Source organism: Dongia sp. (genome assembly GCF_041918875.1).
GTDB lineage: Bacteria > Pseudomonadota > Alphaproteobacteria > Dongiales > Dongiaceae > Dongia.
This window is the reverse complement of sequence record NZ_JAYRUV010000025.1, coordinates 1-57,070: the sequence shown is the minus strand read 5'-3', so window position 1 is coordinate 57,070 and position 57,070 is coordinate 1. Positions and strand designations below refer to the sequence as shown.

The window sequence follows — 57,070 nt, the reverse complement described above, 5'->3', positions numbered from 1 at the left end:
AAGACCAAGAAACTGCGACGCTTTACATCGGCCCGGCCGGGCCGATGTAAAGCGGATTAGAACAGAACCGGAAAACTGTTACCCATGTCTCCGGTCTAAAATGTCACCTATCTTTCCGGTCGCACACAATAATGGCGGCGTGTTCACGCCGTTCGACCCCAATGCCGGCATCGGCGGTCTCAATGCCGTCGGCGGCCTCAACCCCACGGGCCTCAACTACAATCTCGTCGAGCGCGAATTCCCCGAATTGATCGAAGAGGACGAGATCGACACGGTCCCGACCCTGCTCAACATCAGCAAGGGCGCCGTCATCAACGAAGACGATCTGGGCGGCGACTTCAATGAAGTAAGCGCCCTGCGTGCGTCGCCGGCCGATGATCCGACCTATGCGAGCCAGATCGCAGGGGAGGTGCAGACCCTTCTCGGCGTCGATGGCGCGTGGACCGGTCACTATTATGAGACGGGCAACGACCCCTTCGACCTCGATGACAATGAAGAAGGCAGCCAGAACGGCAACGACCCGGCCAACGAGGATAATGGCAACGGCGTCGATATCGATCGCGAGCCGCTGACCAGCACCGCGGTGGTGACCGTCGATTTTCATATCGATATACCGGGCAAGATCAGCTTCCAGAACGGCGCGGATATACCGCTGAAGACTCAGCTCGAGGGCATGGGCCTGACCTCGCACGGCAACGAACTGCAATATGTGCTTCTGCCTGCCGTCGCGGACGATCCGATGACGCCGGGCGATGAGAGCCATGGCGAAATCCTTGTCGCCTACTACATCCAGGCCAATCCCGAGAGCGAGAGTTCCGAGGCCGTCATCGTTTTCACCATTGGCGTGCGCGAGCCGCAGGGCAATACGCAGGTCAGTGAATTCGACATCGACTTCACCATCTTCGGCGTCATCGACAATGTTCCCGGCACCAACGATGCCGACGGCGATATCAGCGATATCCTCGACATCGACGTGCCCTTCTTCATGGTCGATTCGGACGGGTCCGTCACGCCGAGTCCGGCTGATGCGCTGGTCTTCCAGAGCGTCGATGACGTGCCCGAATTGGGTTCGATCGGCGACAATGGCGAGGAAGGCGGCTATCAGCTGGTCCTGAAGCCCGCCGATACGAACATCACGCATGACGAAACGGAAGGAGAGCAGAGCGACGTCGGTGCGCAGGCCGGCGACCCGGATTCCGCCAAGGAGATTTCCGAGCCGGACCCCGCCGGCGACAATGGCGAGGACGATGTGTCCGTTGCGCAGAATGAGGGCGTCCACAAGGCGCTGGCGGCGGCGGGCCTGGGTGAAGTCACGCCGCTTGGCGCCGCCCAGACCGAGCTCAAGGTGAGCTTCGGCGCCGACGGTCCGGCCTCCGGCAACAAGGAAGCCGGCAACACCGTCTTCACTGGCGACGGTGGCGCCAACGCCACGGCCTTCCAGCTCTATATCGGCGATGCGGATGCGCCCTTGGTGGCGGGTGCCACCAACTGGACCGTCACGATCGACGGGATCGAAGTCACGGTCCGCGCCGAACAGATCGATGGCAATACGATCGTCGGCTATGCCAATAAGGGCGATGTCGATGGCGACGGGGTGCTCGACAACCAGCAGGGCGGCGATGCGGTCCAGGCCGCGGTGCCGGATGCCGACGTGCCGGTCTTCGTGCTTCATCTCGACCCGGATTCAGGCCAGCTGACGCTGGTTCAACTTCACCAGATCAACCAGGGCGATCCGACCAACGCGGACGATTCGACGCCTCCGCTGGCCATTCTTGGCCAAGAAATCGTCTTCGAGGACAATTTCGATAATCTCGATTCCTGGACGGTGCTTGATGGCGGTGAGGCCTCGATCGTCGGCGATATCGGCACGACCGACACCCAGCCGGATCCGAACAGCCAGGCGCTGCTGACCCCGTCCGAGGGCGGCGAAGGCGACGAGGAGAGTTCGCAGGGAGCCTCAAGCGCGGACATCGAGGCTTTCTTCGGCCTGCCCGCGGGCAGCCTGGACGGTGCCGCCGACGATGGCGACAGCGGCAACGGCTCGGAAGAGGCGACCAATGGCAGCGCCATCAAGCAGGTCGTCGATGTGGTTGCCGGCCAGGTGCTGACGGTCAAGTTCAACTTCCTCGAGGATGAAAACGACGGCGGCGACGGGACTACCTATCAGGATTTCGGGTTCATCGTCATCGGCGACCAGGTCATCCGCCTCAGCAATGTCGAGGATGCGGATCTCGATTCGAACGCTTCCAGCGGGAATTTCTCCTGGGAAGAAGAATCAGGCTACCTGGTTTTCACCTACACCTTCACCAATACCGAGTCGGTGCAGATCGGCTTCGGTGTCATGAACGAAGACGATGAAGCCGTCGATCCCGGCCTGCTGATCGATCATCTGACGATCACCCAACCTGGCGCCGAGCTTGCGGAGATCAATTTCCGCGCCACCGATTTCGACGGCGACCATGTCGACGCGGCCTTGAACGTCCGAGTGCAGGATGACGGCCCGACGGTCAGCTGCAACAAGCTGGTCCAGCTGGACGACGATGCGCTGACCGGCGGCAATGACGGGGGCATCGGCGACGATGCCGACGCCGCCAACGTGACAGGCACCCTGTCGCACGATTACGGCACCGACGGCGCTGGCACGACGCTTCTGACCGGCGCCGTCTTGCCGGACGGCTTCACGTCGGCCCTCAGCAATGGCGGCAAGACCCTCATCATTTCGCAGAATGGGGTCGAGGTCATCAAGGTCACACTCGATGACAGCAGCAGCGGCAAGTACACGGTCGCGCAGCTGAACCCGATCGATCATCCGGAAGGCGATAACGAGAACAATCTCGACTTTACCGTCAACTACCAGGTGAAGGATGTCGACGGCGACGCCGTCAACGGCACGCTGTCGATCAATGTCGATGACGATACGCCCAAGATCACGGGTGTCACCTACGATACCGAGCACCTTGGTATCGTCGACGAAGACAAGCTGCCGGACGGTATCGAAGGCGGCCCGCTCGATATCGGCAATTTCGACGCCAGTGTCGGTGGCAAGATCCTGGTGCAGCCGGGCGCTGATCAACCGGTAACCTTCAGCTTCGCGGAAACGAGCGGCACGCCGGTCAATGTCATCGGCGCCGCCATTCCGCCTCTCTTCGCCCTGACCGACGTCGACGGCAATCCCGTGACGATGGTGGTCGACAATGCCGGGTCGCCGGCAACGCTGATCGGCATGGCCGACGGTGAAGCCGTCTTCACGATCACGCTCGACAAATCGACCGGCGAGTTTACCTTCACGCTGCATCAGCCGGTCGAACATCCCTATGACGGTTCGCCCTTCGTCTCCTCGCTCGAGGACTCGCTGCTCACTCTCGGCTTCGGCGTCAAGGTGACCGATGCCGACGGCGACAGCGCGTCAAGCCAGCTCTATTTCAAGATCAACGACGACTCGCCCGAGGTGAGCGGCATCACCGGCACCAACGGTACGCCCAGCAGCGACGGTTATCTGCTGGTCGATGAGGATTATATAGCGGGCGGCAATCAGGACCAGGGTTCGGCCGGCAACGACGCGTCCGGCGGCAATGTCGCGACCGGCAAGATCAATTTCGGCTTCGGTGCCGATGGCGGCACCATCAGCCTCGCCGACAGCGGCAATCTGCGTGACGCCTACGGCAATCTGGTCAAGACCTCGGACGGCAATGCGACCATTTCGCTGGTCAATACAGGCAATGTGATCACCGGCTACGAGGCAGGCACCGGCACGGTGGTCTTCACGCTGACGCTCAACCAGGACGGCACTTTCACCTACACGCAGTTCCAGGCGCTGAAGCACGCGGACACCGCCTCCAGCGACGAGAATTCCAGCGACATCCGCCTGAAGTTCGACGTCAAGATCGTCGATAATGACGGCGATGAGGTTTCGACGACGATCAAGATCCGAGTCGATGACGACATGCCGCGCGTCACCAGCGCAACCGTCATCGGTATCGTCGAGGAAGAAGCGCTGACGCTGGCCAATAGTGGCGGCCACGCCCAGGGCAATCAGGAAGCCGGCGATGCCGAGCCCGACACCACCATTGCGTCCGGATCGCTGACCTCTCTCGTCTCGATCGGCGCCGATACGCCGGGCAATTGGTACTTCTCGCACAATGTGAGCGGCCTCAACGCCCAGAATCTCACTTCCGGCGGCGTGGCACTGCAATATTCGTGGAACGGCGAGGTGCTCGAAGCCAAGGCGGCGGGCGTCCTCGTCTTCACGCTCAGCCTCAACGCCAATGGCGGCTACACCTTCACGCTGCTCGATCATATCGATCATGCCGACGGCAATGGCGAGAACAGCCGCGATATCGATTTCTCCAGCCTGGTCCGGGTCTCGGATTCGGACGGTGACAATATCGGCATCGCGAGCGGTGCCTTCAAGATCACGGTCGTCGACGATGTGCCGATTGCCAACGACGATCACCAGTTCATGAAGGAATCGCAGCACACCATCACCGGCAATGTGCTGACCGGCGACACCAACGATCCGGATACGGCGACCGACCAGCCCGCCCAGCAGGACCAGGTCGGCGCCGACGATCCCGGCCGCGTGAGCGAGGTCCAGTCGCTCAGCAATGCCGGTGGGGTCGTGAACATCGACACCGGCGACAAGGGCCTGGACAACGACACGGTCGTGGTGCAGGGCAAGTATGGCAAGCTCACCATCAACGAGAACGGCGACTATTCGTACGATCTCGATCCGGGCTTCGATATCGACACGCTGACGGCCGACCCGGTCCATGTGGGCCGTCCCGGCACCGGCGGCCAGGCCGCGGATTGGGTGGCGCAGGGCCTCACCATCACGGCGACCAAGTTCGACGGTTCCGCCGGCACGGTGCAGTATGACAGCAACGGTATCGGCGTCGCCGGCACCAAGCCGGGCCTGCAGGTGCCGGGCCAGATCGGCTACGATCCGAACAGCCAGACCAGCGAAAAGCTGACCATGGCGTTCGGTTGCCCGGTCAACTCGGCCACGGTCAAGGTCTCGAATCTATTCAAGGACGAGAATGACGGCGAGCAGGGCACCTGGACGGCCTATGACGCCAACGGCAACGTGATCGGCCATGGCATCTTCGGCCCCGGCGCCGACAATCCGGCCACCGGCTATATCCATGTCAATTACGGCAACAGCAACAATATCGGTACGCTCGAAATCGGCGTCGACGACACCAATGGTGTCAGCATCGCCAGGATCGAATTCGGCGCCACGGAATACGGTCCGAACAACAATGCCGGCAATCTGAGCACGGATTCCTCGGACTACTATATCCGCGAAGTCACCTACGTCCCGGCGGTGGTGCAGGAGCAGTTCGAATACACGCTGACCGACAAGGACGGCGACAGCGACAAGGCTATCCTCACCATCGATGTCTGCGACAATGTTCCGTCGCCGCGGGCGGGCAATGCCGCCGGCCTGGTGACGGAAGATGTGTTGGCGGGCGGCTCGGGTGAAGATCCGGCGAGCGCCCCGGCTTCTGCAATTTTCAACGGCACCCTGCCCATCTATAACGGTACTGTTAGCAACCTCACCTTCGACGACCCGAACAGCTCGCTGGATGGCGCGCCGGTCAAGACCGAAGACGCCAACACCATCACCCTGACCGTAGCCGGCGAATGGACCATGGTCATCGTGAAGGCGACGGGTGCCTTCACCTTCACCCTGCTCGACGACCAGCAGCATGGCGATGCCACCAAGGTTTTTGCCGACGACACGCTCCTTGGCAAATTCATCGCAACGATTTCCGGCAGCGGCGGTCCCGACGCAACCGGCACGATCAGCATCAGCGTCAACGATGACGGGCCCGTGGCGCGGGTCGATACCGACAATGTGGCCAACCTGCAATCGACCACCGGCAATGTCATCACCGGTCTCGATACCGATGGCGGCCTTGGCGGCACCGGCGCCGATACCAAGGGCGCCGACGGCGCCGCGATTGCCGGCGTCCGGCAGAACCCGGCCTATGGCAACAGCTTCGACAATGACGGCAGCAACGGTTTCACCGTGACCGGCCAATACGGCACGCTGACCATGGGCACGGACGGCACCTACACCTACACCCGCTACGGTAATGGTCCGCTCGAAGCGGTCGATCACTTCGAATATACGCTGAAGGATGGCGACGGCGACCTGTCAATCGCCACGCTCGACATCACGATCAGCGACAAGGGTGTGACGCTCGACGTACCGGTGGCTGGCGAAGCCGGAACGAAGGTCTATGAAGCGGGTCTGCCTGCCGGTTCCACCGAAACGGCGGATGGCATTCCGAACAATGACAATTCGGAAAAGACCGTCGGCACGGTGACCTTCTCGGCGCCGGATGGTTTGGGTTCTCTGACAATCAAGGGCGTGCCCGTGGTCGTCGGCGCCGATATTCCCGGCGCCTATGGAACACTCCACATCGACGGCATCGATGTGGTGACCGGCGTCCTGACCTATACCTATACGCTGAATGGCAATACCAGCGGCGATGCGACACACGACGATTTCGAGGTTATCGTCACCGACAGCGACAATGATTCCACAGCACTAACTCTCGTGGTCGACATCGTCGACGACGTGCCGACGGCCCGTGACGATGCGGATAGTGCCGGCAACCATATTTCGGCGGCCGGTAACGTCATTACCGGTATCGGCACGACGGATCCGATTGCCGGTGCCGATACCAAGGGTGCCGATGGCGCCACGGTGAGCGGCGCCACCGGCTTTAACGGCAGCGCCGACAGCGATCCGGCTGGCGGCTTCGTGGTGAACGGCCAGTATGGCCAGCTCTTCCTGCAGGCCAATGGCGAGTACCTCTATATCCGCTCCGGCACCGGCCCGCTCGAGGCGGTGGATCACTTCACCTACACGCTGACCGATGCGGATGGCGATTCCAGTGTCGCCAAGCTCGATATCACCATCAACGACAAGGGCGTGACCCTCGACGTGCCGACGACGGGCGAGGCTGGAACGAAGGTCTATGAGGCCGGCCTGCCGGCCGGTTCCACCGAAACGGCGGATGGCATTCCGAACAATGACAATTCGGAAAAGACCAGCGGCACGGTGACCTTCACGACCCCGGACGGCTTTGGCACGCTCATGATCAAGGGCGTGTCCGTCGCGCCGGGCGTCGATATTGCCGGCACCTACGGTACGCTGCATATCGACAGCGTCAACCTCGCGACCGGTACGCTGACCTATACCTACACGCTGACCACCAACACCGCCGGCGATACGACCCATGACGACTTCTCTGTCCTCGTGGTCGATAACGACGGCGATTCGACGAGCCTGACGCTGACGGTCGACATCGTCGACGACGTGCCGACGGCCCGCGATGATGCGGACAGCGTTGCCGAAGGCCTTGGCAATCAGGCGACCGGCAATGTCATCACCGGCCTCGACACCACGAATCCGTCTGCCGGCGCCGATACCAAGGGCGCCGACGGTGCGGCGGTCAGCGGGGTCTCCGGCCCCAATGGCAGCGACAATGATGCGACCGGCGGGTTCACGGTGACCGGCCTCTACGGCACGCTGACGATGCAGTCCAACGGCAGCTACATCTACACGCTGACGGCGGCGTCGGTGCCAGCGGGCGCCAAGGAAACGTTCACCTACACGCTCACCGACGGCGACAACGATTCAGATCCGGCGACCTTGACGATCGCGATCGACCAGGACACCCGGATTCCGACCGTCACCAACAGCTCGGTCTATGTCGACGAAGAAGGGCTGCCGGACGGCACCCTCGCCCCGACCGATGCCGAAATAGGCGCCAGCAATTTCTTCGTCGATACCCATGGGGAAGGGCTGTCCGCGCTGACCATCGGCGGTGCGGCCGTCAATCTCGGCGCTCCCTATCCGCAGACCATCATCAACGACAGCCAGGGCGCGCTGGTCGTGATGGCGGTCATCCCGAGCGGCGGCGGCTATATCGTTCACTATAACTATATCCTGGCGGACAACGTTCTCACGCACAGCGTGCAGGGTAAGGACGACATGGTCGCCGGACCGACCTTCGCCGTGGTGGCAACCGATGCCACCGGCGACAGCAACGTCTCCGGCTCGGTCCAGGTCGTCATCGGCGACGACGCTCCGATCGGCAACAATGATGTCGATGGCACGCTCAACCAGCTCTCGACCGACGGCAATGTGATCACCGGCGCCGGCACCTTCACCGGTGTTTCGGGTGCGGACAAGCCGGGGGCCGATGGCGGTTCGATCGTCGGCGTCTCTTCCATCGGCAATCCCAGTGCCGCGGTGCCGGTTTCCGCCGATCCGACCCATGGCGCGGGCCTCAGCATTCAGGGCGTCCACGGCACGCTGGTAATCTATGCCGACGGCTACTATGTCTACACCCGCGCGAATGGCGATCCGGTTCATGATGGTGTCGATACGTTCCTTTACACACTGAAGGACGGCGACGGCGACATTGCCACGCCAGCGCTGATCATCCATATCGACGATGCCGGCATCACGGTCTCGGTGCCGCCGGCCGGTTCGGCCGGGGCGCTGGTCGATGAGAAGGGCCTGCCCGACGGTTCGGGGGAGGTTGCCGATCCGACGTTGAACTCCGACCAGTCGGAAGTGACCAGTGGCCAGATCACGATCACCGCGCCGGACGGCCTGGCTTCGGTCACGATCGGCGGCACCACGCTGACCTTGGCCCAGCTCAACGATCTGTCAACCTTCCCGGTCACGATCGGGACGACCGGCCATGTCGGCACGCTGGTGCTGACAGGCTTTGCCGGCAACAAGATCGCCTACACCTACACGCTCACCGACAACACGTCGGGCGACAATACGCATGACGATTTCGCCGTCGCCGTCACCGACAGCGATGGCGACACCGGCAACACCACGCTCAGCATCAAGGTCGTCGACGATGTGCCGATGGCGGCGGATGACAGCTTTGGCAGTGTCGAGCATTCGGTTCAGCCGGTCTATCTCGGCAATGTCCTGACCAATGACACCTACGGTGCCGATGGTGGTGGCGCGCCGCAGATCACCGATATTTCCTGGTCCGGCTGGACGACGGCCAGCGACGGCGCCGGCGGTTGGACCATGACCAGCGGTGCCGGAACGATCCATGTCGCCGCCAATGGGGATGTGACCTATACCGGTGTTCCCGGCTTCATCCTGGGAACGCCGAGCTTCTACTACACGATCAAGGACGGCGACGGCGACTTCTCGTCGGCCAAGGCCACCTTCTCCGTCTATCCGGACCCCGCCGGCGGCACGACTGCGGGCAGCGTCGCGGTCGACGAGGACAGCAAGCCGAACCAGTTCGACAGCGATCCGGCCAACGACGCGGCGGTGGCGAAAGCGATCGCCATCAACTTCACGCCGGTGGGCGACACGGTGCCGAACTCGGTCACCATCAAGGACCTGCCCAATGGCGTGGTGCTGACCTACAAACTGGGCGGCGTTGGTGCCGAGCAGACCTTCACCGGCGACGGCTCGGCCGATCTCGACATCAGCTGGGCCGAGGCGCAGACGCTGAAACTCACCCAGCCGAACAACGACATCGGTACCGATTACGCAATCGGCTACACCGTCCATGCCACCGACACGTCGAGCGGCGAGACGGGCAATATAGACGGCGGCATCGCGGTGGTCGTGAACGCGGTCGGCGACTATCCGAGCGCCCTCAACGCGGCCTTCGGCGGTATCGGCATTCAAGGCCAGAACGTGGTCCTCACCGTCAATGGCAGTTTCGGCGACGTAAGTGACGGCTCGGAAGCGCATTACCTCCTCGTCAAGCTGCCGGACGGCAGTTGGGACGGCTTCGGGGACGGCCATGCCGCTGTCCCGCTCGCCGACGGCAATGCCTATGGCGTGCCCGCCGGCACCTATCTCGTCATCAATGTCGACAGCCAGCTTGCCGCCGGCGACAACGATGCCACGGCGCAGGTCAACATCGCGGTTCCCGGCAATGCCGCCGGCAGCCAGAGCTTCCCGGTCTATGCCGTGGCGATCGACAGCGAAATCGGCGAAGGGGCGAATAGCCCCAGCGAGATCGCCGGCGACGATCTTGCCGTGCGCGCGGGCGATGCGACGCTAGAGGTCGCGGGCAAGCCGAGCTTCAGCCTTGCCACGGTGAAGCTCGACGAGGACGGCCTTGCGGGCGGCGGCCAGCCCGGCACCGGCGACGAGGATCAGGATGCCGGCGACAGCGGCGACGGCCTCCTCGATCCGGCCGGCCCGCGCGGGACGGAGGCCGTCTGGCAGCAGACGATCTTGGCCGACTGGAACGGCAGCGTCGGCGTTTTCAACATTTCCACCGGCCAGCAATCGGGCGCTTTCCTGCAGGACGGCAACGGCAATTTCGTGCTGACCGCCGACGGCCACAAGATCGTGATGGCCGCCAGCGGCGACGCCAGCGGAACCACGCTGACCGGCTATCCGGAAGGCGGTTCGCCCGCCGACCCGGCCCTGACCATTTCCATCACCCATGAGGGCGTCCTCACGGTCAACCTCCATAAGCCGCTGCAGCATGCGGATGGCGGTGCCGAGAACAATCTGACCTTCCCGATCGTGGTGCATGCGGAGAATGCCGCCGGCACGACCTCCGAGACGGTTCTGGTCAATATCGACGACGACATGCCGACGGTGACGCCGCTGCCCAGCGGCTTCGGCCTGGGTGTGCAGGAAGCGCTGTTTGGCGTCGGCGGCGGCACCGACGTGTCGGGCCTGTTCGCGCCGGTCGATTTCGGCGCCGACGGTGCCGCGGCGGTGGGCAGCGTCACCTACAAGCTGACCGACGCCGGCGGCAATGCGGTCGTCGACGGCACCCATACCGGCATCTACGATTCGGCTTCGGGCCAGGAGGTGCTGCTCTATAACGACGGCGCCGGCGGCATCGTCGGCAGGACCGAAATCTCCGGGCTCAGCGTCTTCACCGTGTCGGTTGGCGGCAGCAGCGTCTATTTCAGCCAGCAGCGGCCGATCGTTCATGGCGACACCAGCCAGGCGCATGAGAATAAGAGCATTCTCGACGAGGTCCTCCATGTGACGCAGACCGTCACCGATGCGGATGGCGACAAGGTCAGCGCCACGCACCCGAACGCGGTCGATCTGTGGATCTATGATGACGGCCCCAAGGCCGTGCTCGACAGCGGCGGCGTCAACGAAGGCGCCTTGCTGACGGTGAGTGCCGCCAACGGCGTGCTCCAGAACGACAGCGCCGGTGCCGACGGCTTCGACGCCGGCGGCGGCGTGGTCGGCGTCCGTGCCGCGGGTGTCGATACGACCACACCGGTCGCGACCGGCGTGGGGACGCAGATCAGCGGCCTCTATGGCAAGCTGACCCTGCAGGCCGACGGCTCCTACACCTACAAGTCGAACCCGGACGCCATCGGCGGCAATGCCAGCGACGTCTTCGTCTACACCATCAAGGACAAGGACGGCGACACCGCCACCACGACGCTGACCATCAACCTGACCGACAGCGGCCTCATCGCGCCGGACGACAATGACGTGCTGGTCCATGAGAGCGCGCTCGACAAGGTGAAGGACGGCACCGACCTGGTGGCCGGCACCGTCATCGGCTCGCTCGGCGAGGACAGTCCGCTGGAAACGGACAATGCCAACCAGCTGGACGGGTCGGGCGGCTTTGGTGCCCTCACCTACAGCCTGGTGGGGTCGGCCAACGGCACCTACGGCACCATTCAGATCAACAGCGACGGCAGCTACACCTATACGCTGACCAAGAACTATGACAGCCAGCCCGGTTCCGATGACGGGTTCAACACCGAGGAGAACAAGGACCATTTCACCTATCTGGTGACGGACGCCAACGGCAACACCGCCACGGGCACCATCACCGTCGATATCGTCGACGACGTGCCGACCGTGACCTTCGCCGGCGCCAGCGCGCCGGACCAGCATCAGGGTGCGGGTGCGGCACCCGGCTACATGCCGATCGACGAGGATTGGCTGGCCGGCGGCGGCAACGATGCGACCGCCAGCACGGGCGACACGCTGGGCGACAAGTGGGTGCTGCAGACCTATAAGGTCGGCGGCGCCGACGGGCTTGCCGACGCGGTCCTTTCCGGCATCAGCGCGGATGGCGCGATGGGCGACGCGCTGCGCCGCTCCAGCGACGGGGCCAAGGTGCTGTTCGTCACCTCCGCCGACGGCAAGACGATCACCGGCTATGCCGATGCCGACAATAGCGGCACCATCGAAACGGGCGAGAAGACCCTTGCCAACAAGGTCGTCGAAGCCACGGTCAGCACCTGGGGCGTCTTTGCCGATGTCAAGCTGGAGGTCTTCCAGGCGCTGCAGCACGACAGCACGCCGGCCAGCGTCAACAGCGGCGACGGCAATATCGAGAGCAACATCAACCTCCACGTCACCCTGCAGGTGACCGACGGCGACGGCGACAAGACCAGCATCGTCTCGAACTTCCAGGTCAATGACGATCTGCCGAGTGCCGCCGACGAGGCTCTGCAGAACGTGGCCGAGGGTGCGACGAAGATCGGCAATTTCGACTTCGTGGCCGGCGCCGACGGCGCCACGGTCACGCATGTCGGCGGGACGGCCTTGGTGTTCGGCGGCGACGGCTGGTCGCAATCGATCGATATCGGCCATGGCACGATCAAGGTGAAGGCGGACGGCTCCTACAGCTTCACCGCCGACGCTTCGGTCATCGGCCCGGGTGCGGCCTCCAGCACCTTCACGATCACCGACCGCGACGGCGATTCGGTCACCAAATCGGTCTCCTTCGCCATCACGGACGCCAATCTCCCCACCGGCGGCAGCGCCAACGCCGCGGTCGATGACGACGGGCTGACCGGCGGCAATGCGGCCAGCACATCGGGCGACCTCGCGGTCGACAATAGCGGCATCAACAACGACAATAACGAGGCGACGTTCAAGGGCACGCTGACGCACACGATCGGCGGCGACGGCTACGGCTCGGTGACCTTCGCCACGCTGCACAATACGAGCGGCACGGTCGGCACCGAGACGGTGACCTATAGCTGGGATGCCGGCACCAACACGCTGACGGCGACGGGCCCGCGCGGCATCCTGTTCGACATCGTGGTGACGCCGGCGACGGGCGCCTACACGCTGACGCTCCGCGACAATGTCCTGCACGCGGATGGCGGCAACGAGAATGACGCGCTTGTGGCCCTCACCTACACGGTGAAGGATGCCGACAACAGCACGGCCACCGGCACGCTCAACATCACCTTCGATGACGACGCGCCCACGGCCTATGACGATGCCTTCGGCACCAAGGACGCGGTCATCGCCACGGCGGTCAGCCTCGGCAACCTCTTTGCCAATAACGGCTCCGGCGCCGACAGGTCCGGCGCCGACGGCTATGCCGCCAGCGGCGCCATCAGCGCCGTCACGGCTGTCCAGGGCGGCGGCACCGTCGCGTCCGACGGTGCTGGCGGCTGGAACATCACCATCGCCGGCAAGGGTGTCGCCCATGTCGAAGCCGATGGCGACGTCACCTTCACCGCCTCGGCCGGCAATACGATCAGCAATCTGGGTGAGAATTTCAGCTTCACCTACACGGTCAAGGATGCCGACGGCGACACCTCGACGGCCACCGCCACCTACACGATGAAGGGCAGCGTCCCGGATTCCTTCGTGGTGGGCGAAAATGTCAGCGACACGCCCTCGACCCAGGGCACGCCGACCACGACCGACGATCACCGCATCGACGACTCGCCCAACGCACCGGACGGCTCGATCGACGGGGCGGGCGGCAACGATCTCCTCATCGGCGATGTCGGCGGCAAGACGACGATCATCACGCCGGGTCAGGACTATTCGATCATGCTGATCTGCGATACGTCAGGCAGCATGACGACCAACGACCGCATCGGCCTGCTGCGTGACGCCCTGACGAATCTCGTCAACCAGCTCGTCGATTTCGAAGGCCATGTGAATATCGCCATTGTCGATTTCGACGGAGACGCCACGCTGACCTTCCAGCTCGATGATATCGGCAATGCCACTCAGCAGCAGATAGACGAACTGCTCGCCGAGATCGCCGGCCTCGAAGCCGACGGCGCGACGAACTATCAGGACGCCTTCCTTGAGGTGAAGCCTTGGTTCGACACGCAGGATGCAAGCTATCCGACGTACGAGAAGGTCGCCTACTTCCTGACCGACGGCGATCCGACCTCGAACAACGAAACGGGTGGTGGCTCCTCGGTCAACCCGGTGGACATGTATTACGGCAACCAGGCCTTTAACGCCCTGCTGGCGGCACATCCGGATTTGCAGGTCTATGGTATCGGCATCGGCTCGGGTGTCACCGTCGGCAACCTGCAATATTTCGACAATACCGACGTCACCGGCCAGCAGACCTATGTCGACGACGACGATTTCGACGGCGGCAACTTCTCCTTCACCGACGATGTGGGCGACCCCACCATCGTCAACACGGCGGAGGAACTGGCGGCGGCCCTGCAGGGCGGCTCCAGCTCGACCACGGTCCAACCGGTCGGCAACGACATCGTCAATGGCGCCGGCGGCAATGATGTGATGCTGGGCGACAGCATCTATTTCGGTTCGGCCGATGCCGGCTGGGCGGCCTTCAAGGCGGCCAATCCGGGCCTCACCGATGCCCAGCTGAAGGCACTCATCCTCGCCAACATCGACGCCTTCGCCCAGGAAGGGACGGTAGGCGGCAACGACACGATGAATGGCGGTGCCGGCAACGACATCATCTTCGGCCAGGGCGGCCATGACGACATCACCGGCGGCACGGGCACGGACCGCCTGGTCGGCGGCACCGGCAACGACACCTACCGTTTCGCGGCCGGCGACGGCAACGACACGATCGAGGAAGCCAAGGGCTCGGCCGACACGGTCGTCATCACCGACGCCAACGGCCCGGCCCCGACGCTGGCCAAGGTCGGCAACGATCTCGTCATCACCTATAACGGCGGCGAGACGATCACGGTCGTCGGTCATTTCCTCAATTACGTGGACGCGACCAACAATCAGCAGATCGAGTTCGTCAATTATAACGGCACGGTCTATGCGATCGGCGGCGGGAACAGCCCCGTCCTTCTCCTGACCGCCACCACCAACATCACGGCCATCTCGACGGATAGCGGGACGGCGGGCGATTTCATCACCAACGATACCACGCTCACCGTTTCCGGCACCAACACGGCGCTGGCAGCTGGCCAGAAGGTGCAAATCAGCCTCGACGGCACCAACTGGTTCGACGTGGTCCAGGACACGGGAACGACCTGGCACTATGCCGACGGCGTCACCCATGCGGCGGACTTCACCTACCAGTCGCGCGTGATCGACACCAACGGCATCGCCGGCGCGGCCGACAGTCAGTTGATCGACATCGACACGGCGGCACCGACGGCGACGCTGAACATCGCCGCGATCAGCAATGACAGCGGCACGGGCGGCGACTTCATTACCAACGACACGTCGCTCACCGTATCCGGCACCAACTCGGCGCTGGGCAGCGGCGACAAGATCCAGATCAGCCTCGACGGCACGAATTGGGTCGATGTGACCCAGAGCACTGCCACGACCTGGACCTACAACGATCCAGCAACCCACAACAGCAGCTTCAGCTATCAGGTGCGTGTGGTGGATGGGGCCGGCAATGTCGGCAACACCGACACCCAGGCAATAACGATCGACACGACCGCGCCGACGGCAACGCTGAATATTGCCTCGATCAGCAATGACAGCGGCACGGCGGGTGATTTCATCACCAACGATACCGTGCTCACCGTCTCCGGCATCAATTCAGCGCTGGGCACTGGAGAGAAGATTCAGATCAGCTTCGATGGCGCGACCTGGACCGATGTTACCCAGAGTACATCGACGACCTGGACCTACAATGACCCCGCCACCCACAACAGCAGCTTCAGTTATCTGGTGCGTGTGGTGGATGCGGCCGGTAATGTTGGCAACACCGACACACAGGTGATCACGATAGATACGACAGCACCGACTGCTGTAGGCGAAACTGTCCGCGTCAATGACGGAACGATCGACCTGCCTGAGTGGCTCCTGCTACTCAACGATACAAACGGTGCGGTTGATGTCGCCAATGTCAGTGGTGGATCTGATGGTTCTGCCGTGCATACGGCGGGGGAAAATGGGACCGGTAAGGTCATCTTCACAGACAATGATACAGACGGTGGCAGCTTCACATATCAAGCAGTCGATGCCGTCGGAAATGCGACGGGGAATGTCACGGCGACGGTCACTCGTGACAACACCGGTGCTATTGACGGAACGATTGGCGCTGATCTGATCTTCGGTTACACGGGCAACGATACGCTGCAGGGGCAGAATGGCAACGACACCTATGCCTTCCGGGCGTCGGGGGATGGTGCCGATACGATCACGGACAGCAATGGCACAGACAAGATCGTCATCGGCACGATGGGTGCTGCGCTTACGTCCTTGTCGCTGGCGAACAATGGCAGCAATGACCTTGTGATTGGTTACGGCAGCGAATCTATCACGATCGTCGACCATTACGCGAGCAACGGTGCCGTGGAAACCCTGACGTTCCAGGGCGGCTCCAGCTATCTCGGCTATCTCCTCGAGAGCTACACGCTTGGCACCGATCAAAGCAGCACTTTCCGGGGCACGGACGGCACCAACGATATGGTTGCCGGCACCTCTGCAGGGAACACGCTCGACGGTGGCGACAGTGGCGGCACGGGTGGCGGTAACGACATCCTGGCGGGCAATGCTGGTAACGACACGCTCAATGGCGGTGATGGCAATGACCTGCTGATGGGTGGCGCCGACGTCGACACACTCAATGGCGGTAGTGGCAATGATTTGCTTGTCGGCGGTTCGGGTGCCGATGTTCTGCACGGCGACGCGGGCAAGGACACGCTCATCTATGACTTGGCCGATACAGTCATCGATGGCGGTTCCGATACGGACCGCTTGGTCTTCGCCTTCGACGCCGCCGTGGACAGCGTCTTTACCGGCAAGATGACGAGTATCGAAGTCATCGATATGACGAATGGTGCAACCGATCATCTCGGTACGGGGGATGCCGTCGGCGCCAGCAGTGTTGGCCGTGTCAGCGCACAGGATGTGCTCGACATCACCGACTCGGCTGGCGGGCATCTCTATATCGTCGGCGACGCGACAGATCAGCTGCGTCTGAGCGCGACCGATGGCTGGTCGTCCGTGGGTAACACCAATGTGGTGAACGCATCGTCGGGCGATAACATCCCGGATGGCACCTACGTCCATTACATCAGTTCCAACGGCACCCACCTCTATGTCGATCAGGATGTGACGGTGGTGACGAGCTGAGCCATTGCTCGATGGAATGAATTTGCTGAACGACTGATTATGGGCGGGACCTTCCGGTCCCGCCCATATTTCTTGGAACACGCTCCATTTCCGCAATCACACTCACCTCCTCCCACCTTCAGGGGGGAGGTCGGGAGGGGGGCCGCGTTCAGTCCGGCATTGCGTGAGTAATCACGCCTGTCCTCACCCGGCGACATACGTCGGCGGGGACCCGGGCATCCACTCCGTCAGCTGCAACAATGGATCCCCGGGTCTCCGCCCGGGGATGACGATTTATAAAATGCCACATGCGATAACTCCTCCCACCTTCAGGGGGGAGGTCGGGAGGGGGGCCGCGTTCAGTCCGGCATTGCGTGAGTAATCACGCCTGTCCTCACCCGGCGACATTCGCCGAGGAGCCCGCTTCAGGGAGAGCAATCGCATGTCGGCATGCGCCGACAGGGCCCGGGCACGACGAATTGGGGTACAGCCCTGTCCCTTCTTCTCCGCGTCGAGCGCTCTCGCTTATTCATCTTGCCTACGGCTTGGCCAGCACCAGCCCATAGCGCGTCATCACTTCCACCATGCGGGCGGGGTTGGGGCCGCCGGGGGCGCTTGCCACTTCGGCGATGTCGCGGAAATATTGGGCACCGATGTCGGGGGGTGAGGATGACCAGGGCCTTGGCCGTTACCTCATGCGGGTTGCTAAAGGCGTGGACCGAGCCCTTGGCCGTATACATGCGTTCGCCGGGTTTCAGATCGCGCGTTTCGTCGCCCACCGAATGGCGCAGGGGCCCTTCCAGCACATAGAGGATCTCTTTATTGTCGGTATGGCTGTGGGGCCGGCGGCACGCGGGTGCCAGGCGCCACGGCTTGTCTGCGCAGATCAGGATTTTACAAGCCACAAAACGGGATTTTAGATTGCCGCCCCCATCCCCATCCGCTCCGCCGCATCGACCAGATCTTCCGGCCGGTCACGCTCGCGCAGGGTGACGATGCTGTCATCGGCGGCGATCATCACCGCCTTGGCGCGCTGGCGGCCGCAATATTGGAACATCTCCTCCAGGCTATAGGCGCCGGTATCGAGCAAGGCCACGAGGTCGCCGGGGGCGGTGGCGGCGGGGAGGGCCCGGGTTTCCGGCAGCCGCACGGTCTTGGCCTTGAGCTCGGCCAGTACTTCCGGCGTCACCCCGGCAAGGCCGCTGAGCTTGGCCTCGATCGCCTCCCACAGATACTCGCCCTCGACATCGAAGAAGCAATCGGCCGAATCGCACAAGGGTCCGACGACGCGGAAATCCGCGTCCGCCGGCGCATCCATGCGGCTCGCATTGAGCATATGGTAGTACCAGCGCACGGCGGCTGAATCGAGGAGCAGGTTGTAGCCGGCATCGAGGAACAGCCACGGCGTGGCACCTCGGCGCTTCATGTTCTCGACGCGGGTCAGCAGCAGCGCGCAATCGGCCACCATGGACCGGCCGGGCTCGAAGAAGATTTCCGGGCTGGGCCCAAGCTCGCGCGCGGCGGCGCGGGAGACCGCCTCCATCATGCCGGCAGCCGGTTGCGCGGCGGCGAAGGCCGAGAGGTCGAAATCGCGCCCCGCATTGGCACCCTGCCTGCGATGCACATAATTGATCGGATAGCCGCCGCCGAGATTGAGATGCTTGAGCGGCTTGCCCAGATGCCCGGCGATCTCCCGCGCCTGGCGCGCGGTGAAGCTGACACTCTCCAGGAAATCCGGCAGGTCCAGCACCTGGCTGCCGATATGGAGATGCATGCCGGCCACGTCCAGCACACTCGTGTGGCTGCGGGCGATGTCGAGCGCCTCCCGAAGCTCCGCTTGGCCCATGCCGAACTTGCTGCGCTCGGACCCGGTCTGGATGCCGGCCGTGGCACCGCCGCCGATCCCCGGCACGATGCGCAAGGCGATTGTGGCGACCTTGCCCAGGCGCGTCGCCACCTCGGCAATGCGCGATAGTTCGAAGGCGGAATCGACATTGATCGCCTGGATGCCGAGCCCGATCGCCAGTTCCAGTTCGGCGACCGATTTGGCCACACCGTTGAAGACGATCTCGGCGGGTTTGAAGCCGGCGGCCCGCGCCTTCCACATTTCGCCGCCGGAATTCACCTCGATACTGAGGCCCTCCGCGCGGATGATTTTCAGCACATGCAGGTTGGAGCAGGCCTTGCTCGCATAAAAGATGCGCGCGCGCGGATGCCCGGCCCGGGCGGCGGCCAGCAGCGCCCTGGCATTGCCGGCGAGCTTGCGGCCGGAGAAGACGAAGAGCGGCGACCCGTGTTCGGTGGCCATCCGGCCGAGATCGTGCCCGTCCAGGGCCAGGTTCGGCCCCCTGGCGGTCAATTGCGGCGGCAGCTGGTGAAGCGTCGCGGCGTTCATCGCTTCATCTCACGATCGAGTGGGTAGATCGGTCGGGGCACATTTTGATAAGGCAGTCGATCATAGAAGGTCGTGCACAGCGCCCCGCTGTCGCAGACGATGACCTTGCCAGCAATCGGCTCGAAAGCGGCGCGGAAATGCTGCATCGACTTCAAACCGACCACCGTTTTGGCCGCCGGGTCGATGCCGAACGCCTTGAACTGCTGCAGATCGAGCATCTGCGCCGGCTCGGTCACCACCAGAATCTCGATTCCCTCCACCTCGATGACCGCCGAGGGTCCAAAAGAGAGCCTTAAACCCCCCACCATGGGCCCGTCGCCGGTATAGGCACCGTCGCTGATCAGCTTCAGTTTTCCAGTGATTTCAAGCGGCGTGCCGCCGAAACGCGGATCGGTCTTGCCGCCCAGTTTCACCGTGACCCTGTCGCCAACCTTCTGTTTATGCAGGAAAAGCGCGGTCTCGTTGTCGACCATCGGCCCAAAGGCCGCGTCCTTGATGCCGGCATCGAGCAAAGCTTTGAGAAGATTGGTGGAATCGCCATATCCGCCACCGCCCGGATTGTCGGCATAGTCGGCGACGATGAGGGGGCCATCGACCTTCCGGTAAGCCTTTGCAATCGCCGCCGCTTCCTCGACCGGCATGTAATAGTTCATGACGTCGAAGCGCTTCTCCCAGATATCCTCGGCGATGCTCTCGGCAAAGGCTTGATGCCGCTCGATATTTCCCGCCTTGGCATCGTAGGTGACCGTCACCGTCGGGCCGACATCCTTAATATCGGCATTGCCGAAGCCCGCATTGATGCTGACCGCCAGCACGCCCGGCTCCTTTTCATAGGCGATGGCCTGTTCGATGCGCGCGACCATCGGTCCCACATCGGTGCGCCCGCCATTGGCCTCGTCCAGCATCGGCCGGTGCGCGCGCAGGGTTCTGGGAAGGATCTCGCCCTTCATCGCGCGCTGCATGATCTCGCCCGAGAGCACCGCCACCGCGCGCATGTCGATATGCGGATAGGTCTTATATGAGACGATGATGTTGGCGAGCGCGCACATCTTGGGCGTCACATTGGCGTGCAAGTCCAAGGTGATGGCGATCGGCATGTCCGGTCCCACCACGGCGCGCAGGCGCTCCAGCAACTGCCCTTCGCCATCCTCGTCGAACTCCGTCACCATGGCGCCGTGGAGGCTCAGCAGAATGCCGTCGATCTTGTTGGCCTTCGCCGCCTCGACGATCGGGCCGGCGAGGCGGTCGAAGGCGTCGCGCGTCACACAGCCTGCCGGCTGCGCCGAGGCGCTCAGGACATGGATGATGTTCCAGCCGAATTTCCTGCCGCAATCGAGGAAGCCCGCCAGTTCGGTATTGGCATCGCCCCGCTCGCGGATGGCGTCTTTGCCGAAGAAGCCGTAGCGATCCATGAAGGCCGCGTAGTCGGTGAGGTTCTTGTTGAAGGTATTCGTCTCATGGGCGAATTCGGCGGTCAGCACGGTGAAGGTCATGGCTACTCCGGATCAAAGCGGGTGGTGGCAGGCGCTGGCATGGCCCGCGGAATCGGTGGCAAGTTCGGGCCGCTCGGCGCGGCATTTTTCATCCGCCAGCGGGCAGCGCGCGGCAAAGGCGCAACCCGGGGGCAGGTCGAAAGCGGAGGCGATCTCGCCAGTCAGGCGCCGGATCTGGCGTCTTTGGGCGGGGTCGGGGGCGAAATTGCTGTCGAGAAGCGTGCGCGTGTAAGGATGCCGTGGGCTTGCCTTGGGCTCGGGCAGGATCTCGACGATGCGCCCCAGATACATCACCACGATGCGGTCGCAGAAATAGCGCACCAGCCCCAGATCGTGGCTGATGAAAAGATAGGTGAGGCCCAGCTCCGCCTGCAGCTTCTCAAGCAAGGCCACGATCTGCGCCTGGATCGAGACGTCGAGGGAGGCCGTGGGCTCGTCCAGCACCAGGAAATCGGGGTTGAGCGCCAGCGCCCGCGCGATGCCGATGCGCTGGCGCTGTCCGCCCGAAAGCTGGTGCGGATAGGAACCGGCCATCTGCGCGCCGAGACCCACCATGGCCAGCAGATCCTCGACCTTGCCGCGTGCCTCGGCGGTGCTGAGGCGGATGCCCTGGATCGTGAACGGTTCCAGCAGCGCATCGGCCATGCTGAAGCGGGGGTCGATGGCGGAATAGGGGTCCTGGAAGACCATCTGCATGCGCCGGCGCAAGCGCCTGAGGTCGCCGGCGGAGAGGCCGCCAAGCTCGGTCCCGTCGAACCGGATTTCGCCGCCGGAGGGCCTCAGAAGGCGCAGCACCAGCCGCGCCAGGGTCGATTTCCCGCAACCGGATTCGCCGACGACGCCGGTCACCTTCCCGCGCGGCACGTCGAGATCGACACCGCTCACCGCCATCATGGCGCGCACCTTGCCGAAGAGGCCCTTGCGGCTTTCGAAGCGCTTGTCGAGCCGGCGCAGCTCGACCAGGTTCCGTGCATTCGTCATGCTTGGTCTTCCGGGAAATGGCAGGCCAGCTCGCCACCGCTATCGGACCGGAGCAGCGCCGGCACCGTGGCGGCGCAAGGGCTGCCACGCCGTTCGCAGCGCGGATGAAAGCGGCAGCCCTGCGGATAATGCGCCACACTCGGCACCGCGCCCGGAATGCCGACCAGGCTGCCGGGCGGCGTATCCTCGCGCGGGATGCAGCGGATGAGAGCACGCGTATAGGGATGGCGCGGGTTGGCGAAGATCGCCTGCACGCCATGGCTTTCGGCGATGCGCCCGGCATAGAGCACCACGACCCGGTCGCAGATCTGCGCCACGACGCCCATGTCATGGGTGATGAGGATGAGGGCGACGCCGCGTTCGCGCACCAGTTCGGCCAGCAGATCGACGATCTGCGCCTGGATGGTGACGTCCAAGGCCGTGGTCGGCTCGTCGGCGATGATGAGGTCGGGGTCGGCCGCCAGCGCCATGGCGATGACGATGCGCTGCTTCATGCCGCCCGAAAGCTGGTGCGGATAATGATGATAGATGGTGGCGGCCTCGGGGATGCGCAGCTTTTCCATGATCTCGATGCTGCGGGCCTGCGCCGCCTTGGCGTCGAGGCCCAGATGCAGGCTTCCCACCTGGTCGATCTGGGCACCGACGCGCATCACCGGGTCGAGCGAGGTCATCGGGTTCTGCGTGATGAAGGCGATGCGCTTGCCGCGCAGCTTGCGGAAGTCGGGCTCCGGCAACCTGGTGAGATCGACACCGTCGAAATGCACCGAACCGCGCTCGATCCGCCCGCCGATGAGCGGCAGCAGGCCCATGATTGTAAGGGCGGTCAGAGACTTGCCCGAACCGGATTCGCCGACGATGCCGAGGATCTGGCCCTTGTCGAGCGAGAAGGAAATGCCGTCCAGCGGCCGGATGCCATGGATGTCGATGGAAAGATTGCGCACGTGGAGAAGGGCCATGGCGTCAACCCTCCCGCAGCTTGGCGCGGATATCGAGCGCGCGGATAAGGGCGTCGCCGAAGAGATTGATCATGATGACGGTGGTGGCGACGGCGAGGCCCGGAAAGATGATGACCCAGGGTGCCTTGAAGATCAGCGCCGACCCGCTGCTCATCATGGCGCCCCAGGAGGGCACCGGCGGCTGGGCGCCGAGGCCGAAGAAGCCCAAGGTCGCCTCAAGGATGATGGCATCGCCGGTGGCCAGCATGCCGCAGACGATGACCGGTGCCAGCGCGTTGGGCATCAGGTGACGGAAGATGATGTGGCCATGGCCGGCGCCCAGATTGAGCGTCGCCTCGATATAGGTCTCGTTCTTCAAGCCGAGGATCTGGGCGCGGGTAAGGCGCGTGAACTGCGCGAGATAAGCGATGCCGATCGCCAGCATGGTGGAGGTGAGGCCCGGCCCGATGATGGCGACCAGGATGAGGGCGATGAGGATTTCCGGGAAGGACCAGGAGAGATCGACCGCTGCCGTCGTCATGCGGTCGAAAAGGCCGCCGAAATAGCCGGCCGCCGCCCCCAGCATCATGCCGATGAAGACCGAGACGCCGATCGAGGTGATGCTGACCGAGAGCGAGGTGCGCGCGCCGTACATGATGCGCGAGAGAACATCGCGGCCGAACTCGTCAGTCCCCAGCCAGTGCGCGAGACCTGGTGCCTGCGAGGCGATGGTCAGTTCCTGCACGTCGTAAGGATAGGGCGTGATCCAGGGGGCCGTGAGTGCCACCAAGGCAAGGATCAGCAGATAGGCACCGGCAATGCCGCCCTTGGCGCTCAGCAGGATCTTGCCCGCCGTGCTGCGCCGAAAGGAATGCCAGCGCGGAGATGAGGCCGCCATCTGGATCGTGCTCATGACATTGCATGCCTGACACGGGGGTCCATTGCCGCCTGCACCAGATCGCCGACGAGGGTTCCCAGCATCACGGCGATGGCCAGCATCAGCAGGCAGCCCTGCATGACCGGATAATCATGCTGGTTGAGTGCCTTGATGAGGAGCGTGCCGAGGCCGGGGCGGGCGAAGACGAATTCGACCGTGACGGCGCCACCCAGGATCCAGCCGATGCGCAGGCCGAGGATCGTGACGACTGGCATCAGGGCGTGGCGCAGCACATGCCTGAGCTGTATGCGGCGCGCGGGCAGGCCCTTGGCGTGGAGCAGTAGCACGAAATCCTTCTGCATCGTTTCCAGCATGGCGACACGGGTCACGCGCGCCACCAAAGCCGTGCCGCCAAGCCCGATGGTGAGCACGGGCAGGATCAGCGCCTGCCAGCTGCGGGCCCCCGAGACCGGCAGCCAGCCGAGCTGGACGGAGAAAAGGAGAATGAGCAGCAGGCCCAGCCAGAAGCTGGGCAAGGTGGAACCCAAGAGGATGCCGGCCATGACGCCCTGGTCGAGCCGGCTGTCCTTGTGGATGGCGGCAAGCGTGCCGGCGGCAATGCCGAGCAGGGTCGAAAAGAGAAGGGCAGCACCCCCAAGGCGCAGGCTGAAGGGAATATTCTGGGCAAGCAGATCGACCACCGGGCGGCGCATGACGATGGCGTCGCCGAGATCGCCCCGCGCCATGTTGCCGAGCCAGACCAGATATTGTTCGTAAAGCGGCCTGTCGAGCCCGTAGCGTGCGGCGATGACCGCTTTCTGCTCGGGGCTCGACCCGATGCGCACCAGATTGTCGATGGGATCGCCCGGGACCAGATGGATGATGCCGAAGATGATGATGGAAACGGTGAAGAAGACCGGGATCAGCAGCAACAGCCGCCGGACGATGTAGCTCAGCATCCCGGTCTTCTCCCGCATTCACTGCAGAACCTTGCTCGTCCCTCCCAAATAGAGCCGTCATTGCCGGGCTTGACCCGGCAATCCACTGTCGCGGTTGAGAGAGTGGATGCCCGGGTCAAGCCCGGGCATGACGGTGTTTCGGTGAGAGACGGCAAGACCATCAGCCTTTTACTCAACCACTTCCATGTCGAGTACCGAGGTCGATTCGATCTGGGTGGCACGGATCTTCTCGGGCAGCTTCAGGCGTTCCTTGTTGTAGCCGACATTCTGCACCGGCTGGTAGATCGGTGCGAAGACGAACTGCGACATGACATATTCATGATAGGCCTTGAAGTTGGCGATGCGCTCGCCTTGCGTCTTCGACTCCGTCATGGCCTTCAAGTTCAATTCCTGACCCTTCGGGTCGTTCCACATCGAGATGTTGGGATAGCCCAGACGCTCGCCGCTGAAGAACCAGTCGATGATGTCGGCATTGTTCCAATTGTAGGAACGCACCGCCAGCTGATGTTCGGTCTTCTTCTTGTACTGATCCTTGATGGCGCTGGAATCGAACACCGTGATCTCGGCATCCATGCCGACAGCCTTCAACTGCGCCTGCACTGCTTCCGTGAGACGCTTGAATTCGGTGTCGGACTGGGTCCACAGCTTCACCTTCAACGGCTTGCCGTCCTTCTGGCGGATGCCGCCATCGCCCATCTTCCAGCCGGCTTCGTCGAACATTCTGGCCGAACGTTCCGGATCGTAGGAGATGTTGAACTTCGGGTCGATCTCGGATTCCGGCAGCGCGCTGATGAGGAAGTTATGCGCTTCCGACCCCACGCCGCCATAGATGCTGGCCAGGATTTCCTTCTGGTTGATGGCGAAGGCGGTCGCTTCGCGCACCTTGATGTCGTCGAAGGGCGCGCTGGTCACGTTGATCGGCATGTAGGCCACGTCGAGGCCCGGCATGGTGAGGACCTGGACGTTGGCTTCCTTCTTGAGTTCGCCCAGGAAATCGGTGGGGACACCCAGCAGCAGGTCGACGCCGCCGGTCTTCAGTTCCAGGAACGCGGTCGATTCTTCCGGAATTTCGCGGAAGGTCAGCTTCTCGATCTTGGCCGGGCCCTTATTGTCGGAAAGTTCCGAACCCCATTTATAATCCTCGTTGCGGACCAGCACGGTTTCCTGGCCGACGGCGAAGCTTTCCAGTTTGTATGGGCCGGTGCCGATGGCTTGCGTGACGCCGAAATTGTCGCCGAGATCCTTATAGGCCTGGGGTGCCGGGATGCCCATGAAGCTGCTGGAGAAGTTGAACAGCAGATTGGGTTCCGGATGCTTCATGACGAACTTCACGGTGTAATCGTCGACTATCTCGACCTTGTCGATGGCGCCCACCATGTATTCGTTGTCGGTGCCGGTGAAGCTCGGGATCCAGGCGGCGATGGCGGCGGCGTTGAACGGCTCGCCGTCATGGAAGGTGACGCCATGTCTCAGATGGAAGATCCACTGCATGCCGTCCGGCGCTTCTTCCCAGGATTCCGCCAGATGCGGGTGGAAGCTCTGATCGGCATCCTGCACAACCAGCCGGTCGAAAATGAGCGAGGTGGCGGCATTCAGCATGGTCGCCTTGACCGGGTTGTAGGTGGGGGCGCCCACTTCGTTGGTGCCCATGACGAAGGTCGCTTCCTGCGACCAGGCGAGGCCCGAGGCACCGAAGGCGGCGCCGGCCAGGGTCATCAGCGCCGTGCCGCTGACGAGGAATGCTTTGCGCAATTGATATTTCAAGAAAGCCTCCATTTTTCAGTTTGTTGATCGTTGCTGGTGAGTAATCTTCTTTCAGGAAAGAGGACCGGAAGGTTCGCCAACATAGCCTGTGAAGCGGCTGTAGAGCGCCGAAACCTGGTTCATGCGCGCCTCGACCGAGGGGCCAAGCTCGTTGAAGATGCTGTTGATGAGAAGGGCGATGAGGCTGGCGACCGGTGCCGTCGAATCCCAGAACTGGTTGATGTCGGTCGGCACCACGAACATCTCATCGACCAGGTCGCGGCCCCAGTCGCAATAGGCATCGGTGATGAGGGTGGTGGAAATGCCGGCGCGTTTGGCCTCGGTCGCCAGTAATTTGGCGAGGCGCGAATAGCGGCGGCCTTCGATCAGGACCAGCCCGACCTTCTTCGGGTCGGCGAGCAGGATTTCGGAGAAATTGCCGCCGGCGAGATCGAGAAGATGCACGCCGGGGCGCACATATTGCAGCTGGTTGACCAGATATTGCGCGAGGCCCCGCTCGGTCTGGAAGCCCGCCACATGGATGTCCGGCAGGCGGGCGAGGCGCTTGACCGCGCGCTTCCATTCCTTGGTGTGGGCCAGTTCGTAATTGCTGACCAGGGCCGCGATTTCCATCTCCAGCCCGCGCGCCAGTTCGTCGTCGCCCTTGCGGCTCCGCTCGCGATAATCCTTCAGCCGGTCGCCGATCAGCCAGGGACGCTCGCCGATATCTGCCTTGAGGTCGGCCTTGAGATCCTTGAAATGCTGGTAGCCGATGGCGCGGCAGAAACGCCCGACCGACGGCTCCGAGACGCCCACTTTTTCTGCAAGCGTCGCCGCGTTCTCGAACGGCAGGCCGTTGAGATTGGCCAGCATGAAGCTGGCGATGGCCTTTTCGGTCCTGGTGGCGCGTTCGAGGCACGCGCTGAGGCGCTCTCGCACCGATTGGCGGTTCGTTTCACGCATGTGCCGACCCCGTTCCTGGCGGTACGCCTTGTCGCGGCCCCTGCCCTGGTCGGGGTTAAGAGGCCGGCGGCGAACCTTCATCGTCATTTCGCTAGTTTTCTAACAAACTGTCAATAGAGTTTGTTTTCTATCATTTTGTGGCGGATGACGGAGACGGACCACCCGCGCTTGCCCGGCCGCTTCGATGCCCGCTACAAGAACGCCTGGACATGAGGGATAAGGATCTGGCGATGCGGGCGGTAAACCCCGGACAGGCCACGAAGAGCGGTGCCACGGTGACGATCTGGGCCAAGCAGGCCTGGCCGTGGCTGCTGCTGTTGCTGCTCTCGCTGGGCTTTGGCGTTTACGTGCGCTATGGGCTCATCCAATCGACGCCGATCGGCCTGATGTGCCAGGCGTCGGAGCCGGCCTGGTTCTGCGGGCCCCGCCATCTGCTGTGGCAGATCGGGAATATGAACGGCTGGGGCTGGGGGGCGATGATCGGGGGTATGCTCGCCATTCTGTTCGGCTGGCGTGCCGCCATCGTGCTGGCCATCGTCGCCGGCGGCGCCGGCCTTGCCCTCTACAATGCGGGCCCGGCCGCCTTCGGTTTGCTGCTGGCCCTTATGCGGCTGGTACGGCGCTGAGGCGGCGCAGCGGCCCGCGCCACGCGCCGGCGATGTTGAGCGTAAAGAGCAGGAGCAGGCCGCAGAAGCTCAGGGCCTGCCAGTTGAGCGGGCCTTCGAACCAGGCGATGAAGGCGGTGCAGGCGACGAAGATCGCCGACAGGATGCGTTCCTCGCGCCCGTCGACGATGGGAGCCAGCAGCTTGCCGCTTCTCCATTGCAGCGCCAGGAAGGCAAAAGCCGGCACGGCATAGGTCGCCAGCGGAAAGCCGCGATAGCGGCTGTCGAAGGCCAGGGCCAAGGCGATCGTGGCGGCACCCAGCAGCACGATCAGGCGCAAGAGGGCGGCAACCGGGACCGGACGCGTGTCGAGTGCCAGCAGCCAGCGCGTGGCGGTGCCGAGCGGCGCCGTGGCGATCTCCGCATTGCCGCGCAAGGCTGCGGCGAGGACCGCCAGGGATTGCAGCAGCAGGCCGATTTCGACCGCGAGATCGGCATGGGTGACGTAGATGAGATGGGCGCGTTCCGCCTGTAGCGTGATGAGCGCAGCCCCGGCCATCGCCGCGAAGGAACGTGCCGCCGTGCCGCGCCAGCCGGCGGTGCCGGGCCGCGCCAGCGCCAGGGCGCCAAGCCCCACGAGGATGCTGATCGTGGCGAGCCAGGGCCAGTTCGGGTGGTTGCTGACCGGCCCGAACCAGTCGAACTTGGCATGGCGCGCTGTGTCGAACAGGCCCCAATAGCCGCCGACGGCACCTTCCTGCTGCCGTTTCCAGGGCTGGTCGAAGGCTTCGATGAAATTGTAATCGAGCTCATGCGCCTTGGCGTAGACCAGGAAATCGCGCAAATACCGCGCCTGGTCGACGATGCTGGGGATGGCGTCTTCGCGGGCGCGGCCGGCGGACGGCCAGCCGGTTTCGCCGATCATCAAGCGCTTGCCCGGGAACTGGCGCTGCATTTCGGAGAGCACATATTCGAGATGCGGAATGGCCATGGTCGAGGGCGCCGGATCATCCTCCCAATAAGGAAGGATGTGGATGGTCATATAGTCGACCGCATCGACCAGCGCCTTTGGCGCCTTCTGCCAGAAACCCCAGACATCGGCGTAGGTTGTCGGCAGGCCAGTGGCCTGCTTCACCCGTGTCACCAAGCCCGCCAGCGTCTCGCCGCTCTGCTCACCGCGCAGCAGCACCTCGTTGCCGACGATGATCGCCTTGATCGCTTGTCGGTGCGCCCTGGCCAGCTCGATCGCCTTTTCAATCTGCAGTTCGAAAATGGCCGGTTCGGCACTGATCCAGATGCCGAGCAGCACCTGCATGCCACGCGCCTCGGCCAGGGGCACCACCTGGTCGAGCCCCTGGTCGGTCGCATAAATGCGCACGCAATCGGTGATCGGCTGCAACTGGTCGAGATCCTCGGCGATCTGCGCCGGGGGGATGACGAGGCTGCGGTCATAGGGCGTCTGGTCGCCGCGGAAGGGCGTGTAGCTGACGCAATGCAGTTTCGGTTCTGGCGCCGGCGGCAGATCGACCGGCCGGCCAAGATATGCCCAGAAGCCGATCGCGGCCAAGGCCGCCAGCAGCAGCGGCAATCCCCACAGCCTTGCCATCACGTCCCCTTCAGGCGGCTTTCTTGGTCTCGGGCGTCACATCGAGGCTCAAATCCTCGCCGCTTGCCACGGCCAGCGCCGCGGTGAGCGAGGGTTCGGCACCGCCGCGCCGCTGGCCCAGGCGCAATGCATTGATCATGGAAAGGAGCAGGGCCGAGAAGAAGGGCAGCGATTGCACGAAGAGCAGGATGGCCCATAGGAAGGCGGCGGGTTCCAGGCTGCGTTCCTCGATCGTCCAGATGCCGCAACCGACCAGGATGAGGAAGATCGCGGTCTCCTCGCGCGCCGAAACCAGCCCGCGGAGCGCCGCCGGGGCATTCTCCATCTTCGGCGTGCGGTGGAAGGGCAGGTTCGAGGTGAAGATACCGCGCCACACCGCCTTGCCAACGGAATAGGACAAGGCAAGGCCGGCAAGGCTGGCGCCGATATTGTCCCAGATGCTGCACGGCACCTTCTGCGCATAAAGCCAGAAGGACTTGCCCACCTTGAAGGCGAACATGCCGATGGTGACGAAGAGATAGACCGTGAGCGGCGGGGCGATGTATTGCGGCCACAGGATCATGCCCACCGTCCAGGCGATGGCGAGCGCTATGAAGGATATCTGCAGGCCGTCGGCGATCCAGGGCAGCCAGCCCGCCAGGAACTGGTAGCGCTGCGCCGGCTCCAGGCGCTTGCCCATGAAGGGCAGCAGATCGCGCCAATGGCTTTTCAGGATCTGCATGGCGCCGTAGGCCCAGCGATAGCGCTGCTTCCTGAACGCATCGAAACTGTCGGGCATCAGGCCGCGGCCATAGCTCTTCTCGGTATAGACCGCCTTGTGCCCGGCCTCGAAGAGGCGGAGGCCCAGTTCGGCATCCTCGGTGATGCACCATTCCGCCCAGCCGCCGGCCTGCGTCAGCGCCGAGCGGCGGATGAGGGCCATGGTGCCGTGCTGGATGATGGCATTCTTCTCGTCGCGGCTCTTCATGCCCAGATAGAAGAAGCCGGCATATTCCCAGAAGCACATGCGCTTGAAGAGGTCTTCATGCCCGTCGCGGTAATCCTGCGGCGCCTGCACCAGCGCCACCTGCGGGCTCGAAAAATGCGGCACCAGATCGGAAAGCCAGCTCGCGCGCACGATGTAATCGCTGTCGATGGTGGCGATGATCTCGGCCTCGGGATGCGTCTCGGTCAGTGCATAGTTCAAGGCGCCCGCCTTGAAGCCCGGCCATTTGGGCAGATGGAAGAAGCGGAAATTCGGCCTGTTGAGGGATTTGATGTAAGCCTCGACCGGCTGCCAGACGGCATCGTCCTTGGTGTTGTTGTCGATGATGAGGACTTCGAAATTGGGATAGTCGAGCCGCTCCAGCGCCTGGATGGTCTCGATCATCATGTCGGGCGGTTCGTTATAGCAGGGGACGTGCACCGACACCTTGGGCAGCTTCCACGAGCTGTGGATGGGCGGCGGCACGAGGCTGCGCTTCGACTGCCCCAGCCACAGATTGACAGCCATCTCCAGCCCCTCGATGAGGAAGATGGTGAGCAGCAGCAAGACCGCCGGCGCCACCGCCACCATGGCGAGGACGTCATACATCGTCAGGTAGAGTTGGCTGTATTGCGCATAGATGAGCACGGCGGTGATGACGCCGCCATAACCCAGCATGGCGACGAAGAAGCGGCCGCGCCGCTTCATGCCAAGCTCGGTGCGCATCAGGAACAAGACGAAGGGCAGGCCGATGACGATCGAGGCGATGGCGAAGGCCGGCCAGTCGGCGAAGTTGATGAGATTGCCTTGAAGGGCTGGCTTGGGCTGCCGGTCGGCATTCCACAGGCCCCAATAGGCGCCGACACCGCCTTCGACCGCGATCTTCCACGGCTGGTCGAAGGCTTCGATGACGTTGTAGTCGATATCGGCCTTTTTCGCCTCGACCAGGAAGCGCCGCAGGAACAGGCCCTGATTGACCGGCGAGGCGACGGCCCCGCCCTTGTCCTGATATTCCGGGCCTTCCTCGGGCAGGGTCGAGCGGGTGAGGCCTTCGCTGGGCCAGCCGACTTCGGCGATGAGGATGCGCTTGTCGGGATATTTCTTCTGGACCGCGTAATAGCGGTCGAGCGTCCATTTCAGTGCCTGATCGATATTGATGCCGTTCCAGAAGGGCAGGATATGGACGGCAATGAAATCGACCTCGGCCACCAGGTCGGGATTTTCCAGCCAGATGTCGAAGGGCTCGGCGGTCGAGACGGGCAGGTCGCTGGCCGCCTTGACGCGGCGCAGATAGCCGACCAGTTCCGCCTTCGCTTCCGCCTCCTTGTCGCGGTTGCGATGGAGATACTCGTTGCCGACAATCAGCTGATTGACCGAGCCCACGTCATGGGCGATCGCCACGATATTGGCGATTTCCTCTTCATTGATCTTCTTGTCGACATCGATCCAGGCACCGGCGGTGACGTTGAGGCCCATTTCGGCGGCGATGGCCGGGATGCGCTGGGCGACGCCGGTCGCTTCGTAAGTGCGGACCGAGCGCGTAAGACCCGCCACCAATTGCAGGTCCTCGCGGATTTCCTCGATGGTCGGTTCGCGCTTCGCGAGCGAGGTCGGATCCTGCCGCCAGGCGGCATAGGACACGCCCCTGAGATCGCCCTGGAATGGATCGGCGTCGATCGTCGGATTGAGGACGAACCAGGCGGCCGCGACCATGGCCGCCAGAGCAAGGCCGATGAGCCAGTTACTGAAACGCATGTCTATCCCGAACCCGATTGCCAACCGGTCGCAGGCAAATCATGCGCCTGTCCCGCGCCATCGGCCCCGACCAAGGAATGACTAGTTTAAAACCGCGCCGCGCAAATCCTGGCACCATCCCGATCCGCACGGCTATCGCAACGCAAAATCACCATTTTCCGCAGCTTTGGCAAGAGGCAGCCCCGCCGCAGCAGTAACAACATCGCGTGATCGCTGTGACGGGGGTTGGTGAGGCCGCCAACGCATATTAACCACGCCCGCCGCCGGTTGGTTCCGCCGCCGTCGACCCCGCCCTGAAAGTGGGCGGGGAAGGGCGCGCTTCGGCTCAGCCCAGTTCCTTGAACCTTTCCATGCCCTGGACCAGGGCGGCGCGGGTGCCGGGTTCCATGGCGGAATGGCCGGCATCGGGGATGATCTGGTAGCGCGCTTCCGGCCAGGCGCGCGCGAGATCGTCGGCCGAGCGGATCGGGCAGACCAGATCGTAGCGCCCCTGCACGATGAAGGCCGGAATCTTGCGGATACGGCCGACATTCTCGAGCAGGAAATTCTCCGGCAGGAAGATGCTGTTGGTAAAATAATGGGCTTCCATCCGGGCCAGCCCCAAGGCCAGCGTGTCGCCGGAAAAGGCCTGGATCGTTTCCGGGCTTGGCAACAGGGTGGAGCAGCTGCCCTCGTAAATGCTCCAGGCCCTGGCCGCCGGCATATGCGCCTTGGGATCGGTGTTCATCAGCCGCTTCATATAGGCGCCGAGAAGGTCATGGCGCTCGGATTCCGGGATATAGCCGGAAAAGGCGCGCCAGGCCTCCGGCGCCAACTCCTTGAGGCCGTAGAGGAACCAGTCGATTTCCGACTTACGGCACAGGAAAATGCCGCGCAAAGCCAGCCCCCGGACCCGGTCGGGATGGAATTCGGCATAAGCGAGGGCCAGGGTCGAACCCCAGGAACCGCCGAAAACGAACCAGGAATCGATCTCCAGGTGCCGGCGCAGCCGCTCCATATCCTCGATGAGGAGCGGCGTGGTGTTGTCCCGGATCTCGCCCAGGGGCTTCGAGCGGCCGCTGCCGCGCTGGTCGAAGATGACAATGCGGTAATGTTTGGGGTCGAAAAAGCGCCGGTGGCTGGCATTGGCACCGGCGCCGGGACCCCCATGCAGGAACACGACGGGGACGCCCTTCGGGTTGCCGCTTTCCTCGAAATACATCGTATGGAGCTCATCCAGCGCCAGTTCGCCGGTGCGAAAAGGAGCGATGTCGGGATAGAGGTCTTTCTGAGCCATGCGGCGGAAATCCTTGGGGTGCCATGAGGGAGGCGCGATAAGATCGGCAGCCCTTATAGCATGGCGTAAAAAGAGCGCCACGCTCCCCTGCCCGGCGGGGGCGGGATAGCGTCGTGCCGGAACCGATCGCGCCTTCGTGACGTTGCGGCTGCGGCGGGCGGGCGGAAAATTATGGCATTCCGGCCCGGCCGCCGCGCTAATATCCGGCGACGTCACAGATTCGCGCTCGGAGCCGCCACATGCGTTTCAAACATTCCCTCGCATTTCTTCTCCTCGCCGGCGCATCGCTGCTGGTTTCGGGCTGCATGCAGGCGACGAGTCCCGCCACGGGCCGCACCTTCTCGACCCCTATCTCGGAAGCGCAGGAAAACAAGATCGGCGCCGAGGAACATCCGAAGATCCTCGCGGAATTCGGCGGCGCCTACAGCGAAAAGCCGGCGCTCAACACCTATATCGACAGTGTCGGCCAGTTCGTGGCGGCGACGTCGGAACGCCAGGACGTGAAATACACCTTCACCGTCCTCAATACCGCCGACATCAACGCCTTCGCGCTGCCCGGCGGCTATATCTACATCACGCGCGGCCTGCTGGGTCTCGCGGTCAACGAGGCGGAGGTGGCGGGCGTGCTCGGCCATGAAGTAGGCCATGTGACCGCGCGCCACACCGCCGAACGGATGGGCCAGCAGCAGAAGGCGCAGCTTGGCGTGCTCGCCGGCGTGCTCCTGGGCAGCATCCTGGGGGGCGAACAGGGCGGGCAGCTTGGCGGACAATTGGCGACCGAGGGCGCCCAGACCTATCTCGGTCACTATTCGCAGGACCAGGAGTTCGAGGCCGACACGCTGGGCGTTCGCTACCTGAAGCGCGCCACCTACGATCCGCAGGCGATGGCGAGTTTTCTGTCGGCCCTCAACGCCGACACGCATCTTCAGGCGCGGCTTGCTGGCAATGAAGCCGCAGCCGATGCCTACAGCATGAAGCAGAGCCACCCCAGGACCGCCGATCGCGTGCAGCAGGCGATCAATGCGGCTGGCCCCGCGACCCCCGGCGCCATGCTGGCGCGCAATGAATTCCTCACCAAGATCGACGGCATCCTGTGGGGCGAAGATCCCAATGACGGCGTGGTCAAGGGGCGCGAATTCATCCATCCGGGCCTACGCTTCACCTTCACGGCGCCCCCGGGCTTCAAGCTGCAGAACCAGCCGAGCCAGGTGGTGGGCCAGGGCAAGAACGCCGCGATGATCTTCGACATGGGACCGAAGAATGTAGGCGACCTGGCGGCCTATGTGCAGAGCCAATGGAACCCGAAGGCCAAGGTCACGGATGTGCAGCGCATCGACATCAACGGCATGGAAGGGGCGACCGGCATCGCGCAAGGATCGGTCAACAACCAGCCGGCGATGTTCCGCCTCGTCGCCGTGCGCTTTCCGGACAACCGCGTCTACCGCTTCCTGTTCATGGCGTCCACGAACGGTTTCCAGAGCATGGATTCGGTCTTCGGCGCCGCGGCGAATTCCTTCCGGCAGCTCGCCACCAACGAGGCTACCGGCTACAAGCCGATGCGCATCCGGGTGGTCGAGGTCAAAGCCGGCGATACCATCGACAGTCTGGCCGCCCGCATGGCGGTGCCGGAAGCCAAGGTGGACTGGTTCAAGATCCTCAATCGCCTCGATCAGGGCCAGCCGCTGCAGGCGGGCCAATTGGTGAAGATCGTGAGCTATTGATGGCCCGATAGAGACCCCGCGCCATGGCGCGCTCTTCCGATTCAACGACCTGGCGTTTTTCGATCTGGCTGGTGCTGGCCGCGACCTTTGGCGGCTTGGCCGCGATCGCGATCGCGGTCGTGGCGCTGGTCATCAATGCCATCGCCTATGAAAACACCTACAATCTGCTCAACACGATCGCCGACCGCGAGATTACGACGCTGGAACAGGCGCTGAAGAATGAGCTCGACCCGGCGCTGGAGCAGGTGCGGTTTCTTTCCGGCTATCTCGCCAGCGCCAAGGTGACCCCCGATGACGATGCGCGTCTTTCCGACCTGCTGATGGGCTCTCTCGCCGCCTCGCCGCAGCTCACCGCGGTCAGTTTCATCCGCACCGATCTCAGCGTGGTGGTCGCCTCGCGCCAGCTCAACGGCAAGCTCTACGTCACCAAGGTGGCGGACGGGACGCGCGATGCCGGCTTCCGCCGCGCCTACCGGGTTGGCATGGAGGCGGATGAACCGATCTGGGATATCCCGATCTACCTGCCCGAGATTGAGAAGCCGGTCATGTCGACCCTGGCTCCGGTGCACCGGCGCGGCGAGCCGCTCGGCGTTTTCGCGGCGGTCGTCTCGCTGCCGGAAATCTCGCAGCATCTCAAGGACCGGGCAGGGCCTTTCACCACCCCCTTCGTCCTGGGCGAAAAGGATGTCGTCTTCTCGCACCGCAATCTGTTCAGCGGCGATTTCCATCTCGACTACGACCGGCCCTTGCCGCGCTTCGACGAGATCAACGACCCGGTCCTCGCGCAGTTCGACAGGACAAAATCCTATGAGGTGCTGCCGCCGGGGTCGCACACGACGCCTTTCCGCGAGCAGGAAAATGTGACGGTCGGCGATGCATCCTATCTCATCATCTTTAAGGATATACCGGCGCTGCTGAAGCGCCCGCTCACCGTCGGCGTCTATCTGCAATCGACGGTCGTCGAGAACGTGTTCGAAGCGCTGTGGCAGACGCTCTACGGCGCCGGCATCGTCATTCTCATCGCGGTCGCCCTGGCGCTTTTCCTGGGGCGCCGCATCGGCCAGCCGATGCGCGAACTGGCCGATGCGACCCGCCACCTGGCGGCACTCGATTTCGGCGGTGCACCGGAACTGGCGCGCAGCCGCTTCACGGAAATCGACATCGCCAACCGCGCCTATAACAGCATGCGTGCTGGCCTGGGCTGGTTCTCGACCTATGTGCCGGGCTCGCTGGTGCCGCATCTGATGCGCCCCAGCAGCAGCGAGATCCTTGCCTCGCGCGAGGTCGAGGTGACGGTGCTTTTTACCGATATCATCGGCTTTTCCGGCATCGCCCAGCGCCTCAGTCCGCGGCGCCTCGCCGCCTTCCTCAACCGGCACTTCTCCCTGCTGGGCAGCCATATCGTCGCCGAAGGCGGCAGCATCGACAAATATATCGGCGATTCCATCATGGCTTTCTGGGGGGCGCCGGAAGCGCAGGAAGATCATACGCTGCGCGCCGTCCACGCAGCGCAACGCATCAACGCACGCCTGTCCGCCGACAATGCGCGGCGCGGGCGCAAGGGGCTTGCGCCCGTGCGTATCCGCATCGGCATCCATAGCGGCCGCGCCATCGCCGGCAATATCGGGGCACCCGGCCGCATCAATTACACGCTGGTGGGCGACACGGTGAACATCGCCCAGCGCCTGGAACAGTTCGGCAAGCAGGTCGATGACGGCACGCGCTCGGCCATCGTCAGCATCAGCGCCGATGCGGCCAGATTGCTGCCGCCCGATATCGCGCTGACGCCGCTTGGCGCCGAAATATTGCCCGGCCGCAACACGGCGACGGAGATCTACCGGGTGGAGTAGCAGGGCTATCGCATGTACCCAAGTTCGTCATGCCCGGGCTTGATCCGGGCATCCAGTCCATCAGCCGCACCACTGGATCCCCGGGGCCCCGCCGACGCGGGCCATGACAAGTTTGGAGTCGGCGAGACAGCGACCTGCGTGCGGGCATGATGCTGCGTATGGACGAGGTGTCCTACGGCCACACCACCTCCGGGGGCAGCGACGTCAGAATGGCTTCGGTGTTGCCGCCGGTCTTCAGGCCGAAGGTCGTGCCGCGATCGTAGAGCAGGTTGAATTCGACATAGCGGCCCCGGCGCACGAGCTGGCGGTGCCGTTCTTCCGGGGTCCAGGTCTTCCCCATGTTCCGCCGCACGATCTCGGGATAGATGTCGCGGAAGGCGACGCCGACACTTTGCGTGAAGGCGAAGTCGCGCGACCAGTCGCCGGTATTGAGATGGTCGTAAAAGATGCCGCCGAGCCCGCGCGGCTCGTTACGGTGCGGCAGGAAGAAGTATTCATCGCACCATTTCTTGAAGCGCGGATAGTAATCGGGATCCTGCGCGTCGCAAGCGCCTTGCAGGGCGGCGTGAAACATCGCCGCGTCCTGCGCGTGGTTCTCGGGAAACATCGGCGTGAGATCCGCACCACCCCCGAACCAGGCCTTGGACGTCACGATGAGGCGCGTATTCATATGCACCGCCGGCACATGGGGCGAGCACAGATGCGCCACCAGGCTGATGCCGCTGGCCCAGAACTGCCCGTCGCCGGCGGCCCCCGGAATCTGCTGGCGGAATTCGGGCGAGAAGGTGCCGAAGACGGTCGAGATGTTGACGCCGACCTTTTCGAAGAGGCGCCCCTTCATGACCGACATGGTTCCGCCCCCGCCTCCTTCGCGCTCCCAGATGGTGCGCTCGAAACGTCCCGGCTTCCTGTCCGGATTGAGGTTGGGATGCGACGAGAAGGCATCTTCCAGATCCTCGAAGCCGCGGCAGATATCGTCCCGCAAGGTCTGGAACCAGCGGCGCGCCTGCTCCTGGTAATCGTCGGGGAAGGGGGCGCCGGCGAGGTCGGGGTCGCTATAGGGAATCATGCAAGGCTCGAAAATCCGGTTTGGCGAAGGGCTTCCGCGGCGACCACGGCAGCGGCGATGGCGACATTGAGCGATCTCATGCCGGGGCGCAACGGAATGACCAGCCGCTGGTCGGCGGCCGCGTGCACCGCCTCCGGAACCCCGCCCGATTCGCGCCCGACCATGATGCTGTCATCGGCACGGTAGGCGAACTCCTGATAGGGCACCGCCGCCTTGGTCGACAGCAGCAGCAGGCGCCCGGCTAGGGCCGGATTGGCGGCCCGCCAGGCCAGATAGGCGTTCCAGGACGTGTGGCGCAGGAGGGTGACGGAATCGATATAGTCCATGCCGGCCCGCCGCATCCTTGCATCGTCGAAAATGAAACCGCAGGGGAAAACAACGTCGATCGCCAGATTCCAGCAGGCGCCAAGGCGCAGAAGCGTGCCGGTATTCTGTGGAATGTCCGGCTCGAACAGGACCAACCGCATGATATGATTATACTTTCACTAATCGGGGCGACAGAGGCGACATGCTGCCTCACCTTGCAAATCAAGAGGAATTGTTTATACCCTTGCCCCGGTTAAGGGGGAATGCCGGGCCCAGCGGGTCGCGGCCGGGATGAGACGATATGTCGTCTTTAACTGCGGCGTTCTGTCGCGTCCCGGGTTTGCGGCCGGCTTCGGGCGCCATGGTATAACCCCCGGGAAATTTTGGGTATTCGGGGCTTGTCTGCGTTCCCAGAGCCATGCGCGAAGCGTGGTGATAGGCGCGGGCGGGTTTCTCTTGCCGGAGGGACAAGGAATATGGCGGACCACGCGCAAACGCCCACTGGGCATGCCTCGGACGTAGAAGGCACGCGGCGCGACTTTCTCTATTTGACCGCAGCATCGGTGACCGCCTTCGGCGCGGCCTCCGCTTTGTGGCCGTTCGTGAGCTCCATGAACCCGTCGAAGGACGTGCTGGCGCTCTCCTCGATCGAGGTCGATATCGGCCAGGTGGCCGAAGGCCAGGCGATCACGGTGAAGTGGCGCGGCAAGCCTGTCTTCATCCGCCACCGCACGGCGGCCGAGATCGAGCTGGCCAAGAAGGACGATTCGGCCGACATGAAGGATCCGCAGCCTGATGAAGTGCGCGCGCAGAAGCCGGAATATCTGGTTCTGGTCGGTGTCTGCACGCATCTGGGCTGCGTGCCGCTGGGACAGAAGGATGCCGAGCCCAAGGGTGAGTTCGGCGGCTGGTACTGCCCCTGCCACGGGTCGCAATACGACACCTCCGGCCGCATCCGCAAAGGCCCGGCGCCGCTCAACCTGGAGGTTCCGGCCTACCAGTATGTCAGCGACACCGTCGTGAAGATCGGTTGAGGGAGCGGGGACAAGCCATGAGCGCCAAATTCAAGAACCCGGTCATCCGCTGGATCGACCATCGCCTGCCGATCTTCACCTTCCTCGACCACGAAGCCAACGAATATCCGACCCCGAAAAACCTCAGCTACTGGTGGAATTTCGGCAGCCTCGCCGGCTTCATGCTGGTGGTCATGATGGCGTCGGGCATCTTCCTTGCCATGCAGTACACGCCGCATGTCGATATGGCCTTCAATTCGGTCGAACGCATCATGCGCGACGTGAATTACGGCTGGCTGCTGCGCTACATCCACATGAACGGCGCGTCGATGTTCTTCGTCGTCGTCTACATCCACATGTTCCGCGGCCTCTATTTCGGCTCCTACAAGGCGCCGCGCGAATTGCTGTGGCAGTTGGGTGTCGTCATCCTGCTCCTGATGATGGCCACCGCCTTCATGGGCTACGTGCTGCCCTGGGGCCAGATGAGCTTCTGGGGCGCCACCGTGATCACCAACCTGTTCTCGGCGCTGCCGTGGGTGGGCGAGCATATCGTGACGCTGCTCTGGGGCGGTTTCTCTGTCGACAACCCGACCTTGAACCGCTTCTTCTCGCTCCACTACCTGCTGCCCTTCGTGCTGCTGGGCGTCGTGGTGCTGCATATCGTGGCCCTGCACCGCTTCGGCTCCAACAATCCGATCGGCATCGACACCAAGGGCCCGCAGGACACGATCCCCTTCCATCCGTATTACACGGTGAAGGACATGTTCGGCCTGGGCGTGTTCATGATCTTCTACGCATATTGGATCTTCTACGCGCCGGTGACCCTGGGCGATCCGGTCAATTTCGTGCCGGCCAACCCGCTCTCGACGCCGGAGCATATCGTCCCTGAATGGTACTTCCTGCCTTTCTACGCGATCCTGCGCTCGATCCCGGACAAGCTGCTGGGCGTCATCGCCATGTTCGCCTCGATCCTGGTGCTGCTCGTCCTGCCCTGGCTCGACCGCTCGCCGGTCCGTTCGGGCCGCTATCGGCCGGTCTTCAAATGGTTCTTCTGGATGCTGGCGTTCGACTGCGCGATCCTCACCATCTGCGGCAAGAACCCGCCGGACTGGCTGTGGTCGCCGCTGTCGTTCAGCATCGCCCCCGACACGGGCCAGGGCGGCATCAGCATCATCGCCATGGGCCAGCTGGCGACGACCTATTACTTCGCCTACTTCCTGGTGATCCTGCCGCTGCTCTCGATCTTCGAGCGCGCGCTGCCGGTTCCCCTCTCGATCTCACGCCCGGTCCTTGGCGGCGGTGGCGGCCATGCCGCGATCGCCCAGGCCCCGCACTCGCCGATGGAGAAGCTCTGATGAGCGTAAAGTCGCTGCTCCTCAAGGGCATCACCGCACTGGTCGGCCTCGTCGCCGTCCTCTTCGTCGCCGCGACGCCACAGCACGGCGTCCATGTCGAAAAGGAATCCTGGTCGTTCCAGGGCTTCTTCGGCAAGTTCGACCGCCCGCAGCTGGCTCGCGGCTTCCAGGTCTATAAGGAAGTCTGCTCGGCCTGCCATTCGATGGACCTGCTCTCCTACCGCAACCTGCAGGAGATCGGATTCTCGGAAGATGCGGTGAAGGAAATCGCCGCTTCCGTCACCGTCATGGACGGCCCGAACGACGATGGCGACATGTTCGAACGTCCGGGCAAGCCCTCGGATCCGTTCAAGGCGCCCTTCGCCAACGAACAGGCGGCGCGGGCCTCGAACAACGGCGCCCTGCCGCCGGATCTCTCGCTCATCGCCCGTTCCCGCGCCGGCGCCGGTTTCGGCGCCCATGAAGGTGCCGATTACATCCACGGCATCCTCACCGGCTATAAGGAGCCGCCGGCCGGTTTCCACCTCAATGACGGGATGAACTATAACGAGGGCTTCGTCGGCCATCAGATCGCGATGCCCAATCCGCTGTCCGAGGGCGCCGTCTCCTACGCCGACGGCACCGAAGCCAGTGTCGAGCAGATGTCGCAGGATATCGCCGTGTTCCTGACCTGGACGGGCGAGCCGAATTATGAAAGCCGCATCCGCACCGGCTTGAAGGCGATGCTGTTCCTCGTCGCCTTCACGCTCATCGCTTATGCCGCCAAGCGAAAGATCTGGGCCAGCATTCACTGACCCGGATCGCATTCCAACCCGCGAGACCGCCGCTTCGGGGAACCGGGGCGGCGGTTTTCTTTTATGCGTGTCAGAAATTGCGCTGCTGTCACGCATGTTCGCTCAAGATGACTTCATTCCTGCCGGCGTTTACGGCTCCGGCGATCTGCGTTAAACAAGACAGAGTCGATTCGTGGAGACGTGATGCCGCCTGCCCTGGACGCGATTCCGGTTCCCGCCATCACGGGCATCGACCATGTCCTGGTCGGTGTGCGCGACCTCGAAGCGACTGCCCGGCGCTGGGAGCGGCTGGGCTTTCACCTGACGCCGCGCGGGCGGCATATCGGCTGGGGCACGGGCAATTACTGCATCATGTTCGAAGCCGGGTATATCGAACTCCTCGGCATCGTCGATCCCACGAAATTCACCAATAATCTCGAAAGCTTCGTCAAGTCGCGCGAAGGCCTGATGGGCCTTGCCTTCGGTGGCCGCGACGAAACCGAATGCGCGCGGGAACTCCACGCCGCCGGCCTGTCCTTCGACGGACCGAAGGTCCTCAAGCGCGAACTGGAACTGCCGGAAGGCACGGTCTTGCCCGAATTCGGCCTGATCATGCTGCCGCGCGAAGCGACGCCGGCGCTTTCCGCCTTCGTCTGCGTGCACAAGACGCCCGAACTCATCCGCCGCCCCGAATGGCTGCGCCACGCCAACCGCGCCACCGGCATCGTCTCGATGACTGTCGTGGTTGACGATCCGGTGGAGACGGTGTTCGGCTGGCTGCCCGTCTTTGGCCCCGAGCGCATCTCGACCGCCAATCTGATGACCGTGCTCGATACCGGGGGTGGCCATATCCGCTTCACGACGCGCGATGGGCTGGCGCAGCTTTACCCCGGCCTGGTGCCGCTGCCGGACTATCCGGCCCCCTGGGTCGCCGCACTGAAGATCTCGGTCGCCGACAAGGCACGCTGCCGCGACCATCTGCGCTTTCATAACGTGCTGGCCCTCAAGACCGGCAAGGGCTGCCTGGTGCCGCCCGAGGAAGCCAATGGCGTCATCGTCGAATTCGTCCAGGAGTGATTCCGCCGCATGACGACCGCAGAGAGCGACGCGCTCTATAACGATCCGCGCCTTGCCGACTTCTATGACATCGACAATGGCTGGTACGACGACACGCGCGCCTGCCTGAGACTCTCGGAAGGCCTCGTCAGCGTGCTCGATCTCGGCTGCGGCACGGGACTTCTCGCCAGTGCCATCGCGGGGGGCGGCGCGGCGGTCACGGGTGTCGATCCGGCCGCCGCCATGCTGGAAATAGCGCGCCGGCGCGAGGGCGGCGACCGCGTCACCTGGGTCGAAGGCGATGGCCGCTCCGTGCGGCTCGGACGGCAGTTCGATCTCATCGTCATGACCGGCCATGCCTTTCAGTGCCTGCTGACCGATGCGGATCAGCTGGCCTTGCTGAAGACCATCGCCGCCCATCTTTCGCTGCAAGGCCGCTTCATCTTCGACAGCCGCAACCCCAAGGGCCGCGCGTGGTTGGAATGGAATCCGAAGGCATCCCACCGCTTCGTCGAACATCCGAAACACGGCCGCGTCGAATCCTGGAACGACTATGCCTATGACGAGGCATCGGGTGTCGTCACCTACGGGACATATTACCGTCTGGGCAGCGGCGAATTGCTCGCCGCCAAATCAAAGATCCGCTTCAGCCCCAAGGATCATCTGGCGCGGCTCATCGCGCAAGCCGGTCTCACCGTCGACCATTGGTTCGGCGATTGGCAAGACGGCGACTACACGCCGGACGCCAAGGAGATCATCCCGCTCGGCCGATTGCGCTAGCGGCTTTCACGGTTTGGAGAAAACAACCCTTAATTTCGTCATCCCCGGGCTTGACCCGGGGGATCGGGTTCTCCTTGGCCCCACTTTGCAGTTGCAGGCTGATGCCCGGGTCAAGCTCGGGCATGACGGAGTGCGTGAATGGGGCTAATGCCCCTTGATCGCGCGTCGCAGCCGTTTCACCGCCAGCCAGACGGCGCCGAGCACGATCGGGACCGCGATGGCGGCGAGGAACTGGTGGGCATGGCCGTCCTTTGCGGGGAACAGGCCTTCGGCCACGACTTTCAGCAGGCCGATGAGGTAATAGCTGATGGCAAAGACCGACAGGCCCTCGACCGCCTCCTGGATGCGCAGCTGCGTGCGGCTGCGGCTTTCCATATCGCGGAGCAGGGCACTGTTCTGCGCTTGCAGATTCACATCGACGCGCGTGCGCAGCATATCGCTGGCGCGCTCGATGCCGGTTTCCAGCTGATCCAGGCGCCGGAGGAATGCATCGCAAGTGCGCATCGCCGGGGTGAATCGGCGGTCGAGAAAGCTTGAGAGGCGCGAGAGGCCGTTGACGCGCCCCTCGCGTATATCGCTGAGGCGCCGCAGGACCAGTTCGGCGTAGGCGGTGCCGGCACTGAGCCGGTAGCGTGTGGCCGTGCCGAGGCTCGCCGTCTCGGCGGCAAGGCGCGTCAGTTCATCGAGCAATTGCCGGTCGCCATCGTCGCTTTGCGAATCCGGCGCGGCCGTGCGCTCGATCAGCGCCTTCAACCGTGTTTCGAGCCCGGCCAGAATGCCGCCCATGCGCCGCGTGAGGGCGAGGCTGAGAAGCGCCATCAGGCGGTAGGTCTCGATCTCCAGCAGGCGTTGCACCATGCGCCCGGCGCGACCCGGGCTGAGCGTGCGGTTGATCAGCAGCATGCGTCCGAAACCAGCCGGATCCAGGCGAAAATCAGTCCAGATCTCGGCCGCGCCGTCGCCCACGCTTGAAGCCACCGTATCGCCGGAAGGAAACAGGGCGGCGATCATCGCGCCGGTCTGCACCATGCCGGGCCCGGTCCGGAATTCCAGCAGCAAGGCGGCCACCGCCTGGCCCGGGCATTGCGCGGCGAGCTGCCGCGCATCCGGCGGCAGATCGGCCCAGGTGAGCGCATCGGTCCTGATGTCGGCGCGCGGCATGACCAACGTATAGCTGGTGAATTCGGTGTGCAGTTCCCATTTCAGCTGCGTCTCGCCCCGGGGCAGGATGCCATAGCGGCTGCCCGGGTCCGGCGCCGGGGCGCCGTGATGCCGGGCGAGGTCGGCGATGAAGCGGAGATCGGCCTGGCCGGCGGCATCTCCGGGCACCCGCAGGCAGGCCAGATGCAGCACCAGGGCCGGCCCGTCGATGCGCAAGGGCGGCCTTGCATGCACCTCGTCATTGAGCTCGCGGCGCTGGGGATGTTCGGCGAGAATCACGTATTCAACTCCGGTTCGATGGGAATGACCAGGATAACAGGTCTGCGCGGCCGATACGCTTGTCTCGGAGCGCGGCTGACTAGCGCGATTCGGTCTTCCCGATCTCCTGCATGAGGGATGGGCGCCGATCGTGATCTTGAGCGGTTATAGAATCCGGCTTTTCACCCTGATCGGGTTGGATTAAACTTTTATCATGGAAATGAAACGACCCTTCACCTCGATCCTTGCCAAGCTGAAGGAAGCGGGCCTGCGCCCGACCCGGCAGCGCCTCTCGCTTGCCAAGCTTCTGTTCGAGGGCGGCGACCGGCATATCTCGGCCGAAGACCTTCATGCCGAAGCGGTCGCGAACCGCATCCAGGTGTCGCTGGCGACGATCTACAATACCCTGCACCAGTTCACCGCGGCGGGACTCCTCCGGGAAGTCGTGGTGGAGCCGGGCCGTTCCTATTTCGACAACAATATCACCCCGCATCATCATTTCTTCGTCGAGGGCGAGGGCAAATTGATGGACATACCGGCCGCGCAAGTGGCGCTGAGCCAGCTGCCGGAACCACCGGCCGGCATGAAGGTGGCGCGCGTGGATGTTATCGTCCGACTTGCAAATGATAATTAATTCATTATTGTAATCAATCAGTAGAACCATTCCTTAAAATCATTCTAATCTGTTGACAGCCTATTGGCCGAGGCCTAGATTCGCTCGACCGACAAGCTTGTCGCGGGCAATCCCGCCGATCCTGAATCCCCGCCGATTCTGCCGGTCGATTCCAGAAGACGGGACCGCACCAAGGCCACGCAACCCATTTAGCTAGGGAGACGAAAATGGCTGCTCTGAAGGGGTCCAAGACCGAAGGTAATTTGAAGGCCGCCTTTGCCGGCGAAAGCCAAGCTAACCGACGCTATCTCTATTTCGCGCAGAAGGCCGATGTCGAAGGCTATAACGACGTAGCCGCCGTGTTCCGCTCGACCGCGGAAGGCGAAACCGGCCATGCCCATGGCCATCTCGAATTCCTCGAGGAAGTGGGCGACCCGGCGACGGGGCTCCCCATCGGCGCCACCGCGCCGAACCTCAAGGCCTCGATCGCGGGTGAAACGCACGAATATACCGATATGTATCCGGGCATGGCGCGCACCGCGCGCGAAGAAGGCTTCGACGAGATCGCCGACTGGTTCGAGACGCTCGCCAAGGCCGAAAAGTCCCATGCCGGCCGCTTCCAGAAGGCCCTCGACACGCTGGGCTGACCCGCGCCATCGGACGATCGAAGATCGGCCGCCGGCTTCGGATCCCGAACCGGCGGCCATCTTCTGCTCCTGCAACCGAACGCGAGGGAAGGGTCCATGCGCGAAGGCAGCCTGGAGGCACCGGTTCGCCATAAGATCGATTGGCAGAACCCCGATTTCTACGATGTGGAGAAGATCGATGCGGAGATGCATCGCGTCTTCGACATCTGCCATGGGTGCCGCCGTTGTTTCAATCTATGCGATTCCTTCCCCCGTCTTTTCGACCTAGTCGATGCCAGCCCGGATGAAGTGGCCGGCGTAAAGACCGAAGACTACAAGCAGGTTGTCGACGCCTGCACGCTCTGCGATCTCTGCTTCATGACCAAATGTCCCTATGTGCCGCCCCATGAATGGGCGCTCGATTTCCCGCACCTGATGCTGCGCTACCGCGCCGCGGAACTTAAGCGGGGCAAGAACGACAGGATCTATGCACAGCTGACCGAGACCGACCGCAACGGCAAGGCCGCCGGCATGATGGCACCCATCGCCAACGCCGTCGCGGGGAACAGTGCCGCGCGCCAGGTGATGCAGGCGGTGGCCGGCATCGACGCCCGCGCCCATCTCCCAAAATTCCACGGCCGCACGCTGGTCCTGCGTGCCATGGAGGAGAAGCCGGAGGTCAACAGGGAAGCCCCGGCCTTCGGCCGCAAGGCCGTCATCTATGCGACCTGCTTCTCCAATTACAACAATCCCGATATCGGCATGGCGGCCTTGAAGGTGCTGGCCAAGAACGGGGTCGCGGCGGAAGTCGTCTACCCACGCTGCTGCGGCATGCCGCAGCTGGAGCAAGGCAATGTCGCCCGCGTCGCCGAACATGCGCATTCCGTTGCCGATGCGCTGCTGCCTTATATCGAGCAAGGCTATGACGTGGTGGCGCTGGTGCCATCTTGCGCGCTCATGCTGAAGTTCGAATGGCCGCTGATCCTGCCCGATGAGGAAAAGATCAAGCGCCTGTCGAACGCCACCTTTGACGTTGCCGAATATGTGGTCGACATCGCCAAGCGCGACGGTCTGGCGCCGGGGCTGCAGCCGCTCGACGGTGGTGTGGCGCTTCATATCGCCTGCCACGCGCGGGCGCAGAATATGGGCCAGAAGGCCGCCGAGTTGCTGAAGCTCATTCCAGAAGCGGACTTGGCCGTGATCGAGCGTTGCTCGGGCCATGGCGGCGCCTGGGGCGTGTTGAAGGAGAATTTCGACATTGCCCTCAAGATCGGCAAGCCGGTGGCCAGGCAAGCGATGAATGCGGGCAAGCGCCAGGTCGCCTCGGAATGCCCGCTGGCCGGTGCCCATATCCTGCAAGGGATCGGCGTGCTGAAGCCCGGCGAACAACCGGATGAACAAGCCCCACACCCGATCGAACTCTTCGCCCGGGCCTATGGGTTGATGTAGAAGGTTTCAGTTTCTCATTGTCATGGCCCGCTTCAGGCGGGCCATCCACGAGTTCCTTTGCGGTCGAAGAAAGCAACTCGTGGATGCCCCGGCCAAGCCGGGGCATGACAGAAAAATACACGCAAGGACCATCATGATCACAGTCCGCAAAAAAGAAATCACCAAGGCCGACATCCTGGCTCCGCAGGTTTACGCAGCGCAGCGCGCGGAGAAGCGCAAGGCCGTGGTGGCGATGAAGAAGAAGCGCCGCGTCGAGGTGGGGCCGGTGGCGACCTTCTATTTCGAGAATTTCGACACCATGCTGCAGCAGGTGCAGGAGATGCTGCATATCGAAAAGGGCGGCGACGAACAGCTGGCCGACGAACTCAGGGCCTACAACCCGCTCATCCCCAAGGGGTGCGAGCTGGTGGCGACCGTCATGTTCGAAATCGACGATCCCGTCCGCCGCGCCAATTTCCTCGGCCGCCTCGGCGGTGTCGAACATACCGCCTTCCTGAAGTTCAATGGCGAGACCGTGAAGGGTGTGCCCGAAGAGGATCAGGACCGCACCAACGAGCAAGGGAAGGCGTCATCGGTGCAGTTCATCCATTTCCCAATGACCGATGCCCAGGCCAGCGCCTTCAAGCAGGCCGGCCAGCAGGTTATCCTCGGCTTTGAACACCAGGCATACGCGCATATGGCCGTGATCGGCGAAGAAACCCGCGCGGCGCTGGCGGGGGATCTGGATTGAGCGGCAGTGGCAAGAACGCGGCGGCTATTCTGGAAAAGATGGAACCGCTGAAAAATCCTGCACCGGGAGGGCATCATAACGCCCCTTTACCAGATCGTCGTCGGTGGCTTCCCCTGGGATCAGCTTCTTGTCGACAAATAAGCAGCCGTAGAAATCGTTAGGTGCAACGTGCTCGCAGTAGTTGGCAGCGTTGTCGAGCGCTGGTTCCAGTATGCGGCGGATATGTTCGCGGGTCATCTCCGCGCCATTGCCCATGCGCACGGTTCGAATTTCATCGTCAGAGTATCCAAAGGTGTTCTGGCGAATTCCTCTGATGATTTCCAGGGGCCCGCGTGACGGATCCTTGCTGGTGATTGCCCAGACAAGCGGCCCCAGCGGGCAATAGTTTTCTGCAAGGGTTGCCAGATCGACGGCATCGCGGGCGGCCGTGCTTCGGCGAGAGGCACACAGCACCTTGTTGACGGCGTTGTCGCTTTGGTGCAGCGCAAAGCCGAATACTTTGTGTTCGACCGCCGCGAAGAATCGCCGGCAAGTTTCCGGATCGCTCATCCACTGAACGCGCGTCTCGAACCCGTATTGCCTGACTATTGCCTCGACTGTGTGATTGTCAGCATGGAGCATCTCGACAGAGAATCCTCCGGCGCGGAGTGCGTCCAATTCTCTGTGCACGCCGGATGGCAGCGCATCGGCCAGATCATGAAAGATGTCCATGTCGTCTGAAAGGCGGAACGCGTCAAAGTTCAGCGCGGCGCCCCCGCCCACATAATCCCGCGGTGTCCGGAACTCCTGCAGGACTCCGATGACCATGCTCTGAATATGAGTAAGCGACATTATTTGGCCAGTCGGCTGATCTGGCGTCCGAGCCTATAAGCCTCGGCATTGCCCCGATGCATCAAGGCAGCGGCAACGATCGCGCCATCCGCAAATTCCGCCTTGGCGGGATCAACATTGATATTGTCGAGGCACATCGCGTGAAACCGCTGATATGCACTGGCGATCAGCTTGCGAAGCTGCACCAGAGACTCTGATGGGGAGCCCTCCCGCAGCTGAGCGGCATAGGCTCTGATCAAGTCAACCTGGTCAGCGGGCACTAGAACCTCAACCCGCCTTAACCCAGCTATTTTGCGCAGCTGCCGGGACTTGGCTACCCGCACACTTGGAATAGATTCAGGTCTCATCTTTTGCCTACCTTATTACCGGTAACATAATTCGCATTCATTCTGGTAACAAGGCATTAAATGTAACCGGTCATATATCACAAAAATTGCCGGTTACATTATTTTTCAATATGTTAGATTGGTCTTTCGGTGCCAAGCTTCTGAAGGTCAATTTTACCTCACCCAGCACTCAGCTCCAGCCAGGTTTCCTCAGCCTCGGCCAGGCGGCGCTTCACTTCGGCATGCTTGGTCTGCCAGGTGGAAAGCTCCGCCGTGCCGCCATTGTTGTAGAGCGACGGGTCGGAGAGCTTGTTCTCGATGAGGTCGAGGGCCTGGGTCAGCTTGTTGACCGCGAGTTCGGCATTGCCGAGCGCCTTTTTCCTTTCCGGCGAGATTGCGGCCTTCTTCTGCGGCGCGGCGGGCTTGGGTGCCGCCTTCTGCGCCGGCGCCGAAGCGTGCGCGGCGGCGGCTTTCGGCGCAGACGCCTTTTCCGGCAGGGCGCCGCGCTTCTCGCTGCGATTCTTTTCGCGCCGTTCGCTGACGATCTGGCGGCGGTAATCCTCCATATCGCCATCGAACGTCTTCACCGCCCCATCCTTCACCAGCCACAGCCGGTCGGCGGTGAGCTCGATCAGGTTGGGGTCGTGGCTGATGATGATGACGGCGCCTTCGAACTCGTTGATCGCCTCGACCAGGGCCTGGCGGCTGTCGATGTCGAGATGGTTCGATGGTTCATCGAGCAGCAGGATGTTGGGCGCCTGCCGGCTCATCAGCGCCAGCAGCAGGCGCGCCTTCTCGCCGCCTGAAAGCTGCGCCACCTTGGTGTTGGCCTGGTCCTGGCCCAGGCCGAAACGCCCCAGATGCGCGCGGCGTTTGTCGGGCAGCAGATCCGGGGCGGCGCGCGCCATCACTTCGATCGGCGTCGCCTCGAGATCGAGCTCGTCGGTCTGGTGCTGCGCGAAATAGCCGACACGCAGCTTCGATGATTTGCGCATGTCGCCGGACATGGGGGCGAGGCGCCCGGCCAGCAGCTTGATGAAGGTCGACTTGCCGTTGCCGTTCGATCCCAGCAGCGCGATGCGGTCATCGGGATCGAGGCGCAGGTCGAGATTCTTGAGGATCGGCTTCCCCGGCTCATAGCCCACCGACACATGATCGATGGTGATGAGGGGTGGGGCCAAGGCTTCCGGCTGCGGGAAGGAGATGTTGATGCCCTTCTCGTCCGCGACCAAGGCGATGGGTTGCAGCTTGGCGATCATTTTGAGACGCGACTGAGCCTGGCGCGCTTTCGACGCCTTGTAGCGGAAGCGGTCGACGAAGGCCATCATGTGCTTCCTTTGCGCATCGACCTTGGCGGCCATCGCCATGTCCTGCTCCATGCGCAGGCGCCGCATGTTCTCGAAATCGTCATAGCCGCCGGCGTACGAAATCATACCGCCGCGCGAGAGATGGATGGTGCGGTTGACCACCTTGTTGAGGAGGTCGCGGTCATGGCTCACCAGCAGGATGGTGCCGGGATAATTCTTGAGATAGCTCTCCAGCCACAAGGTTGCTTCGAGATCGAGATGGTTGGTGGGTTCGTCGAGCAGCATCAGGTCGGGCGCCGAGAAGAGCTGTGCGGCGAGCGCCACGCGCATCTGCCAGCCGCCGGAGAAGTCGCTCAAGGGACGCTGCTGGGCGGCGCCGTCGAAACCGAGGCCGGCCAGGATTTCAGCCGCCCGGCTTTCCGCGCTATGCGCCTGGATGTCGGCGAGGCGCGCATGGATTTCGGCGATGCGGTTGGCATCGGTCGCATGCTCGGCCTCGGCCAGCAGCGCGGTGCGCTCGGTGTCGGCGCTGAGCACGCAATTGAGCAGGCTGCGGCTCTGATCCTTCATTTCCTGCTCGAGCCGGCCGATACGCCACATCTTGGGGACATCGATGGTGCCGGAATCGGCATGCAGATCGCCGGAGATGAGCTTCAGCAAGGTCGACTTGCCGGCACCGTTGCGCCCGACCAGCCCGGCATGGTGGCCGGCCGAGACGGAGACGCTGGCATTGGCCAGGATCTCGCGGCCGGCAATACGATAGGTCAGATTCGAAATCGTTAACATATTGTTCTAACTACTTTTCTGTACATCTCCGGCGACGCGCCGCGGTGGCGGCTGCGCTCGAACCGGCGCTCGGTTGTGCAGTGCGGCTGAGTTGTATATAAGCCAGCCCGAATTCCGCCAAGGGGCGCGCGCAATTTTGCGGAGCCCCCGCAACATCAGACATGAGGACAATCATGGCCATCGAACGTACTTTCTCGATCATCAAGCCGGACGCCACCCGCCGCAACCTGACCGGCAAGATCAACGCCAAGTTCGAGGAAGCGGGTCTCAAGATCGTCGCCCAGCGCCGCATCCAGATGTCGGAGGCCCAGGCCAGGAAGTTCTACGAAGTGCACGCCGCGCGTCCCTTCTACAACGATCTGGTCAAGTTCATGACCTCGGGTCCGGTTGTCGTCCAGGTGCTGGAAGGCGAAGGTGCCGTCCTCAAGAACCGCGACATCATGGGCGCCACCAACCCGGCCAACGCCGCCGCCGGCACCATCCGCAAGGAATTTGCCGAATCGATCGAAGCCAATTCGGTCCACGGTTCGGACAGCCCGGAGAATGCCGCGATCGAGATCGCCTACTTTTTCGCCGGTTCCGACATCGTCGGCTAAGTCCTGCGACAAGGTCGTCATGCCCGGATCAAGCCCGGGGATGGCGGCGTAGAATAAACAAAGACGGCGCCGCTGGGGCATCCAGCGGCGCCGTTTTTCGTTGTCTCGCGCGGATGGCTACTTCCTGCTGACCGCGATCACGACGGCGACGAAGCCGCCGAGGATGGCCAGGACGGAGAAGATGCCAAGGCCCAGCGACGGGCCGTTGACGACATGGAGCGTCGTCACCAGCGCCAGCAACAGCGCATAGATCGTGCCCCAGAAGAGCAGGCGGCCGATGCCGTTCCAGGTCTGCTGGCGGTTGGCGAGAAGCTGGTCGTTGAGCGATCCGGACGGACTGGCCATGGTAAATCTCCGAAAATGAAGCGGTTGGACCCTGTCCCTTTTTACCGAATCGCCACGCTCAGGGCAATCGGAGGAAGGAACCGCCACTCACTCCGACATGGGCGGAATGATGCGCATGGGCTCGGTATCCATCGGTTGCGGCTTGGTGGGGTCGGCCGGCCTTGGTGCGGTGATTTCGGGGACGGTGAGGGTTGGGGCCGCGACCGCGGGCACGTCCGGCTGCGGTATGTCCGGCATCTGCGGGATATCGACCGTGCCGGGCGGCACCGGCTTGACGATGGGATCTGGCACCGGCTGGCCGGCTTCGGGGATCAGGAACTGCTCCGGGCAGCGCTGGCGCAGGGTCATGCCGCTTTCCTGCCACAGCCCGTCCTTCCCCAGTGTCCGCATCGTGCCGAGCTGGCCCAGCTTGACGCGCACTTCGGCGAGGACCGGCTGGTTACGCTTCTTGGAACGGCCGCAGACCAGTTGCAGCGACTTGGCGGCGTCGTCGCCGAATTGCTGGGTGAAGGCACTGATGAGGGAATCGCGCGTGACGCGCGTGCCGATGGCGCTGGCGATGGCAAGGTTGAACAAAGTGTGCTGCATGTCCCGGGCGCGATCGACGGCACGCTGGAAATAATGCTCTGGCGACAGCATCGAACAGGCGCCGTAACGCGACCAGAAACGCCGCTCGGCGCAAATGGCGACGCCGGGCATGACCTCGCCAAGCGCGCGCGACAATTCCGCGCTGAGCTCGACCGGCGGCAGTGTGCAGGATTGGGTCGCCAGCGTCTCCACCTCGCCCGCCATCAGCGGCGTCGAGAAGGCGCCGGCCATCGGATCGCAGTCGCGCAAGGGCACCGAATTGGAACGCGGGTCCGGGCGCAGGCCGATGAGCGTCAGGTTGCGCGCGGCCGGATCCTTCAAGCTCAGCCCCGCGCAAAGCGGCAACTCCGGCTTCACCAGGCACTGACCCGGCAGGAAGCCCATGACCAGCGTGTAATGATCCATCGCCTGGGCGAGCGCCGCGCGCGGCGGCATGCAGGCCAGAAGCAGCGGCAGCAGGGCTAGCAGGTGCCGGCCCCGGTGCATCAGGCACCCAGCGGGTTGAACAGGATGCCGCCGGCGAAGGCGGCATCGCGGACGATGGCACGCTCGCCCTCGACCGTCACCTTCCCTTCCGCGATGAGCCGCAGGGCCAGCGGGAACAGGCGGTGCTCGGCGGCGAGCACACGCAAGCCCAGACTGTTCTCGTCATCCTCGGGCCGCACCGGGACCACAGCCTGGGCGACGATCGGGCCGGTATCCATTTCCGGCCGCACGAAATGGACCGTGCAGCCGTGGAAGCGCACGCCGGCCTCAAGCGCCCTGGCATGGGTATGGAGGCCCTTGAAGGCGGGCAGCAAGGCCGGGTGGATGTTGACGAGCCGGTCATGCCAGCCGGCGATGAAACCGTCGGTCAGCAGGCGCAGGAAGCCCGCCAGCACCACCAGCTCGGCACCCGCGGCGCGGATTTCCCGGTCCATCGCCGCATCGAAGCTGGCGCGGTCGGGAAAGGCCTTGTGATCGACGGTCTTCGTGGCGATGCCGGCGCGGCCGGCGCGCGTCAGGCCGAACGCTTCGGGCCGGTTCGAAAGTACCAGCACGATCTCGATCGGGCTGCTGGCGGCAGCCGGCCCGAACTGGTCGATGAGGGCCTGCAGGTTGCTGCCGCGCCCGGAAATGAGGATGGCGACTTTGAGCCTGTGGGCCGCCATTACCATTGTCCGGTGTTGCGGACCTCGCAGCCGGCGGCGCCGGGGGCCCGCGCCACGATGCGGCCGATCTCGCTCACCATTTCGCCGGCATCGCGCAGGGTCTTGGCGATATGGGCGGCATCGTCGCGCGCCACCACCAGGATCATGCCGATGCCGCAATTGAAGGTGCGCGCCATTTCCTGCGGGTCCGTGCCGGCGATCTTGCGCATCCAGCCGAAGACCGGGGGCAGGGTCCAGGCCGCCGCATCGATGGTGCAGGCCAGTTCCCTGGGGAGAACGCGCGGAATGTTTTCGAGGAGGCCGCCGCCGGTGATATGCGCCAGCGCCTTCACCCCGCCCAGCTTCGAGCTCTCGGCGCGGATGGCGGCGAGGCAGGAACGGACATAGATCTTGGTGGGGGTAAGGAGCGCATTGCCAAGCCGCTCGCCCTTGGCGAAGGGCGCTTCGGCATCGTAGGAAAGGCCGCTCACCTCGACGATCTTGCGGACCAGCGAATAGCCATTGGAATGGACGCCCGAGGAGCCCAGGCCCAGCACGATATCGCCTTCGGCCACATTGGCGCCGGTGATGGCGGCGTCGCGCTCGACGGCACCCACGGCGAAGCCGGCGAGATCGTAATCGCCCTTGGCATACATGCCGGGCATTTCCGCCGTCTCGCCGCCGATGAGGGCGCAGCCGGCCTGCTTGCAGCCGTCGGCGATGCCGCCGACGATCTTCTTGCCCGTTTCGACGTCCAGTTTGCCGGTGGCGAAATAATCGAGGAAGAAGAGCGGCTCGGCCCCTTGCACGACCAGGTCGTTGACGCACATGGCGACGAGATCGATGCCGATCGTGTCATGGCAGCCGGCGTCGATGGCGATCTTCAGCTTGGTGCCGACGCCGTCGGTGGTGGCGACCAGGATGGGATCGCGGAAACCGGCCCGCTTGGGGTCGAAAAAGGCGCCGAATCCGCCCAATCCCGCTTCCGTGCCGGCGCGTGCCGTGGCCTTGGCCAGGGGTTTGATCGCTTCGACCAGGGCATTGCCGGCATCGATATCGACCCCGGCATCGCGGTAAGTGATGCCATTGCCCATGGTATTCGTTAAGTCCTTGCGATTGCTGGTGCCGGCGGGGCCGAAGCCGATACGGCTTCTGGCTTCCTTGGGCACAGATTTGCTATAAGCTCGGTCGGACAATACGCATTTCAGGGTGGTTTGCAATGGCCCCAGCGGGCTTCTCGATTCGCAATTTTTCGGTCCTCCTGGGTTTGCTCGCGGGACTTTTCGTGGCGTCCCCCGCCCTGGCGCAGAATGTTTATGTGGCCAGCGGCGTGCCGGTCGATGTGACCGGCGATGCCGCCACCCTGCGCGACCAGGCGGTGCTGATGGCCCAGCGCGAGGCGCTGAAGAAGATACTGGCCGAAATCGCCCCGGCCGACCAGGTGGCGGGACTGCAGCTGCCATCCGATGACGAGATCGGCACCTGGGTCTCCGATGTCGAGATCGAGGAAGAAAAGATGGCCGCCACCCATTATGTCGGCCGCTACACGATCCGCTTCGCCTCCGCCCCGATTCAGGAGTTCCTGAGCGGTCAGGGCGTGGCATTCGCCGAAACGCGCGCCAAGCAGATGCTGCTCATTCCGATCTATACGGACGAGACCGGAACCACGGGCCTGTGGGGGCCGAGCAATCAATGGCTGGCCGCTTGGGCGAGCCGCCCGCCCGGCAACGCGCTGGTGCCCATAATCGTGCCGCGCGGCGATCTCGACGATCAGAACACACTCTCGGCCACCGAGGCTCTGGGCGGCAACGAGCCAAAGCTCGAATTCATGGGCGAGCGCTATCAGGCCGGCGATGTCGTCGTGGCGGAAGCGCAGATGAGTGCTGCCACCGCCGACGGGCAGCGCAACCTGACGCTCGACGTGACACGCTACGGTGTCGAGGGGCCGGAAAAATTCCAGGATATGCTGAGCGGCCCGGCCGCCGATCCCGATGGGCTGATGTCGCAAGGTGTTGCGACCGTCCAGCTGATGCTGGAAGGCGCCTGGAAGAATGCCAATCTGGTCGATCCCAACCAGCGGTCGCAGCTTTCGGTCCATGTGCCGCTGGCCGGCATCGAGCAATGGGTGGCGATCAAGCGGCGCTTAGGATCGGTCAGCCTCATCAAGGGCGTCAACCTCAAGGAGCTGGCCAAGAGCGGCGCGGATCTGGAAATCTCCTATGCCGGCGACGAAGCGCAATTCATCCGCGCGCTGAGCCAAGCCGACCTGCTGCTGGTGCCGAGCGGCGAAGGCATGGCGACCCTGACGCTGGGTACCAGCAGCACCGCGACGCCGACGCCGTAAAATCTTTCGGCTGCTCCCGCCGAGCCCCTCTCCCCTCGCGGGAGAGGGGTTGGGGTGAGGGGGTGGCAGGTGCGAGACTGAATGAGAGACCCCCTCACCCTACCCTCTCCCGCGAGGCTACGAGATTCACACATTTCGGAGGTTCCAGCCATGCTTGATTGCATGGAACTGATTGAGACCTCTGAGCATGACGATGGGGCCTGGCTTTCCGTAGTATCCGGTCC

At 63.4% G+C, this 57,070-nt stretch carries 37 protein-coding genes; 15 read left to right on the top strand and 22 right to left on the bottom strand.

Translation table 11 applies throughout. The features are described from left to right. The first annotated feature begins 100 nt into the window (after window positions 1-100). Window positions 101-17,302, top strand: a complete 17,202-nt coding sequence (locus ACE3TY_RS20175) for a DUF5801 repeats-in-toxin domain-containing protein (protein ID WP_374656376.1) — start codon at window positions 101-103, stop codon at window positions 17,300-17,302. 404 nt (window positions 17,303-17,706) lie between these two features. Here the strand turns inward: ACE3TY_RS20175 and ACE3TY_RS20170 are convergent, their stop codons facing one another. The 9 genes from ACE3TY_RS20170 to ACE3TY_RS20130 form a co-directional block, all read right to left on the bottom strand. Further along, a complete protein-coding gene (locus ACE3TY_RS20170; protein WP_374656374.1) occupies window positions 17,707-18,186 on the bottom strand; it encodes a cupin domain-containing protein in 480 nt (159 codons plus the stop codon). Window positions 18,187-18,197: 11 nt separating this feature from the next. Beyond that, the gene (locus tag ACE3TY_RS20165; RefSeq protein ID WP_374656372.1) at window positions 18,198-19,676 is read right to left on the bottom strand and encodes a hypothetical protein; all 1,479 of its coding nucleotides are present in this window, start codon (window positions 19,674-19,676) and stop codon (window positions 18,198-18,200) included. Then, the gene (locus ACE3TY_RS20160; RefSeq protein ID WP_374656371.1) at window positions 19,673-21,169 is read right to left on the bottom strand and encodes a M81 family metallopeptidase; all 1,497 of its coding nucleotides are present in this window, start codon (window positions 21,167-21,169) and stop codon (window positions 19,673-19,675) included. The genes ACE3TY_RS20165 and ACE3TY_RS20160 overlap by 4 nt, the downstream gene beginning before the upstream one ends. A gap of 12 nt (window positions 21,170-21,181) precedes the next feature. Beyond that, the gene (locus ACE3TY_RS20155) at window positions 21,182-22,150 is read right to left on the bottom strand and encodes an ABC transporter ATP-binding protein (RefSeq protein WP_374656369.1); all 969 of its coding nucleotides are present in this window, start codon (window positions 22,148-22,150) and stop codon (window positions 21,182-21,184) included. Continuing rightward, complete coding sequence (locus tag ACE3TY_RS20150) at window positions 22,147-23,106, bottom strand: ABC transporter ATP-binding protein (RefSeq protein ID WP_374656367.1); 960 nt, start codon at window positions 23,104-23,106, stop codon at window positions 22,147-22,149. The genes ACE3TY_RS20155 and ACE3TY_RS20150 overlap by 4 nt, the downstream gene beginning before the upstream one ends. A gap of 4 nt (window positions 23,107-23,110) precedes the next feature. Further along, complete coding sequence (locus ACE3TY_RS20145; RefSeq protein WP_374656365.1) at window positions 23,111-23,998, bottom strand: ABC transporter permease; 888 nt, start codon at window positions 23,996-23,998, stop codon at window positions 23,111-23,113. Continuing rightward, on the bottom strand, window positions 23,995-24,939 hold the full coding sequence (locus ACE3TY_RS20140; RefSeq protein ID WP_374656363.1) for an ABC transporter permease: 945 nt from the start codon (window positions 24,937-24,939) through the stop codon (window positions 23,995-23,997). Before ACE3TY_RS20140 ends, ACE3TY_RS20145 begins: the two co-directional genes overlap by 4 nt. A gap of 150 nt (window positions 24,940-25,089) precedes the next feature. Further along, window positions 25,090-26,685, bottom strand: a complete 1,596-nt coding sequence (locus ACE3TY_RS20135) for an ABC transporter substrate-binding protein (RefSeq protein ID WP_374656361.1) — start codon at window positions 26,683-26,685, stop codon at window positions 25,090-25,092. A 51-nt stretch (window positions 26,686-26,736) separates the two neighbouring features. Next, on the bottom strand, window positions 26,737-27,627 hold the full coding sequence (locus ACE3TY_RS20130) for a MurR/RpiR family transcriptional regulator (protein ID WP_374656359.1): 891 nt from the start codon (window positions 27,625-27,627) through the stop codon (window positions 26,737-26,739). A 230-nt stretch (window positions 27,628-27,857) separates the two neighbouring features. Between ACE3TY_RS20130 and ACE3TY_RS20125 the strand changes: the two genes are divergently transcribed. Further along, on the top strand, window positions 27,858-28,253 hold the full coding sequence (locus tag ACE3TY_RS20125; RefSeq protein ID WP_374656357.1) for a hypothetical protein: 396 nt from the start codon (window positions 27,858-27,860) through the stop codon (window positions 28,251-28,253). Here ACE3TY_RS20125 and ACE3TY_RS20120 read toward each other — a convergent pair. The 3 genes from ACE3TY_RS20120 to pip all read right to left on the bottom strand — a co-directional run bounded on the left by ACE3TY_RS20120 (window position 28,231) and on the right by pip (window position 33,833). Further along, window positions 28,231-29,838 carry a hypothetical protein gene (locus ACE3TY_RS20120; protein WP_374656355.1) on the bottom strand — a complete coding sequence of 536 codons (1,608 nt, stop codon included), beginning with the start codon at window positions 29,836-29,838 and terminating at the stop codon, window positions 28,231-28,233. The two genes, ACE3TY_RS20125 and ACE3TY_RS20120, sit on opposite strands and share 23 nt — an antisense overlap. Window positions 29,839-29,848: 10 nt before the next feature. After that, window positions 29,849-32,557, bottom strand: a complete 2,709-nt coding sequence (locus ACE3TY_RS20115) for a glycosyltransferase family 2 protein (RefSeq protein WP_374656353.1) — start codon at window positions 32,555-32,557, stop codon at window positions 29,849-29,851. 325 nt (window positions 32,558-32,882) lie between these two features. Then, entirely contained in the window at window positions 32,883-33,833 is a 951-nt protein-coding gene (gene pip / locus ACE3TY_RS20110; protein ID WP_374656351.1) for a prolyl aminopeptidase, read from the bottom strand. Between the two features lie 239 nt (window positions 33,834-34,072). Between pip and ACE3TY_RS20105 the strand changes: the two genes are divergently transcribed. Both ACE3TY_RS20105 and ACE3TY_RS20100 read left to right on the top strand, forming a co-directional pair. Next, on the top strand, window positions 34,073-35,554 hold the full coding sequence (locus ACE3TY_RS20105; RefSeq protein ID WP_374656349.1) for a M48 family metalloprotease: 1,482 nt from the start codon (window positions 34,073-34,075) through the stop codon (window positions 35,552-35,554). Window positions 35,555-35,577: 23 nt separating this feature from the next. Then, window positions 35,578-37,404, top strand: coding sequence for an adenylate/guanylate cyclase domain-containing protein (locus ACE3TY_RS20100; protein WP_374656347.1), 1,827 nt, complete (start codon window positions 35,578-35,580; stop codon window positions 37,402-37,404). A gap of 172 nt (window positions 37,405-37,576) precedes the next feature. Here ACE3TY_RS20100 and hemF read toward each other — a convergent pair whose 3' ends face one another. Together hemF and ACE3TY_RS20090 are read right to left on the bottom strand one after the other, a co-directional pair. Beyond that, window positions 37,577-38,473: an oxygen-dependent coproporphyrinogen oxidase gene (gene hemF / locus ACE3TY_RS20095; RefSeq protein ID WP_374656345.1), complete on the bottom strand. Its 897-nt coding sequence runs from the start codon at window positions 38,471-38,473 to the stop codon at window positions 37,577-37,579. Next, entirely contained in the window at window positions 38,470-38,940 is a 471-nt protein-coding gene (locus ACE3TY_RS20090; RefSeq protein ID WP_374656343.1) for a tRNA (cytidine(34)-2'-O)-methyltransferase, read from the bottom strand. Before ACE3TY_RS20090 ends, hemF begins: the two co-directional genes overlap by 4 nt. A 315-nt stretch (window positions 38,941-39,255) precedes the next feature. On the opposite strand from ACE3TY_RS20090, the gene petA reads away from it, so the two are divergent. The 5 genes from petA to ACE3TY_RS20065 all read left to right on the top strand — a co-directional run bounded on the left by petA (window position 39,256) and on the right by ACE3TY_RS20065 (window position 43,756). Next, on the top strand, window positions 39,256-39,813 hold the full coding sequence (petA, locus tag ACE3TY_RS20085) for a ubiquinol-cytochrome c reductase iron-sulfur subunit (RefSeq protein WP_374656341.1): 558 nt from the start codon (window positions 39,256-39,258) through the stop codon (window positions 39,811-39,813). Between the two features lie 17 nt (window positions 39,814-39,830). Next, a complete protein-coding gene (locus tag ACE3TY_RS20080; RefSeq protein WP_374656339.1) occupies window positions 39,831-41,147 on the top strand; it encodes a cytochrome bc complex cytochrome b subunit in 1,317 nt (438 codons plus the stop codon). Beyond that, window positions 41,147-41,941 carry a cytochrome c1 gene (locus ACE3TY_RS20075; RefSeq protein ID WP_374656337.1) on the top strand — a complete coding sequence of 265 codons (795 nt, stop codon included), beginning with the start codon at window positions 41,147-41,149 and terminating at the stop codon, window positions 41,939-41,941. Before ACE3TY_RS20080 ends, ACE3TY_RS20075 begins: the two co-directional genes overlap by 1 nt. Window positions 41,942-42,124: 183 nt before the next feature. Beyond that, window positions 42,125-42,997: a VOC family protein gene (locus ACE3TY_RS20070; RefSeq protein ID WP_374656335.1), complete on the top strand. Its 873-nt coding sequence runs from the start codon at window positions 42,125-42,127 to the stop codon at window positions 42,995-42,997. A gap of 9 nt (window positions 42,998-43,006) precedes the next feature. Then, the gene (locus ACE3TY_RS20065) at window positions 43,007-43,756 is read left to right on the top strand and encodes a trans-aconitate 2-methyltransferase (RefSeq protein ID WP_374656333.1); all 750 of its coding nucleotides are present in this window, start codon (window positions 43,007-43,009) and stop codon (window positions 43,754-43,756) included. A gap of 144 nt (window positions 43,757-43,900) precedes the next feature. Here ACE3TY_RS20065 and ACE3TY_RS20060 read toward each other — a convergent pair whose 3' ends face one another. Beyond that, window positions 43,901-45,196: a DUF3422 family protein gene (locus ACE3TY_RS20060; RefSeq protein ID WP_374656331.1), complete on the bottom strand. Its 1,296-nt coding sequence runs from the start codon at window positions 45,194-45,196 to the stop codon at window positions 43,901-43,903. A 193-nt stretch (window positions 45,197-45,389) separates the two neighbouring features. Here ACE3TY_RS20060 and irrA point away from each other — a divergent pair, with 193 nt between their 5' ends. The 4 genes from irrA (at window position 45,390) to ACE3TY_RS20040 (ending at window position 48,593) form a co-directional block, all read left to right on the top strand. Continuing rightward, complete coding sequence (irrA, locus tag ACE3TY_RS20055; protein WP_374656329.1) at window positions 45,390-45,809, top strand: iron response transcriptional regulator IrrA; 420 nt, start codon at window positions 45,390-45,392, stop codon at window positions 45,807-45,809. A 206-nt stretch (window positions 45,810-46,015) separates the two neighbouring features. Continuing rightward, the gene (locus ACE3TY_RS20050) at window positions 46,016-46,435 is read left to right on the top strand and encodes a rubrerythrin family protein (protein WP_374656327.1); all 420 of its coding nucleotides are present in this window, start codon (window positions 46,016-46,018) and stop codon (window positions 46,433-46,435) included. 96 nt (window positions 46,436-46,531) lie between these two features. Beyond that, window positions 46,532-47,863, top strand: a complete 1,332-nt coding sequence (locus ACE3TY_RS20045) for a heterodisulfide reductase-related iron-sulfur binding cluster (RefSeq protein ID WP_374656325.1) — start codon at window positions 46,532-46,534, stop codon at window positions 47,861-47,863. Window positions 47,864-47,996: 133 nt separating this feature from the next. Further along, window positions 47,997-48,593, top strand: coding sequence for a DUF3501 family protein (locus ACE3TY_RS20040; RefSeq protein WP_374656323.1), 597 nt, complete (start codon window positions 47,997-47,999; stop codon window positions 48,591-48,593). A gap of 24 nt (window positions 48,594-48,617) precedes the next feature. Here ACE3TY_RS20040 and ACE3TY_RS20035 read toward each other — a convergent pair whose 3' ends face one another. The 3 genes from ACE3TY_RS20035 to ACE3TY_RS20025 all read right to left on the bottom strand — a co-directional run bounded on the left by ACE3TY_RS20035 (window position 48,618) and on the right by ACE3TY_RS20025 (window position 51,843). After that, window positions 48,618-49,424, bottom strand: coding sequence for a hypothetical protein (locus tag ACE3TY_RS20035; RefSeq protein WP_374656321.1), 807 nt, complete (start codon window positions 49,422-49,424; stop codon window positions 48,618-48,620). Next, window positions 49,424-49,663: a hypothetical protein gene (locus ACE3TY_RS20030; protein WP_374656319.1), complete on the bottom strand. Its 240-nt coding sequence runs from the start codon at window positions 49,661-49,663 to the stop codon at window positions 49,424-49,426. Before ACE3TY_RS20030 ends, ACE3TY_RS20035 begins: the two co-directional genes overlap by 1 nt. A gap of 266 nt (window positions 49,664-49,929) precedes the next feature. Next, complete coding sequence (locus tag ACE3TY_RS20025) at window positions 49,930-51,843, bottom strand: ABC-F family ATP-binding cassette domain-containing protein (RefSeq protein ID WP_374656317.1); 1,914 nt, start codon at window positions 51,841-51,843, stop codon at window positions 49,930-49,932. A 173-nt stretch (window positions 51,844-52,016) separates the two neighbouring features. Between ACE3TY_RS20025 and ndk the strand changes: the two genes are divergently transcribed. Then, window positions 52,017-52,439 (top strand): nucleoside-diphosphate kinase, encoded by a 423-nt coding sequence (gene ndk, locus ACE3TY_RS20020; protein ID WP_374656315.1) that lies wholly within the window; start codon window positions 52,017-52,019, stop codon window positions 52,437-52,439. Window positions 52,440-52,556: 117 nt separating this feature from the next. On the opposite strand, the gene ACE3TY_RS20015 is transcribed toward ndk, so the two are convergent. The 4 genes from ACE3TY_RS20015 to purM form a co-directional block, all read right to left on the bottom strand. Next, on the bottom strand, window positions 52,557-52,784 hold the full coding sequence (locus ACE3TY_RS20015) for a hypothetical protein (protein ID WP_374656313.1): 228 nt from the start codon (window positions 52,782-52,784) through the stop codon (window positions 52,557-52,559). 87 nt (window positions 52,785-52,871) lie between these two features. Next, window positions 52,872-53,858 (bottom strand): hypothetical protein, encoded by a 987-nt coding sequence (locus tag ACE3TY_RS20010; protein ID WP_374656311.1) that lies wholly within the window; start codon window positions 53,856-53,858, stop codon window positions 52,872-52,874. Next, on the bottom strand, window positions 53,858-54,523 hold the full coding sequence (purN, locus tag ACE3TY_RS20005) for a phosphoribosylglycinamide formyltransferase (protein ID WP_374656309.1): 666 nt from the start codon (window positions 54,521-54,523) through the stop codon (window positions 53,858-53,860). The genes ACE3TY_RS20010 and purN overlap by 1 nt, the downstream gene beginning before the upstream one ends. After that, window positions 54,523-55,596 (bottom strand): phosphoribosylformylglycinamidine cyclo-ligase, encoded by a 1,074-nt coding sequence (gene purM / locus ACE3TY_RS20000; protein ID WP_374656378.1) that lies wholly within the window; start codon window positions 55,594-55,596, stop codon window positions 54,523-54,525. Before purM ends, purN begins: the two co-directional genes overlap by 1 nt. Window positions 55,597-55,787: 191 nt before the next feature. On the opposite strand from purM, the gene ACE3TY_RS19995 reads away from it, so the two are divergent. After that, window positions 55,788-56,846: a DUF2066 domain-containing protein gene (locus ACE3TY_RS19995; protein WP_374656307.1), complete on the top strand. Its 1,059-nt coding sequence runs from the start codon at window positions 55,788-55,790 to the stop codon at window positions 56,844-56,846. The last annotated feature ends 224 nt before the right edge of the window (window positions 56,847-57,070 follow it).

What these genes read in the sequence shown, in the direction of transcription:
- ACE3TY_RS20040 (WP_374656323.1), top strand. Translation starts at nt 47,997, where the DNA reads ATGATCACAGTCCGCAAAAAAGAAATCACCAAGGCCGACATCCTGGCT.
- ACE3TY_RS20045 (WP_374656325.1), top strand. Translation starts at nt 46,532, where the DNA reads ATGCGCGAAGGCAGCCTGGAGGCACCGGTTCGCCATAAGATCGATTGG.
- ACE3TY_RS20175 (WP_374656376.1), top strand. Translation starts at nt 101, where the DNA reads ATGTCACCTATCTTTCCGGTCGCACACAATAATGGCGGCGTGTTCACG.
- ACE3TY_RS20105 (WP_374656349.1), top strand. Translation starts at nt 34,073, where the DNA reads ATGCGTTTCAAACATTCCCTCGCATTTCTTCTCCTCGCCGGCGCATCG.
- ACE3TY_RS20150 (WP_374656367.1), bottom strand. Translation starts at nt 23,106, where the DNA reads ATGGCCCTTCTCCACGTGCGCAATCTTTCCATCGACATCCATGGCATC.
- ACE3TY_RS20115 (WP_374656353.1), bottom strand. Translation starts at nt 32,557, where the DNA reads ATGCGTTTCAGTAACTGGCTCATCGGCCTTGCTCTGGCGGCCATGGTC.
- ACE3TY_RS20010 (WP_374656311.1), bottom strand. Translation starts at nt 53,858, where the DNA reads ATGCACCGGGGCCGGCACCTGCTAGCCCTGCTGCCGCTGCTTCTGGCC.
- ACE3TY_RS20155 (WP_374656369.1), bottom strand. Translation starts at nt 22,150, where the DNA reads ATGACGAATGCACGGAACCTGGTCGAGCTGCGCCGGCTCGACAAGCGC.
- ACE3TY_RS20140 (WP_374656363.1), bottom strand. Translation starts at nt 24,939, where the DNA reads ATGCGGGAGAAGACCGGGATGCTGAGCTACATCGTCCGGCGGCTGTTG.
- ACE3TY_RS20075 (WP_374656337.1), top strand. Translation starts at nt 41,147, where the DNA reads ATGAGCGTAAAGTCGCTGCTCCTCAAGGGCATCACCGCACTGGTCGGC.
- irrA (WP_374656329.1), top strand. Translation starts at nt 45,390, where the DNA reads ATGGAAATGAAACGACCCTTCACCTCGATCCTTGCCAAGCTGAAGGAA.
- ACE3TY_RS20130 (WP_374656359.1), bottom strand. Translation starts at nt 27,627, where the DNA reads ATGCGTGAAACGAACCGCCAATCGGTGCGAGAGCGCCTCAGCGCGTGC.
- purM (WP_374656378.1), bottom strand. Translation starts at nt 55,596, where the DNA reads ATGGGCAATGGCATCACTTACCGCGATGCCGGGGTCGATATCGATGCC.
- ACE3TY_RS20165 (WP_374656372.1), bottom strand. Translation starts at nt 19,676, where the DNA reads ATGAACGCCGCGACGCTTCACCAGCTGCCGCCGCAATTGACCGCCAGG.
- hemF (WP_374656345.1), bottom strand. Translation starts at nt 38,473, where the DNA reads ATGATTCCCTATAGCGACCCCGACCTCGCCGGCGCCCCCTTCCCCGAC.
- ACE3TY_RS20160 (WP_374656371.1), bottom strand. Translation starts at nt 21,169, where the DNA reads ATGACCTTCACCGTGCTGACCGCCGAATTCGCCCATGAGACGAATACC.
- pip (WP_374656351.1), bottom strand. Translation starts at nt 33,833, where the DNA reads ATGGCTCAGAAAGACCTCTATCCCGACATCGCTCCTTTTCGCACCGGC.
- ACE3TY_RS20025 (WP_374656317.1), bottom strand. Translation starts at nt 51,843, where the DNA reads ATGTTAACGATTTCGAATCTGACCTATCGTATTGCCGGCCGCGAGATC.
- petA (WP_374656341.1), top strand. Translation starts at nt 39,256, where the DNA reads ATGGCGGACCACGCGCAAACGCCCACTGGGCATGCCTCGGACGTAGAA.
- ACE3TY_RS20145 (WP_374656365.1), bottom strand. Translation starts at nt 23,998, where the DNA reads ATGAGCACGATCCAGATGGCGGCCTCATCTCCGCGCTGGCATTCCTTT.
- ACE3TY_RS20015 (WP_374656313.1), bottom strand. Translation starts at nt 52,784, where the DNA reads ATGGCCAGTCCGTCCGGATCGCTCAACGACCAGCTTCTCGCCAACCGC.
- ACE3TY_RS20050 (WP_374656327.1), top strand. Translation starts at nt 46,016, where the DNA reads ATGGCTGCTCTGAAGGGGTCCAAGACCGAAGGTAATTTGAAGGCCGCC.
- ACE3TY_RS20120 (WP_374656355.1), bottom strand. Translation starts at nt 29,838, where the DNA reads ATGGCAAGGCTGTGGGGATTGCCGCTGCTGCTGGCGGCCTTGGCCGCG.
- ACE3TY_RS20070 (WP_374656335.1), top strand. Translation starts at nt 42,125, where the DNA reads ATGCCGCCTGCCCTGGACGCGATTCCGGTTCCCGCCATCACGGGCATC.
- ndk (WP_374656315.1), top strand. Translation starts at nt 52,017, where the DNA reads ATGGCCATCGAACGTACTTTCTCGATCATCAAGCCGGACGCCACCCGC.
- ACE3TY_RS20100 (WP_374656347.1), top strand. Translation starts at nt 35,578, where the DNA reads ATGGCGCGCTCTTCCGATTCAACGACCTGGCGTTTTTCGATCTGGCTG.
- ACE3TY_RS20065 (WP_374656333.1), top strand. Translation starts at nt 43,007, where the DNA reads ATGACGACCGCAGAGAGCGACGCGCTCTATAACGATCCGCGCCTTGCC.
- ACE3TY_RS20035 (WP_374656321.1), bottom strand. Translation starts at nt 49,424, where the DNA reads ATGTCGCTTACTCATATTCAGAGCATGGTCATCGGAGTCCTGCAGGAG.
- ACE3TY_RS20125 (WP_374656357.1), top strand. Translation starts at nt 27,858, where the DNA reads ATGCGGGCGGTAAACCCCGGACAGGCCACGAAGAGCGGTGCCACGGTG.
- ACE3TY_RS20090 (WP_374656343.1), bottom strand. Translation starts at nt 38,940, where the DNA reads ATGCGGTTGGTCCTGTTCGAGCCGGACATTCCACAGAATACCGGCACG.
- purN (WP_374656309.1), bottom strand. Translation starts at nt 54,523, where the DNA reads ATGGCGGCCCACAGGCTCAAAGTCGCCATCCTCATTTCCGGGCGCGGC.
- ACE3TY_RS20080 (WP_374656339.1), top strand. Translation starts at nt 39,831, where the DNA reads ATGAGCGCCAAATTCAAGAACCCGGTCATCCGCTGGATCGACCATCGC.